This window comes from Nocardia sp. Root136, from assembly GCF_001427185.1.
GTDB lineage: Bacteria > Actinomycetota > Actinomycetes > Mycobacteriales > Mycobacteriaceae > Nocardia > Nocardia salmonicida.
Genome location: NZ_LMFE01000001.1, coordinates 2,177,052 through 2,234,722, shown reverse-complemented (window position 1 = coordinate 2,234,722; position 57,671 = coordinate 2,177,052). Strand labels below are relative to the sequence as shown.

The 57,671-nt window shown below is 68.4% G+C and carries 50 protein-coding genes (1 of these 50 only partly in view); 24 read left to right on the top strand and 26 right to left on the bottom strand.

Annotated elements, in window-relative coordinates:
- Positions 1-32 precede the first annotated feature (32 nt).
- On the top strand, positions 33-716 hold the full coding sequence (locus ASD42_RS10340) for a cutinase family protein (RefSeq protein WP_056813289.1): 684 nt from the start codon (positions 33-35) through the stop codon (positions 714-716).
- Between the two features lie 52 nt (positions 717-768).
- On the opposite strand, the gene ASD42_RS10335 is transcribed toward ASD42_RS10340, so the two are convergent.
- The 4 genes from ASD42_RS10335 to ASD42_RS10320 form a co-directional block, all read right to left on the bottom strand.
- Complete coding sequence (locus ASD42_RS10335) at positions 769-2,565, bottom strand: AMP-dependent synthetase/ligase (RefSeq protein ID WP_056813286.1); 1,797 nt, start codon at positions 2,563-2,565, stop codon at positions 769-771.
- Positions 2,566-2,657: 92 nt separating this feature from the next.
- Entirely contained in the window at positions 2,658-3,611 is a 954-nt protein-coding gene (locus ASD42_RS10330; RefSeq protein WP_056813283.1) for an alpha/beta hydrolase, read from the bottom strand.
- A 26-nt stretch (positions 3,612-3,637) separates the two neighbouring features.
- The gene (locus ASD42_RS10325) at positions 3,638-4,471 is read right to left on the bottom strand and encodes an SDR family NAD(P)-dependent oxidoreductase (RefSeq protein ID WP_056813280.1); all 834 of its coding nucleotides are present in this window, start codon (positions 4,469-4,471) and stop codon (positions 3,638-3,640) included.
- On the bottom strand, positions 4,468-6,006 hold the full coding sequence (locus ASD42_RS10320) for a flavin-containing monooxygenase (protein ID WP_056813277.1): 1,539 nt from the start codon (positions 6,004-6,006) through the stop codon (positions 4,468-4,470). Before ASD42_RS10320 ends, ASD42_RS10325 begins: the two co-directional genes overlap by 4 nt.
- A gap of 68 nt (positions 6,007-6,074) precedes the next feature.
- Between ASD42_RS10320 and ASD42_RS10315 the strand changes: the two genes are divergently transcribed.
- Positions 6,075-6,710, top strand: coding sequence for a TetR/AcrR family transcriptional regulator (locus ASD42_RS10315; RefSeq protein WP_056813274.1), 636 nt, complete (start codon positions 6,075-6,077; stop codon positions 6,708-6,710).
- A 188-nt stretch (positions 6,711-6,898) separates the two neighbouring features.
- The gene (locus tag ASD42_RS10310) at positions 6,899-7,381 is read left to right on the top strand and encodes a hypothetical protein (protein WP_056813271.1); all 483 of its coding nucleotides are present in this window, start codon (positions 6,899-6,901) and stop codon (positions 7,379-7,381) included.
- Positions 7,382-7,444: 63 nt separating this feature from the next.
- On the opposite strand, the gene ASD42_RS10305 is transcribed toward ASD42_RS10310, so the two are convergent.
- Positions 7,445-8,026, bottom strand: coding sequence for a helix-turn-helix domain-containing protein (locus ASD42_RS10305; RefSeq protein ID WP_056813267.1), 582 nt, complete (start codon positions 8,024-8,026; stop codon positions 7,445-7,447).
- Positions 8,027-8,108: 82 nt separating this feature from the next.
- Here ASD42_RS10305 and ASD42_RS10300 point away from each other — a divergent pair, with 82 nt between their 5' ends.
- The gene (locus tag ASD42_RS10300) at positions 8,109-9,110 is read left to right on the top strand and encodes an NAD(P)/FAD-dependent oxidoreductase (RefSeq protein WP_056813262.1); all 1,002 of its coding nucleotides are present in this window, start codon (positions 8,109-8,111) and stop codon (positions 9,108-9,110) included.
- Between the two features lie 63 nt (positions 9,111-9,173).
- Here ASD42_RS10300 and ASD42_RS10295 read toward each other — a convergent pair whose 3' ends face one another.
- On the bottom strand, positions 9,174-9,395 hold the full coding sequence (locus tag ASD42_RS10295; protein ID WP_056813259.1) for a hypothetical protein: 222 nt from the start codon (positions 9,393-9,395) through the stop codon (positions 9,174-9,176).
- A 99-nt stretch (positions 9,396-9,494) separates the two neighbouring features.
- Positions 9,495-10,064: a TetR/AcrR family transcriptional regulator gene (locus tag ASD42_RS10290; protein ID WP_063893583.1), complete on the bottom strand. Its 570-nt coding sequence runs from the start codon at positions 10,062-10,064 to the stop codon at positions 9,495-9,497.
- A gap of 79 nt (positions 10,065-10,143) precedes the next feature.
- Here ASD42_RS10290 and ASD42_RS10285 point away from each other — a divergent pair, with 79 nt between their 5' ends.
- A complete protein-coding gene (locus ASD42_RS10285; protein WP_056813254.1) occupies positions 10,144-10,752 on the top strand; it encodes a hypothetical protein in 609 nt (202 codons plus the stop codon).
- A gap of 169 nt (positions 10,753-10,921) precedes the next feature.
- Here the strand turns inward: ASD42_RS10285 and ASD42_RS10280 are convergent, their stop codons facing one another.
- Positions 10,922-11,761: a helix-turn-helix transcriptional regulator gene (locus ASD42_RS10280; protein ID WP_056813251.1), complete on the bottom strand. Its 840-nt coding sequence runs from the start codon at positions 11,759-11,761 to the stop codon at positions 10,922-10,924.
- Positions 11,762-11,862: 101 nt separating this feature from the next.
- Between ASD42_RS10280 and ASD42_RS10275 the strand changes: the two genes are divergently transcribed.
- Together ASD42_RS10275 and ASD42_RS10270 are read left to right on the top strand one after the other, a co-directional pair.
- Positions 11,863-12,579 (top strand): SDR family NAD(P)-dependent oxidoreductase, encoded by a 717-nt coding sequence (locus tag ASD42_RS10275; protein WP_056813248.1) that lies wholly within the window; start codon positions 11,863-11,865, stop codon positions 12,577-12,579.
- Positions 12,573-13,046, top strand: coding sequence for a hypothetical protein (locus tag ASD42_RS10270; protein WP_200950396.1), 474 nt, complete (start codon positions 12,573-12,575; stop codon positions 13,044-13,046). Before ASD42_RS10275 ends, ASD42_RS10270 begins: the two co-directional genes overlap by 7 nt.
- Positions 13,047-13,057: 11 nt before the next feature.
- Here the strand turns inward: ASD42_RS10270 and ASD42_RS10265 are convergent, their stop codons facing one another.
- The 6 genes from ASD42_RS10265 to ASD42_RS10240 form a co-directional block, all read right to left on the bottom strand.
- The gene (locus tag ASD42_RS10265) at positions 13,058-14,224 is read right to left on the bottom strand and encodes a hypothetical protein (protein ID WP_056813245.1); all 1,167 of its coding nucleotides are present in this window, start codon (positions 14,222-14,224) and stop codon (positions 13,058-13,060) included.
- A gap of 274 nt (positions 14,225-14,498) precedes the next feature.
- Complete coding sequence (locus ASD42_RS10260) at positions 14,499-18,284, bottom strand: multifunctional oxoglutarate decarboxylase/oxoglutarate dehydrogenase thiamine pyrophosphate-binding subunit/dihydrolipoyllysine-residue succinyltransferase subunit (RefSeq protein WP_174555366.1); 3,786 nt, start codon at positions 18,282-18,284, stop codon at positions 14,499-14,501.
- A 105-nt stretch (positions 18,285-18,389) separates the two neighbouring features.
- Positions 18,390-21,995, bottom strand: coding sequence for an ABC transporter ATP-binding protein (locus ASD42_RS10255; RefSeq protein ID WP_063893582.1), 3,606 nt, complete (start codon positions 21,993-21,995; stop codon positions 18,390-18,392).
- Positions 21,995-22,777 carry an ABC transporter permease gene (locus ASD42_RS10250; RefSeq protein WP_056813239.1) on the bottom strand — a complete coding sequence of 261 codons (783 nt, stop codon included), beginning with the start codon at positions 22,775-22,777 and terminating at the stop codon, positions 21,995-21,997. The genes ASD42_RS10255 and ASD42_RS10250 overlap by 1 nt, the downstream gene beginning before the upstream one ends.
- A complete protein-coding gene (locus tag ASD42_RS10245) occupies positions 22,774-23,736 on the bottom strand; it encodes an ATP-binding cassette domain-containing protein (RefSeq protein ID WP_056813236.1) in 963 nt (320 codons plus the stop codon). The genes ASD42_RS10250 and ASD42_RS10245 overlap by 4 nt, the downstream gene beginning before the upstream one ends.
- Entirely contained in the window at positions 23,733-24,452 is a 720-nt protein-coding gene (locus ASD42_RS10240) for a hypothetical protein (protein WP_063893628.1), read from the bottom strand. The genes ASD42_RS10245 and ASD42_RS10240 overlap by 4 nt, the downstream gene beginning before the upstream one ends.
- A 174-nt stretch (positions 24,453-24,626) precedes the next feature.
- On the opposite strand from ASD42_RS10240, the gene ASD42_RS10235 reads away from it, so the two are divergent.
- Positions 24,627-25,421 carry an enoyl-CoA hydratase/isomerase family protein gene (locus ASD42_RS10235; RefSeq protein WP_056815960.1) on the top strand — a complete coding sequence of 265 codons (795 nt, stop codon included), beginning with the start codon at positions 24,627-24,629 and terminating at the stop codon, positions 25,419-25,421.
- Positions 25,422-25,499: 78 nt separating this feature from the next.
- Complete coding sequence (locus ASD42_RS10230) at positions 25,500-26,750, top strand: class I adenylate-forming enzyme family protein (RefSeq protein WP_056813233.1); 1,251 nt, start codon at positions 25,500-25,502, stop codon at positions 26,748-26,750.
- 29 nt (positions 26,751-26,779) lie between these two features.
- Here ASD42_RS10230 and ASD42_RS10225 read toward each other — a convergent pair whose 3' ends face one another.
- The gene (locus ASD42_RS10225) at positions 26,780-27,523 is read right to left on the bottom strand and encodes a tyrosine-protein phosphatase (RefSeq protein WP_056813230.1); all 744 of its coding nucleotides are present in this window, start codon (positions 27,521-27,523) and stop codon (positions 26,780-26,782) included.
- Positions 27,524-27,838: 315 nt separating this feature from the next.
- Here ASD42_RS10225 and ASD42_RS10220 point away from each other — a divergent pair, with 315 nt between their 5' ends.
- Positions 27,839-28,375 (top strand): TetR family transcriptional regulator, encoded by a 537-nt coding sequence (locus ASD42_RS10220; RefSeq protein WP_235569362.1) that lies wholly within the window; start codon positions 27,839-27,841, stop codon positions 28,373-28,375.
- Between the two features lie 45 nt (positions 28,376-28,420).
- Positions 28,421-29,599: an amino acid deaminase/aldolase gene (locus ASD42_RS10215; protein WP_056813227.1), complete on the top strand. Its 1,179-nt coding sequence runs from the start codon at positions 28,421-28,423 to the stop codon at positions 29,597-29,599.
- Between the two features lie 15 nt (positions 29,600-29,614).
- Here ASD42_RS10215 and ASD42_RS10210 read toward each other — a convergent pair whose 3' ends face one another.
- Both ASD42_RS10210 and ASD42_RS10205 read right to left on the bottom strand, forming a co-directional pair.
- Entirely contained in the window at positions 29,615-30,235 is a 621-nt protein-coding gene (locus ASD42_RS10210; RefSeq protein WP_056813224.1) for a phosphoribosyltransferase, read from the bottom strand.
- Between the two features lie 11 nt (positions 30,236-30,246).
- Positions 30,247-31,104: a carbon-nitrogen hydrolase family protein gene (locus ASD42_RS10205; protein ID WP_056813221.1), complete on the bottom strand. Its 858-nt coding sequence runs from the start codon at positions 31,102-31,104 to the stop codon at positions 30,247-30,249.
- 62 nt (positions 31,105-31,166) lie between these two features.
- On the opposite strand from ASD42_RS10205, the gene ASD42_RS10200 reads away from it, so the two are divergent.
- Together ASD42_RS10200 and ASD42_RS35205 are read left to right on the top strand one after the other, a co-directional pair.
- Positions 31,167-32,969, top strand: coding sequence for a DEAD/DEAH box helicase (locus ASD42_RS10200; RefSeq protein WP_056813218.1), 1,803 nt, complete (start codon positions 31,167-31,169; stop codon positions 32,967-32,969).
- Positions 32,970-33,102: 133 nt separating this feature from the next.
- A complete protein-coding gene (locus ASD42_RS35205; RefSeq protein WP_235569473.1) occupies positions 33,103-36,831 on the top strand; it encodes a bifunctional RecB family nuclease/DEAD/DEAH box helicase in 3,729 nt (1,242 codons plus the stop codon).
- A 354-nt stretch (positions 36,832-37,185) separates the two neighbouring features.
- On the opposite strand, the gene ASD42_RS10190 is transcribed toward ASD42_RS35205, so the two are convergent.
- Genes ASD42_RS10190 through ASD42_RS10175 form a run of 4 tightly spaced genes read right to left on the bottom strand, consistent with a single transcriptional unit; the run spans position 37,186 to position 40,203 of the window.
- On the bottom strand, positions 37,186-37,890 hold the full coding sequence (locus ASD42_RS10190) for an ESX secretion-associated protein EspG (protein ID WP_056813212.1): 705 nt from the start codon (positions 37,888-37,890) through the stop codon (positions 37,186-37,188).
- Positions 37,887-39,188 carry a WXG100 family type VII secretion target gene (locus tag ASD42_RS10185; protein WP_156677415.1) on the bottom strand — a complete coding sequence of 434 codons (1,302 nt, stop codon included), beginning with the start codon at positions 39,186-39,188 and terminating at the stop codon, positions 37,887-37,889. The genes ASD42_RS10190 and ASD42_RS10185 overlap by 4 nt, the downstream gene beginning before the upstream one ends.
- The gene (locus ASD42_RS10180; RefSeq protein WP_235569361.1) at positions 39,181-39,579 is read right to left on the bottom strand and encodes a hypothetical protein; all 399 of its coding nucleotides are present in this window, start codon (positions 39,577-39,579) and stop codon (positions 39,181-39,183) included. The genes ASD42_RS10185 and ASD42_RS10180 overlap by 8 nt, the downstream gene beginning before the upstream one ends.
- Positions 39,580-39,597: 18 nt before the next feature.
- Complete coding sequence (locus ASD42_RS10175; RefSeq protein ID WP_056813206.1) at positions 39,598-40,203, bottom strand: alpha/beta hydrolase; 606 nt, start codon at positions 40,201-40,203, stop codon at positions 39,598-39,600.
- A gap of 160 nt (positions 40,204-40,363) precedes the next feature.
- Here ASD42_RS10175 and ASD42_RS10170 point away from each other — a divergent pair, with 160 nt between their 5' ends.
- Positions 40,364-41,278: an SMP-30/gluconolactonase/LRE family protein gene (locus tag ASD42_RS10170; RefSeq protein ID WP_056813204.1), complete on the top strand. Its 915-nt coding sequence runs from the start codon at positions 40,364-40,366 to the stop codon at positions 41,276-41,278.
- 15 nt (positions 41,279-41,293) lie between these two features.
- Here the strand turns inward: ASD42_RS10170 and ASD42_RS10165 are convergent, their stop codons facing one another.
- Positions 41,294-42,124, bottom strand: coding sequence for a hypothetical protein (locus ASD42_RS10165; RefSeq protein WP_056813201.1), 831 nt, complete (start codon positions 42,122-42,124; stop codon positions 41,294-41,296).
- Positions 42,125-42,322: 198 nt separating this feature from the next.
- Here ASD42_RS10165 and ASD42_RS10160 point away from each other — a divergent pair, with 198 nt between their 5' ends.
- Together ASD42_RS10160 and ASD42_RS10155 are read left to right on the top strand one after the other, a co-directional pair.
- A complete protein-coding gene (locus ASD42_RS10160; protein ID WP_056813198.1) occupies positions 42,323-43,495 on the top strand; it encodes an acyl-CoA dehydrogenase family protein in 1,173 nt (390 codons plus the stop codon).
- Between the two features lie 9 nt (positions 43,496-43,504).
- A complete protein-coding gene (locus ASD42_RS10155) occupies positions 43,505-44,632 on the top strand; it encodes an acyl-CoA dehydrogenase family protein (RefSeq protein ID WP_056813195.1) in 1,128 nt (375 codons plus the stop codon).
- 49 nt (positions 44,633-44,681) lie between these two features.
- Here the strand turns inward: ASD42_RS10155 and ASD42_RS10150 are convergent, their stop codons facing one another.
- Positions 44,682-45,308: a hypothetical protein gene (locus tag ASD42_RS10150; protein ID WP_056813189.1), complete on the bottom strand. Its 627-nt coding sequence runs from the start codon at positions 45,306-45,308 to the stop codon at positions 44,682-44,684.
- A 256-nt stretch (positions 45,309-45,564) separates the two neighbouring features.
- Between ASD42_RS10150 and ASD42_RS10145 the strand changes: the two genes are divergently transcribed.
- Together ASD42_RS10145 and ASD42_RS10140 are read left to right on the top strand one after the other, a co-directional pair.
- A complete protein-coding gene (locus ASD42_RS10145) occupies positions 45,565-45,843 on the top strand; it encodes a hypothetical protein (RefSeq protein WP_082844106.1) in 279 nt (92 codons plus the stop codon).
- Between the two features lie 53 nt (positions 45,844-45,896).
- The gene (locus ASD42_RS10140; RefSeq protein WP_056813186.1) at positions 45,897-46,724 is read left to right on the top strand and encodes a GNAT family N-acetyltransferase; all 828 of its coding nucleotides are present in this window, start codon (positions 45,897-45,899) and stop codon (positions 46,722-46,724) included.
- Here the strand turns inward: ASD42_RS10140 and ASD42_RS33440 are convergent.
- The 3 genes from ASD42_RS33440 to ASD42_RS10125 all read right to left on the bottom strand — a co-directional run bounded on the left by ASD42_RS33440 (position 46,721) and on the right by ASD42_RS10125 (position 51,770).
- Positions 46,721-48,658, bottom strand: a complete 1,938-nt coding sequence (locus ASD42_RS33440) for a protein kinase domain-containing protein (RefSeq protein ID WP_442938648.1) — start codon at positions 48,656-48,658, stop codon at positions 46,721-46,723. The two genes, ASD42_RS10140 and ASD42_RS33440, sit on opposite strands and share 4 nt — an antisense overlap.
- The gene (locus ASD42_RS10130) at positions 48,634-50,460 is read right to left on the bottom strand and encodes a serine/threonine-protein kinase (protein WP_056813183.1); all 1,827 of its coding nucleotides are present in this window, start codon (positions 50,458-50,460) and stop codon (positions 48,634-48,636) included. The genes ASD42_RS33440 and ASD42_RS10130 overlap by 25 nt, the downstream gene beginning before the upstream one ends.
- Before the next feature lie 137 nt (positions 50,461-50,597).
- Positions 50,598-51,770 carry a serine/threonine-protein kinase gene (locus tag ASD42_RS10125; protein ID WP_084787057.1) on the bottom strand — a complete coding sequence of 391 codons (1,173 nt, stop codon included), beginning with the start codon at positions 51,768-51,770 and terminating at the stop codon, positions 50,598-50,600.
- Positions 51,771-51,887: 117 nt separating this feature from the next.
- Between ASD42_RS10125 and ASD42_RS10120 the strand changes: the two genes are divergently transcribed.
- From ASD42_RS10120 to ASD42_RS10095, 6 genes are all read left to right on the top strand, one after another.
- On the top strand, positions 51,888-52,658 hold the full coding sequence (locus ASD42_RS10120; RefSeq protein WP_056813180.1) for a deoxyribonuclease IV: 771 nt from the start codon (positions 51,888-51,890) through the stop codon (positions 52,656-52,658).
- 101 nt (positions 52,659-52,759) lie between these two features.
- Positions 52,760-53,689, top strand: coding sequence for a TauD/TfdA dioxygenase family protein (locus ASD42_RS10115; RefSeq protein ID WP_056813177.1), 930 nt, complete (start codon positions 52,760-52,762; stop codon positions 53,687-53,689).
- Between the two features lie 242 nt (positions 53,690-53,931).
- A complete protein-coding gene (locus ASD42_RS10110) occupies positions 53,932-55,143 on the top strand; it encodes a CaiB/BaiF CoA transferase family protein (RefSeq protein ID WP_056813174.1) in 1,212 nt (403 codons plus the stop codon).
- A gap of 163 nt (positions 55,144-55,306) precedes the next feature.
- Positions 55,307-56,221, top strand: coding sequence for a hydroxymethylglutaryl-CoA lyase (locus ASD42_RS10105; RefSeq protein ID WP_056813171.1), 915 nt, complete (start codon positions 55,307-55,309; stop codon positions 56,219-56,221).
- Between the two features lie 74 nt (positions 56,222-56,295).
- The gene (locus ASD42_RS10100) at positions 56,296-57,072 is read left to right on the top strand and encodes an ABC transporter ATP-binding protein (RefSeq protein ID WP_056813168.1); all 777 of its coding nucleotides are present in this window, start codon (positions 56,296-56,298) and stop codon (positions 57,070-57,072) included.
- A gap of 8 nt (positions 57,073-57,080) precedes the next feature.
- Positions 57,081-57,671, top strand: the 5' portion of a protein-coding gene (locus ASD42_RS10095; protein WP_056815946.1) for an ABC transporter permease. 1,929 nt of this gene lie beyond the right edge of the window; the window shows 591 of its 2,520 coding nt (coding positions 1-591); it begins with the start codon at positions 57,081-57,083; its stop codon lies beyond the right edge, outside the window.

Here is a 57,671-nt window from a genome sequence, read left to right as displayed (position 1 = left end):
AGGGCGTCAAAGCACGTTCTCTCTTACGATTCGTGTCTGCAGTCTTGTTGGCAGCCGCGATTCCCCTGGTATCGCCCACCCATTCCGCTACCGCCGCACCCTGTTCCGATATCGAGGTGGTGTTCGCTCGCGGGACCGCCGAGCCGGGCGGCGAACTCGGTCTGACCGGTGTCTCCTTCGTCGAAGCGCTGCGCGCGAACGCGGGCGGACGCTCGGTCGGCTCGTATGGCGTCGACTACCCGGCCAGCAGCGACTTCGCCGACCGGCTGGCCTTCGCGCGCACCGTCGTGGAGGGGATCGGTGATGCCCAGCGGCGGGTCGAATACCTCGCGGCGAACTGCCCGAGCTCCCGGATCGTCCTCGGCGGATATTCCCAAGGCGCGGCGCTGGCCGGTTTCGCGACCGGTGTCGGGGTGCCGGAGGGTGTGCTGCCGGAGTACGAGATGTATCTGCCGGAGCCGATGGCGCCCGAGGTGGCCGAGCACGTCGCGGCGGTCGCGCTGTTCGGCAAACCGTCGGATCGGTTCATGGCCGACGCGGACGCACCGCCGGTCTCGGTCGGCGCGCTCTACAAGAACAAGACCATCGAGCTGTGTGTCCCCTCGGACAACATCTGCGACGGATCCCCACTCGCCCAACCCAATGCCGCGCACAGCCTCTACGGCATCAACGGAATGACCATCACCGCAGCGCAATTCGCGGCGCAACGGTTCTGAACAGCCGAAAGGCCGGTTGCGCGAACGCAACCGGCCTTTCGTACGCGTGGGATCAGGAGTAGATCTTGTCTACTTCGCCCGCGTACTGCTTCATGACGACGGCGCGCTTGAGCGACATCTTCGGGGTGAGCTCCCCACCCTCCTGGGTCCAGTCGACCGGGAGGATGCGGATCTTCTTGATCGCCTCGGCCTTGGAGACCTTCTTGTTGGTCTCGTCGATCGCGGCCTGCACCTCGGCGACCAGCGCCGGGTTCTCGATCAGGGTCTCGATCGCGGTGTCGGCGGCGACGCCGTTGCGATCCTTCCAACCCGGCAGGGCCTCCGGGTCGAGGGTGATCAGCGCGCCGATGAACGGCTGTCCGTCGCCGACGACCATGACCTGGCTGATCAGCGGGTGCGCGCGCAGGGCGTCCTCGAGGACCGCGGGGGAGACGTTCTTGCCGCCCGCGGTGACCAGGATTTCCTTCTTGCGACCGGTGATGGTGACGAAGCCGTCGGCGTCGATGGCGCCCAGATCGCCGGTCTTGAACCAGCCGTCCTCGAACGCCTCGTCGGTGGCCTCGGCATTGCCCCAGTAACCGTCGAACACGACCGAGCCCTTGAGCAGCAGCTCGCCGTCTTCGGCGATCTTGGCCGCGTGGCCCTGGATCGGACGACCGACCGAGCCGACCCGGATGAACGCGGGCGTGTTCACGGTGAACGCGGCGGTGGTCTCGGTCAGGCCGTAGCCCTCGTAGATCGTCACGCCGGCACCACGGAAGAAGTGGCCCAGGCGCGCGCCCAGCGGGCCACCACCGGAGACAGCGGCCAGGCACTGGCCACCGAGGGCCGCGCGCAGCTTGCTGTAGACCAGCTTGTCGAAGACGAAGTGCTTGAGCTTGAGCAGCAGGTCAGGGCCGCCCTTGGTCTCGAGCGCCGTGCTGTAGGCGATGGCGGTCTCCGCGGCGGCGTCGAAGATCTTGCCCTTGCCGCCGTCGTGCGCCTTCTGCTTGGCGGAGTTGAAGACCTTCTCGAACACGCGCGGCACCGAGAGGATGAAGTCGGGCTTGAAGTCGCCGAACTGCTCGACCAGGGTGGTCCAGTCCGAGCTGTGGCGGATGGTCACCTTGGAATCGAAGGCGATCAGCGCGACGGCGCGGGCGAACACGTGCGCCAGCGGCAGGAACAGCAGGGTCTTCTGACCCTCGGAGACGAACGCGCTGAGCTCGATGCCGCCCGAACGCGACTCGGCCCACAGGTTCGCGTGGGTCAGCTGGACGCCCTTGGGACGGCCGGTGGTGCCCGAGGTGTAGATCAGGGTCGCGGGGGAGGCCGCGCCGACCTGCTTGCGACGCTCGTGCACGACGGAGTCGTCCAGCTCGGCGCCGCGCTCGGTGAGCGTGTCGATGGCGCCCTTGTCGATCTGGATGGTCTCGGCCAGCGCGGGCAGCGAACCGGCTTCGATCTCGTCGATCGTGGCACGGTGCTTGTCGTTCTCGACGACCAGCAGCTTGGTCTCGGAATCCTGCAGGATCCACTTGGCCTGCTCGGCGGCCGAGCTGTCGTAGATCGCGACGGTCACGCCACCGGCGGCCCAGATCGCGAAGTCCAGCAGCGTCCACTCGTAGCGCGTGGCGGCCATGATCGCGACGCGGTCGCCCAGTTCGATGCCGGAGGCGATCAAGCCCTTGGCAACGCCGGTGACGGCCTTCGCGAACTGCGCTGCCGTGACGTCGTTCCAGCCGCCGCTGCCGTTCGGGACGTTGAACAAGACCGTATTCGGCGTCTCTTCGCCGAAGCGGAAGACGTTGTCGGAATTGTTCGCATCGTCCGGGATGGTGTAGGAAGCCGGAACTTCGAACTCTCGCATCTGTGCCCTTCCAGTGGGTTCTACTCGCCAGTAATCTACGACACGTTCGCGCGGGTCGCGATATCGCCGCCCGAATTGCCCGTCACCAGGACTTATCGTAAATCGTTGATCGATACCGGCTGAATTGCCTCTCGCAGGAATTCCGCGAGTTCGCTCAGTGCCAGCGCTGCCTCGGTGACCAGCGCGGCTTGCAGTTGTGCGACGTGCCAGAGGCCGCGGGTTTCGGTGAAGCGGACGTGCACGCCCGCTGCACGCAGGGCTGAGACGAGCTTGCGACACTGGTCGTGCAGGAGTTCGCTCACATCGACCTGCACATAGGTGGGCGGCAGACCGATCAGGTTTCCCGACAGCGGGGCGTAACCCGCTTCGGTGGCGGCGGCGTCGCCCAGGTAGTAGGCGGCGCACGCCTGCGACCACGCCCGGTTGATCACCAGGTCGCGGTCCTTGCTCGGCACCTCGGTGGGGTCCACCCACGGCGCGATGAGGCCGAGTGCGGCCGGCGTCATCTGATGCCGCTCGATCAGCCGCTGCGCCAGCGCCATCGCCAGGCCGCCGCCCGCCGAGTCGCCGGCCAGACAGATCTGATCGGGCCGGTAGCCGACGTTGCCGACCAGGTCGAGGAACGCGGCTTCGGCGTCGTCGAGACCGGCCGGGAACGGGTGCTCCGGGGCCAGCCGGTAGTCCAGCGAGTACACCGCGCACGCTGTCTCGCGCGCGAGCCCGGCCACCAGCGAACGGTGCGTGGCGATGGAACCGACCACGTAGCCGCCGCCGTGCAGGTACAAGATCGCGCCCGCGGCACGTTCGGGCGGGACCGCCCGGGTACGCGAACCCGGAATGGCAGTCTCGGCGATCACGCGTTCGGCGGGGCGCCCGCCCAGCTGCAGGTGCTGCACGACGGAACCGTCGGGCACCAACTGCAGCCGGGAGACCGCGTCGAGCAGAACGCGCTGCACCACCACCGGTAGCCGCGCGTTGAGTGTCACCCGGAACACCGGGTCGAGCACCGTGCGGGCGATCGGCAGCGGAATCTTGAACTCGCGCATGGAGTTTCCTCAGGTCTGGAGGAGCGTCAGTGTGGCATGAAGCGGCCGTTGACCACGGCCGAGATCCGGCTGTAGCCGGAGGCGAGGAAGCGCACGCTCACGTCGAGCACCTTGGCCTCCCAGCCGATCAGCACGCGGGCCTGGCCCTTGCGCACACCCTCGGTGATGGTCTGCGCGGCCATCTCCGGGGTGTGAATCGCCAGGTACTTGTCGAACAGGGTGGCGGCGTTGGCGCCGTCCATGCCCTCGGCGTAGGTGGCGTTGCGGGCGACCGCGGTCTTGATGCCACCGGGGTGTACGCAGGTGACCTTGACGGGCGCCTTGGCGACCTTCATCTCCTGGAACAGCGCCTCGGTGAAGCCGCGCACCGCGAACTTGGCCGAGTTGTAGGCCGCCTGGCCGGGCACGGCGACCAGGCCGAAGAGGCTGGACACATTGATGACGTGGCCGTCGCCGGACTCGATCAGCATCGGCAGGAACGCCTTGGTGCCGTTGACGACGCCCCAGAAGTCCACATCCATGATGCGTTCGATGTCTTTGAACTCGGTCTTGATCACGTCACCGTGGTAGGCGATACCCGCGTTGTTGTAGATCTGGTGCACGACGCCGAAGTGCGCCTTCACCTGATCGGCGTAGAGCAGGAACGACTCGCGCTCGGCCACATTGAGCCGGTCGGACTTGACCTGCGCGCCCAGCTTCTCGCAAGAGGCGACGGTCTGGGCTAGGCCCTCGGCGTCGATATCGGACAGCGCCAGCTTGGCGCCGCGCGCGGCCAGGTTCTCGGCCAGTGCGCGGCCGATACCGGAGCCCGCTCCGGTGATCACGCATACCTTGTTCGTGAAGTAAGCATCTTTGCTCACTGTGCTGCCACCACTTCCCTATCGGCGTCTGCGGTTGTCGTAGTGTAGGCGGCGGCATCGAAATGCCGTGTGAGCCTACGGAATTCGAAGGTGAAGTCCGGCCACAACGTGGTGTTGTTGCCGTGCTTGTCCAGATACCAGCTGGCGCAGCCGCCAGTGTTCCAGACGGTCTTGCCCAACTTTTCCTGCAGGTCGGCGTTGTAGGCCCGCTGCGCTTCTTCGCGCACCTCGACGGTCCGCAGACCGCGCTTGTCGATCGCCGCCAGCGCGTCGCTGACGTAGTTGATCTGCGATTCGATCATGTACACCATCGAGGTGTGGCCGAGCCCGACGTTCGGGCCGACCAGGAAGAACATGTTGGGGAAGTTCGCGATGGCCGAGCCCTTGTAGGCCTGCTGGCCGATCTCGTCGAACACCTCGGCCAGCGTGCGCCCGTCGCGCCCGACCATCGAGTTGTAGGTCGGGGAGTCGGTGACGTGGAAGCCGGTGGCCACGATCAGCGCGTCGATCTCGCGCTCGGTGCCGTCCTTGGTGACGATCGAGCCCGGCTTCACCTCGGCGATGCCGTCGGTGATCACGTCGACATTGTCGCGATCCAGCGCGGGGTAGTACTCGTTGGAGATCAGCATGCGCTTGCAGCCGATCCGGTAGTTCGGGGTGACCTTCTTGCGCAGTTCGGGATCGCGGATCTCGATCTGCAGCTTGGCGCGCGAGAGGGCCTCGAAGGCCTTCATCAGCACGGGGAAGCGGGTCAGGCCGACGACCTGGGTCTCCCGCGCGGCGTAGATGGCCGCGCGGGAGAGGCGCTGCACGGCGGGGATGTGCTTGAACGCCAGCCGCTCTGGCAGCAGATACGGGCGGTCCATGCGCGGCAGCAGCCACGGCGCGGTGCGCTGGTAGACGTCGAGGGTGGCGACCTTGCTCGCGATGGCGGGCACGATCTGGATCGAGGAGGCGCCGGTGCCGATCACCGCGACGCGCTTGCCGGTGAGGTCGGCGTCGTGGTTCCAGCGGGCGGAGTGGAAGATCTCGCCCTCGAAGTCGTTGATGCCCTTGATGTCGGGTAGCGACGGCTCGCACAGCGCGCCGACCGCGGAGACCACGGTGTCGGCGGTGAAGTTGCCCTTGGTGGAGCCGATCTCCCACTGCGCGTCCGCGTCGTTCCAGCGGATGCTCTGCACGTCGCAATCGAAGATGTGCCGGTCGAGCACGTCGTGACGCTCGGCGACGCTCTTGATGTAGGCCTGGATCTCGCCCTGCTTGGAGAACGAGCGGGTCCAGTCCGGGTTCGGGGCGAACGAGTACGAGTACAGGTGCGAAGGCACGTCGCAGGCAGCACCGGGGTAGGTGTTGTCACGCCAGGTGCCGCCGACTTCGCTGCCGCGCTCGAGCACGAGGAAGTCGTCGCGACCCTCCTGGCTCAGGCGGATGGCCAGGCCGAGCCCGGCGAACCCGCTGCCGACGATGATCGTCTTCACATGGCGGGTTTCGGCGATCAGGGGTTCGACAGCGTTGTCTGTGACCTTGCGACTCATGTAAAGCAGAATACGGTCTTATTGAGTCTGAGTCAACAGCTATTGAGCAAGATTCAGTAGTGGCTAAGATGGCCGGTGTGAGTACCAGGAGTGCGGGAGAGACGAAGCGTGTGCGGCTCAGCCCCGAGGAGCGTCGGCTACAGCTGATCACCCTCGGCGCCGAGATGCTGGCCGACCGAACGCTCGAGGAAGTCTCGGTCGACGACATCGCCAAGCAGGCGGGGATCTCGCGCGGCCTGCTGTTCCACTACTTCGCTTCCAAGCAGGAATTCCACCAGGCGATCGCCCGGCATGTGAACACCGAGATCTTCGTCGCGATCATGCCCAACCGCGAACTGTCGCTGTTCGACATGCTGCGCGACTCGATCGAACGGTTCGTCGACTACGCCACCGAGCACTCCGCGTCCTACCGTTCCGTGCTGCGCGGGCCCGCCAGCGTCACCCCCGACATGGTCGGCTATGTCAACGAAACCCGCGGCGCCATCACCGATCTCATCGTCAGCGAACTGCCGCTGCCGCCCGAGGATCCCGATCTGGCCCGGCTCACCTTGGCCATTCGCGGCTGGATCGCCTTCGTCGAGGAGACCATCCTCACCTGGCTGATCGACAAGCCGATCAGTCGTGAGTCGCTGGTCGACCTGCTGGTGGAGTCGTTGCCCGCGCTGGCCCTGAGTCCGGCGTTGATCGCCGCGCTGCGGGATTGAAATTCCTGTTAACGGATCGAGCGGCGCGTCGCGAACTTGTCATGAGATGCCCTGTTTCCGGGGCGTCCGCTGCTGCATGCGATGAGGTTGTTCATGCGCCGAATCTGTTGTGGCAGTTGATCTTCGGATGCCGAATCGTGACCGTAACGGCGGCTAACGGAAGGCCGGTTCGGGACGACGAAGTGGGTATGACTCTCACGAACAGCACGTTTCGCAAACTCTCGGCCGTAGCTATTTCCGCCGGTGCCGTCCTCGTCGGGCTCGGTGCGCCCGCCGGTGCGCTGCCGTCGGATCCGGTCACGGTGTTCACGCCGACGCTCAGTCGGACTCCCGGCGCCAACTGCGCGGCGATCATCAACGCCCAGACCGTGCCGCAACCGCAGTCGGGCACCTTCGGAGTACGGGTGGCGATCACCCAGACCGGGGACTTCTGCCAGCGCTACATGGTGGCCGTGCGCTTCCGCAATCTGGATACCGGCGTCAGCAACGGCCAGTCGCACCCCGTGGAGAACGGGCAGATTCTGCACGCGCCGGACAATGTGATCGTCGGGTTCGGCACCGCGCCCGGCAAGGGCCGGGTGGAGGCCTGGATCGTGACCACCGATGAAACCCTGCCCCAGCATCAGGAATTGGAGCAGATCTCGGGACACGCGATCTTCGCGCTCGGCTGATTTCGTAGTTTCGGCGTCGGGGCGAGTGCGCAGGTGAGCGCACTCGCCCCTGTCGTGCATGCCCTAGCCGGACTTCGGGCGGGCGCGCAGATGTGCGCGCTCGCCCTGCTTGCCGAACAGGCTGATGAATTCGACGGATTGTTCGTCGGCGGCGCCGAACCAGTGGGGGATGTGGGTGTCGAACTCGGCGGCCTCGCCGGGGTTCAGGATGAGGTCGTTGTCGCCGAGGATCAGGCGAAGGCGGCCGTTGAGCACGTACAGCCATTCGTAGCCCTCGTGGACCTGGGGAGTTTCGGGGCGATTGCGCGCGCCGGGGGCGATGATCATCTTGAAGGCTTGGATGCCGCCCGCGCGCTTGGTGAGCGGGAGCATGGTCATGCCGTGGCGGGTGACGGGGCGCAGGTGGATGCGTGGGTCGCCGGTGGGTGGGGCGTCGACGAGTTCGTCGAGGGTGACGCCATGCGCCTTGGCCAGGGGGAGCAGTAGCTCGAGGGTGGGTTTGCGGTCGCCGGATTCCAGGCGGGACAGCGTGCTGACCGAGATCCCGGTTTCCTGGGAGAGGTCGGCGAGGGTGGTCTGGCGCTGTTTGCGCAGGGTGCGCAGCCGGGGGCCGACCGAGTCGAGGGTCTGATCGAGGTCGTCCATGCTGTCCAGTTTGCCATGTCGGCAAAGAAGGTTGCCAGTATTTGTCGCTGGGATGCACTGTGGGTCCTCGAAGGAGGTCGAGATGACACAGCTGAACGATTCATACGACGTAGTGGTGCTCGGTGGTGGAGCCGCCGGGCTGAACGCGGCGCTGATGCTGGCGCGTTCGCGGCGCTCGGTGGCCGTGATCGACGCGGGGGCGCCGCGTAACGCGCCTGCTCAGGGGGTGCACGGGCTGCTGGGGCGCGAGGGGATGTCGCCGTTGGAGCTGCTCGAGCTCGGGCGCGCGGAGGTGCGTGGGTACGGCGGACATGTGGTGTCGGGGCGGGTTGTCGGGGTCGACCGTGCCGCTGATGCGCCGGGTTCGACCGACATCGCGGAATTCGTGGTGACCCTCGCCGACGGTCGCACCGTGCGAGCGCGGCGGATTCTCGTCGCCACCGGACTCGCCGACGAGCTCCCCGAGGTCACCGGCCTGCGCGAACACTGGGGTCGCGACGTGCTGCACTGCCCGTACTGCCACGGCTGGGAGGTGCGCGACCAGCGCATCGCCGTGCTGGCGAGCGGCCCGATGTCGGTGCACCAGGCGCTGCTGTTCAGTCAGCTCAGCGACGACATCGTCTTCCTGTCCCACACGGCTGCTCCGTTGAGTGACGAAGACGCGGAAAAGCTGGTGGTCCGGGGCATTCGGATCGTCGACGGCAAGGTCGTCGAGGTGCTCGGCGCCGACCGTCTGACAGGCGTCCAGCTCGCCGACGGCACCGTCGTAGAACGCGACGCCCTGGTCGTCGGTCCCCGCATGAATACTCGCGCCACCTTTCTCACCGATCTCGGCTTGGTCCCCGAACCGCACCCTTCCGGCATGGGCGACCACATTCCCGCCGATCCCGTCGGCCGCACCTCGGTGCCCGGCGTCTGGATCGCGGGCAACGCCACCGACCCGTCCGCCCAGGTCGGTGCGGCCGCGGCAGCCGGCGCCATGGCCGGTGCGCAGATCAACGCCGAATTGGTGATGGCCGAAACCGCCGCCGCGGTAGCCGAACACCGCGCCCGTGCCGGACGGATCGAATCAGCGCCTGTGTGAACCGGATCGGCTCGACATGACGATGGCCCCGACGTGCGTCACGTTGGGGCCATCGTCCAGGGCTCAGTTGTCGGCCGGGCAGACCGTGCTGCTGAACGGGCACGGCTTGAACAGTTCCTGGATGAGCAGTACCAACGTCCCACTCCCGCTGGTCGCGTCGGCACTGCCGGTGCCCGCCTCGGCGACCGCCACCGCCGGCGCGGCCGCTGCGGTAGCGGGCACTACAGCGCCGAGCGCCACCATCGTCGTCGCCACACCCGACATCACGAATTTCCCGATCGACACGCTAACTCCCAAGTTCGAAAAGTGTTGCCACAGTCGGCGACTTGGATGCTGCCCGCTGAACCGACCGACCGGTAGCCCTGAAAACCGGGGCTGCGCCCTTCAGCCGAGTGCTTCGCGCGTGCGAGAGCCCTGTGCGTCATCGATCGCCGCGGTCAGCAGGGCGCGCGCCTTGTCCGGCGCGAGTTGGCCGATGGTGACGTGCAGGGCCAAGCCGTCGAGTAACGCCAGGAGAGATTCGGCGGCGGCGGTCGGGTCGGGGTGGCGGGTGATCATGGTGGCGACGTGGTCTCGGAAGCCGAGGCCGTTCGTGGCCAGGGCTTCGGCGATGTGGGGGCGGACCGAGGCGAAGGCCAGATAACCGATCAGAATGCGGGCATCGGCGGCCGATTCGGCGTCGGTGGGCAGCAGTGCGGTGAGGATCTGGTGGAGATCGGGGTCGGGGCCCGCCGCGGTGATCCGGGCCGCGATCCGGTCGGCGATGGTGGAGGTGGCGAACTCCATCATCGCGTCCTTGCTGGGGAAATAGTGCTGCACCTGACCGGTGGAAACCCCGGCCTCGGCGGCGACATGGCGCAGGCTGATCGACTCGAGGCCGTCGCGGGCGAGCAGGCGCATCACCGCATCGCTGATCGTCGCGCGTCGAGAATGGTGATCCACGAGCTTCGGCATCGGACCATCTTTTCACAATGCACTTGTATTGCCGTGCCCAATTTCTTTACAATGCGAGTGTATTGAAAAGGAGGGTGACATGCGCCCGATCACCCGGCTCACACGGTCGTTCGTTCGTCTCGAAGTCGATAACTGGGTGAGCCTCGCGCGGGCCGTCAGCCGCAGGCCGGATACCGAGGGTGGCACGCCGATTCGGTACGCGGGCGCGGTGTCGGCGGTCATCTGGGCGTTCATCGTGGTCAGTGCCGTGGAGATCCCGGCGGTTCACCTGATCATTCCGTGGCCTGCGGCGCGGATCGTCGCACTGGGGCTCGGAGTCTGGGGACTGGTGTGGATGGCTGGGATGTTGGCCGCGCATCACGTGTATCCACATGTGCTCACCGGTGAGCTGCTGCGCGTGCGCTATCTGCGACGCGTCGGCCTCGACATCGCGCTGGCCGACATCGGGACGATCCGGCACGATCTGCGGGCCTACGACGGGGCGAAATCGCTGCAGCTCACCGGAACAGGTGACGAGACGCTCGCCGTGATCGTCGGTAGTTCGACGAACGTCCGCGTCGTCCTGACCGAACCCGAGACCTTTCGCACTCCGCATGGCGACTTCACGGTGAGCGCCGTCGCGTTCTGGGCCGACGACCCGCGAGCAGCGATCGCGCAGATCCGTGCGGCGATGGTGGACCGAGTCTGAACGTTCACCCCTGATCAGGCAGGGACAGGCGCGGTGGCCAGGTGCGCCAACCGGATTCAGCTATCAGGGCCAGCTCTTCGGGGACCGGTCGGGCGCCACGGTGTCGTGGTGTGCATGCGGGCACCGCAGTCGGGCCGGATAACCGGTGGCCAGCGGGTTTCGGCTCGGTTCAGCGGAAGGATTCGAGGCCGGTTACCCGGAGTAGGTCGAGGGCTGTGGCGGAGGGGGTGTGGGGAGGTGCGGAGTAGATGATGACGGTGTGGTCGGTGTCGGGGACGTGCATGGCGTCGCAGTCGAGGGTGAGGGCGCCGAGTTCGGGATGGGCGATGGTTTTGGTGAGGCTGTGCATGGCGCTGGAGCGGCCTTCCTGCCAGAGCGCCTCGAATTCGGTGCTGCCGGTGCGTAGTTCGGTGAGCAGTCGGGACAGATCCGGGTCGTCGGGGTAGGCCGCTTTGACCGCGCGCAGGCAGCCGACACAGGCGGCGGCATTACTCTCGGCCTCTTCTGGCGTCATGACGAGGCGACCGACGCCGGAGCCGAGAAAGCGTTGCCACATGATGTTGCGCTCGGCCACGGGGATCGCGGAGAAATCACCGAACAGGGCCGCCGATAGGGGATTCCAGGCGAGGACATCGGATTTGGCCGAGAGCACGAGGACGGGCAGATCGGCCAGGCGATCCAGCAGGCGCAGCACGCTGGGGCGGATCACCATCGGAATCCGGCCTGCCTGCGGTGGTTCGGACCCGGCGAGCCGATAGACGAGATCGCGGTCGACGTCGGTGAGGCGCAGTGCCCTGGTCAGTGCGCCGAGCACCTGCTCGGACGGTTTGGGTCCGCGACCCTGTTCCAGGCGCACGATGTAGTCGACGCTGACGCCGGCCAGGTTGGCCACCTCTTCGCGCCGCAGTCCGGGCACCTGTCTGCGTGATCCGTTCGGCAGTCCCGCGTCGGCGGGGGTCAGCCGAGAACGCGCGGTGCGCAGTACCGTCGCCAATTCCGCTCTGTCCACCTCTCCCATGGTGCCGCAGGACGAGAGTGCGGGGGTGGTACCGCGAGTCCTATGCCGAGACAGCACTGGAGACCGGGCCGCACCGGCGGGAATCTGGACCCATGACGACAACGATTGCCTTGGTGACCGGGGCCAACAAGGGGCTGGGACGGGAAACGGTGCGCAGGCTGGCGAGCCAGGGGTGGCAGGTGTTTCTCGGAGCACGCGACATCGCGCGCGGCGAGCGAGCGGCGGCGGAGTTCACCGCGGCTGGGTTCGATGTTCGATTCGTCCCGCTCGATGTGACCTCCGACGACTCCGTCGCCGCGGCCGCGGCGACCGTGCGGGCCACAGCGGGCCGCCTCGACGTGCTCATCAACAACGCCGCCATCGGTGGTCCGCGCACCGCACCCTCCGAGACCGGGCCCGATGACCTGCGAGAGGTGTTCGAGGCCAACGTCTTCGGCCCGATCCGGGTCACCAACGCGTTCGTGCCGCTGCTGCAGCTTTCGGCGCATCCCCGCATCGTGATGGTCTCCAGCAGCGTCGGCACGATCGCCATGATCACCGATCCGAAATGGGCCGGTCTGCTGCCACCGGCTCTCGGTTACCCGAGCACCAAGGCCGCGCTGAACATGATCACCGTCATGTACGCGAGCGAACTCGCCGAGATGAAGGTCAACGCGATCGATCCCGGCTACACCGCCACCGACCTCAACGGGCACAGTGGTTTCCAGACCGTCACCGAGGGCACCGATGCTGTCGTCGCCGTGGCGACGGCCGACCGGGACGGTCCGACCGGCGGATTCTTCGACCGAACGGGCGCCGCGTCGTGGTGAGAGCGGGCGCCCTGCTCATGGCGGCGCTCGCCGCCGTCGGTATCACCGCCTACCTGATGAGAACGGAGAACCCTGTGGCACAACAGAAGACGAACACGGTGCTGTCGCTCGGCCTGCACCCCAGCGCCGTCGACTACTCCCACTACCCGCAGCTCGACGAAGCCACCCTGACCGCCCGCATCGCCGCGGGTGAAACCGCCTTGCGCGAAGCCGGTTTCGACATCGTCACCTGCCAGGTCCCGGCCGATCCCGACGCGGCCGAAGCGGTACTACGCGAGTGCGCGGCGGGCGGGGAATTCCGGGTCGCGATGATCGGCGCGGGCGTGCGGATGGCACCCGAACACACCCTGCTGTTCGAGCGGCTGATCAATGTCGCCGCCGATCTCGCGCCCGGAATCCGCTTCTGTTTCAACACGTCTCCGGAGACCACGATCGACGCCCTGCGGCGCTGGGTCCAGCCCGGCTGATCGTCGAGAACCTACTTGTGGCCGCCGCCGTGGTCGTGGCTGCAAGTGTCGGTGCGGCGGCCGTCGGCGCTGGCTTGGCCTGCGCCGTGGCCTTCGAGCGCCGCGAACGGGCCGCACTGATGCGGGGCGATCCAGACGTGGACCATCGGATTACCCGAGCCGGGATTGATGGAGTTGGGCGGGCAATTGCCCTGGGCATCGAGGACACCGGCCACCACGGGGCCGTTGTCGCCCGCCTTCCAGCACAGATTGTCGTGGACGTGCCACTGCATCAGGGAACCGCCGAAGTCCACCAGGCTCGGGTCCTCGATCTTCTTGCCGTTGGCGATGTACATCGCCGACACCAGGGTGCGGTTGGCACCGTCGACCCGGTAGACCAGTGACTCCGGGTGGGTGGAGTCGAGGAAGTTGTTGTCGCGGATGTAGCTCATGTTGATGTAGTGCTCGTACCCGGTGGCCGAGTCGCCGATCGAGCGGAATCCCAGGGCGCCGACGGTATTCACGTCCGCGAAGGCGGGCAGGCCGTCGAGAGTGCTGCGCACCAGGTTGGTCGCGCGCGACTGCTGGTCCGACGTCACGCCGGAGACGCCCGACAGGTCGATCGGCTTCGTCGGATCCCACGGGCGAGGCCAGTTCGCCTCGGTGCCGTGGTCGTCGCCCGCGCCGTGTGCGTGGTCGCCGCCCGCGGCGTGCGCGTGATCGCCCGCGTCGCCGTGACTGTGGACGTGCCCGACGCCGTTGAGCATCGCCGCCAGCGCGAGGACACCCACCGCCGCCGCGGCGATCCCCGACCGCATGGGCGGTAGGGTCGCGGTGGGCCGGACCAGACCGATGCCCGCGGCGAGGGCGGCCAGCGCGCCCAGCGCCGCGCACACGGTGTCGGCCAGCTGCGGTGACTCCGCGGTCAACCCGGCGATCCACCCCACATCGGCGAACCGGGTGAACGCCCACACCGCGGCCGCGAACGCGTTCACCGCGAGCATCGAACTCACGACGAGCTTGCGCTCGCTCAGCAACACCGCCAGCCCGGTCGCGCACTGGACCGCGGCGAGCACCACCATCAGCCGGGCCAGCGTGGCGTGCTCGGTGTGCATTCCCGCCGCCATGAAGTGCACGGCGCCCGCCCCCACCGACGCGATCCCGCCCGCTAACAGGTATCCGTTACGTCCGTTCGCCATCCCAAGCTCCTGCTGTGTTTTCGGAGCGCTGGCGCGCTCGAGCGGGGCCCTTCGGGCCCCTGACCTTCCCTCCCTCCGGGCACTCCTTCGTCGCACCCTCCACTCAGTCCAGATCAGGGCGGGCCCCTCGGGGGATTTCGTCGGACACTACCGGGGTTCACTGAGGCGCAGGTGCCGGCCGGATAAGAGAACTCTGTGACCCACATCTCGCCCGGAAACGGCGAACGCCGGGTGGATCGCGATGATCCACCCGGCGTCGGTCGTTGTGCGAGAACTACGTGGTCGGCTCGAAAGCCTCGCCGATGATCTCGGCCTGTTCCACGGCGTGCACCTTCGACGAACCCGAGGACGGGGCCGACATGGCGCGACGCGAGATGCGACGCAGGCGGCCAAGACGCTCGGGCAGCACCTCGGGGAGGTTGAGGCCGAAGAAGGGCCAGGCGCCCTGGTTGGCCGGCTCTTCCTGGACCCAGGCGATGTCGGTCGCGTTCGGGTACTTGGCCAGCGCTTCGTTGAGGCGGTAAGTCGGGATCGGGTAGAGCTGTTCGATCCGGACGATGGCCACGTCTTCGCGCTTGTGCTTGGCCTTCTCCGCGGCGAGCTCGTAGTAGAGCTTGCCCGAGGTCAGCAGGATGCGCTTGACCTTGGCGGTGTCGCCGATGCCCTGTTCGTAGGTGGGCTCGTCGAACACCGAACGGAACTTCGATTCGGTGAAGTCCTTGACGTCGGACACCACGGCCTTGTTGCGCAGCATCGACTTCGGGGTGAAGACGATCAGCGGACGACGGATCCCGTCGAGCGCGTGGCGACGCAGCAGGTGGAAGTAGTTCGCCGGCGTGGACGGCACCGCCACGGTCATCGAGCCCTCAGCGCACAGCTGCAGGAAACGCTCGATGCGACCGGAGGTGTGGTCGGGACCCTGACCCTCGTGGCCGTGCGGCAACAGCAGCACCACGTCGGAGAGCTGGCCCCACTTGGCCTCACCGGAGGAGATGAACTCGTCGATGATCGACTGCGCGCCGTTGACGAAGTCACCGAACTGCGCCTCCCACAACACCAGTGCGTTGGGGTTGCCCAGGGAGTAGCCGTACTCGAAGCCGACCGCGGCGTACTCGCTCAGCGCCGAGTCGTGCACCGCGAACCAGCCCGGGTTCTCCGAGCCGATGTTGTGCAGCGGGGTGTACTCGACCGCGTTGACCCGGTCGATGATGACCGAGTGACGCTGGGTGAAGGTGCCGCGACGCGAATCCTGACCGGTCAGGCGCACATCGTGGCCCTGGTCGATCAGCGAACCGAAGGCGAGCAGCTCGGCGAAGGCCCAGTCGACCTTGCCCTCGTAGGCCATCTCGCGACGCTTCTCCAGCACCGGCTTCACGCGCGGGTGCACGTTGAAACCGTCGGGAGTGTTCAGGAACGCGTCACCGATGCGTTGCAGCACCGACTTGTCCACCGCTGTGATGACGGTGGCGGGCACCTTCTGGTCGTCCTCGACCGACTCCGACGGCTCGGGAATGTACTTCTCCAGCTCGCGGACCTCGTTGAACACGCGCTCCAGCTGACCCTGGTAGTCGCGCAGCGCGTCCTCGGCCTCCTTCATGGAGATGTCGCCACGGCCGATCAGCGATTCGGTGTAGGCCTTACGGACCGAACGCTTGGTGTCGATGACGTCGTACATCTCCGGCTGGGTCATCGAGGGGTCGTCGCCCTCGTTGTGCCCGCGGCGGCGGTAGCAGACGAGGTCGATGACGACGTCCTTGCGGAACTTCTGACGGAAGTCGACCGCGAGACGCGCGACCCAGTCGCAAGCCTCCGGGTCGTCACCGTTGACGTGGAAGATCGGCGCGCCGATGAACTTCGCGATGTCGGTGGAGTACTCGGTGGAGCGGCTGTTCTCCGGCGCCGTGGTGAAGCCGATCTGGTTGTTCACCACGATGTGGATGGTGCCGCCGACGCGGTAGCCACGCAGACCCGACAGGTTCAGCGTCTCGGCGACCACGCCCTGACCGGCGAACGCGGCGTCACCGTGCAGCATCAGCGGCATCACCGAGAAGCCGTCGGGGCCGTCGCCCTTGTCGAGCAGGTCCTGCTTGGCGCGGACCAGACCCTCGAGCACGGGGTCGACCGCCTCGAGGTGCGAGGGGTTGGCGGTGAGTGAGACCTCGATCTCGTTGTCGCCGAACATCTGCAGGTACTGGCCGTGCGCACCGAGGTGGTACTTCACGTCGCCGGAGCCGTGGGTGGCCGCCGGGTTCATGTTGCCCTCGAACTCGGTGAAGATCTTCGAGTACGGCTTGCCGACGATGTTGGCGAGCACATTGAGGCGACCGCGGTGCGGCATGCCGATGATGACCTCGTCCATCGCGTACTCGGCGCACTGGTCGATGGTGGCGTCCATCATCGGGATGACGGCTTCGGCGCCCTCGAGCGAGAAGCGCTTCTGGCCGACGTACTTGGTCTGCAGGAAGGTCTCGAACGCCTCGGCCGCGTTGAGCCGGTTCAGGATGTACTTCTGCTGCGCGACAGTCGGTTTGACGTGCTTCTGCTCGACCCGCTCCTGCATCCACTTGAGCTGATCGGTCTCGAGGATGTGGGTGTACTCCACACCGACGTGGCGGCAGTACGCGTCACGCAGGATCGAGAGCACATCGCGAAGCTTCATCCGGTCCTGGCCGTGGAAACCGCCCACGTCGAAGGTGCGGTCCAGGTCCCACAGGGTGAGGCCGTGCTGGGTGACGTCGAGGTCGGGGTGGCTGCGGAACTTGTCCTTGACCAGGCGCAGCGGATCGGTGTCGGCCATCAGGTGACCACGGTTGCGGTAGGCCGCGATCATCTCGAGCACGCGCGCGCTCTTGTCGACACCGCGCGCGCTGATGTCCTTGCGCCAGCGGATCGGCTCGTACGGCACGCCGAGGCCGTGGAAGATCTCGTCGTAGAACTCGTCGGAGATCAGCAGGTTGTGGATCGTGCGCAGGAAATCGCCCGACTCGGCACCCTGGATGATGCGGTGGTCGTAGGTCGAGGTCAGCGTCATCAGCTTGCCGACGCCGATATCGGCGATCCGCTCGTCGCTCATGCCCTGGAACTCGGCGGGGTACTCCATCGCACCGGCGCCGATGATCGCGCCCTGGCCCGGCATGAGGCGCGGCACCGAGTGGACGGTGCCGATGGTGCCGGGGTTGGTCAGCGAGATGGTGACGCCGGAGAAGTCGTCGTTACCGAGCTTGCCCTCGCGTGCCCGGCGCACGACGTCCTCGTAGGCCGCGTGGAACTGACCGAAGCTCATGTCTTCGGTTTCCTTGATGGCGGCCACAGCCAGCGATCGGTTGCCGTCCTTGCCCTGCAGATCGATCGCCAGGCCCAGGTTGGTGTGGGCCGGGGTGACCGAGTTCGGCTTGCCGTCGATCTCTGCGAAGTGGCGGTTCAGGTTCGGGAACGACTTGATCGCCTGCACGATCGCGTAACCCAGCAGGTGGGTGAACGAGATCTTGCCGCCGCGGGTGCGCGCGAGGTGGTTGTTGATCACCAGGCGGTTGTCGATCATCAGCTTGGCCGGGATCGCGCGCACCGACGTAGCGGTGGGGATCGTCAGCGAGGCGGACATATTCTTGGCGATGGCGGCGGCGGGGCCGCGCAGCACCTTGTTCTCCGGGCCGGTGGCAGCGGCCTTCGGCGCGGAGGTGGTGGCCGGTGCGTTGGACACCGGTGCAGGTGTGGTCTGCGGTGCGCGCACTGTCTTGGCGGCCGGAGCCGGAGCCGGAGCCGGAGCTGGGGCCGGAGCCGCGGCGGGCTTCGGCGGTGCCGTCGCTACCACGGCCTTGGGAGCCGGGGCCTTAGCGGTTGCCGCCTTGGGTGCTGCGGCTGTCGCGGGAGCGGCGGAGGCGACCGGTGCCTCGCTGTTACCGGATTCGGTGGCTTCCGGCGTGTAATCCGCGAGGAACTCGTGCCAACTCGCGTCGACCGAGGACGGGTCCTGTTTGAACTTCTGATACATCTCGTCGACTAGCCACTGGTTCTGTCCGAACTGGGAAGTTGAGCTGCTCACAGCTGGTGTTCGCCTCATTTCGTTCTTCGCGCTGCGACGTTTGTGACGTGCCCGGCAGGGGTATCAGCGGATGGCTGCCGATGCGCCCGCACCGAGCATATGCCCAGCGGTTGACAGGCGTCGCTACCGGTCTTGGGTCGACACTATGCCCTCTGCCTCAGTGCCCGCCGCCCAGAGTCGGGAGTAATGACCGCTACTGGTGAGTAGGTCAGACGGCGCGCCGAATTCCACGATACGGCCCTGCTCGACCACCGCAACCAGGTCGGCGCGCGCCGCGGTCGCGAGCCGATGCGCGACCACGACGGTGGTCCGGCCCCGCGCCAGCGATCGGCTCGCTACCAGCACCGATGCCTCGGTTTCCGGGTCAAGGGTGGAGGTGGCCTCGTCGAGCACGAGCAGGTCAGGATCGACCAGTTCGGCCCTGGCCAGCGCGATCAACTGGCGTTGGCCCGCGGAGAGTCCGCGTCCGCGTTCACCGACCGGATGGTGCATTTTCCTGGGTAAACCGTCGATCATCTCCGCCGCACCGACAGTGTCGGCGGCAATCGCGATGTCCACTGATGTGGCAAAAATTTGCCCGAATGCAATGTTGCTCGCCACGTCGCCGGTGAACAAGTGAACTTCTTGCGGCACAATTCCCAGCCGCTTGCGGTAGTCGGTGAGCACATATTTACGAAGATCGACGCCGTCGACCCGGATCGTGCCCGCCGCCGAACCGGGCGGAAGGTCGTAGAGGCGGGCCAGCAGCTTCACGATCGTCGATTTGCCCGCGCCGGTCGGGCCGACGAGCGCCAGGGTCGCGCCGGGCGGGACGGCGAAGCTCACGCCGTCGAGGGCGGGCGCGCTCGCGCCCGGGTAGTGGAAGCGCACGTCGTCGAAGACGATCTCGCCGTGCAGCCGGTCGATGGGAATCGCGTCGGGCGGGTCGGCGGCGATCGACGACGTGGTGCGCAGCAGCTCGCCGATGCGCCGCAGCCCGACTCTGGCCTGCTGATAACCGTCGAAGACCTGGGACAGATCCTGGATGGGGCTGAACAGCAGGCCGAGGTAGAGCACGAAGGCCACGAGCGTTCCGGTGGTCGTGCGCCCGTCGGCGACGGCGTTGGCGCCCAGGTAGACCACGACGGCCAAGGCCAGGTCGGCCCAGGCGAGGCCGAAGGAGAAGTAGGCCGCGATCGCGCGCTGGGCACGGATCCTGGCATCGCGATAGCGGTGGGAGTATTCGGCGAAGCGTCGCGCGGCGGTCGGCTCGTTGCGAGCGGCCTGCACGGCGCGCAGGCCCGCGATGTTCTCCTGGAACCCGGCGTTGACCACCGAGACCCGCTCGCGCGAGACGGTGTAGGCCACCGAGGACACCCGCCGGAAGGCCAGGGTGGCCAGCACCATCGGCGCCACGGCTACCAGGACGACCGCGGCCAGACCGGCATCGATGAAGAACAGCCCGATGGCGACGCCGATCAGGGTGATCAGCGCGACCAGCCCGGTGGCGACGCCGGTCTGCAGGAACGTCGAGAGCGCGTCGACGTCGGTGGTCATCCTGGTCATGATGCGGCCGGACAGTTCACGTTCGTAGAAGTCCAGTCCGAGCCGCTGCAACTGGGCGTAGCTGCGCACCCGTAGCCCGAACAGCACGCGCTCGCCCGTGCGCGCGGTGAGCACGGTGACCGCGGCGCCGACCACCAGGCCGGCCAGCACGAGACCGATCCCGACCACCGCCGAGACGACGAGCGCGGTGTCGTCGCCCGCGGTGACGCCGGTGTCGATGGCATAGCGGACCAGCGGCGGGAAGGCGATGGCGAGCAGGGCGTCGACGGCGAGCAGTCCCACGACCACACACACCAGACCGCGGACCGGGCGCAGCAGCGCGCGGAGCCCGAAATCGGGTTGGGGCGCGCGCAGGTCGCCGGGCAGCGCGGGGTCTTCGGTGGCCGGTGGCAGGGCGTCGACCGCGGCGCGCAGTTCCGGCGTCTCGCTGAGGTCGTTCGACGCCGACGACATCGACCGTGGTCGGCCCGCGTCGCCGAGGGATTTCGTCATCGTGGCATCGGTCGGCACCACCGATCCGGTGGGCGCGGGCAGCCGGATGACGCGGTCGGCCCGGGCCAGGGTCGATTCGCGGTGCGCCAGGATCAGCGTGGTCCGGCCGCCCCGGTCGGGCAGTCGGCGGAAGATCTCGGCCTCGGTGACGGCGTCGACCGCGGAGGTGGCGTCGTCGAGCACCAGCACGCGGGGCCGGGTGAGCAGCACTCTGGCCAGGGCGATGCGCTGACGTTGTCCACCCGACAGCGTCAGCCCGCGTTCGCCGATCACGGTGTCGTAGCCCTCGGGCAGCGCGGCGATGAACTCGTCCGCGGCGGCGGCCGTCGCGGCGGCGGTGATCTCGGCATCGGTGGCGTCGGGCCTGCCGAGCGCGATGTTGGCGGCGATGGTGTCGGAGAACAGGAACGGATCGTCGAAGACGACACCGACCGCGCCGCGCAGCTCGTCGGCGCGTAGATCGGCCAGGTCGACCCGGGCGCCGTCGGTGCCGACGAGGTTGATCCGGCCCGCGTCGGGTGCGTAGAAGCGGGGCAGCAGCAGCGAGAGCGTCGACTTGCCCGAGCCCGCCCGACCGATCACCGCGACCGTCTCGCCGGGGCGCACGGTGAGATCGAGTTCCTGCAGGACCGGCTGTTCGGCCTCGAAACCGAAACTGACAGCGTCGAATTCGATCCCGAGCGGTCCCGGCGGCAGTTCGGCGGGGTCGTCGGGATCGACGAGTACCGGCGCCGCGTCGATCACCCCGAAGACTCGGTCGACGGCGGCTCTGGTGAGTTGAGCCATGATCACCACCGAGGTGATCGTGCGCGCCGAGGACGTCATCGTGGCGAGATAGGCGGTGAACGCGAGGAAGGTGCCGATGCCGACCGCGCCGTGCGAGGCCAGCACCCCGCCGACGATGATCACCGCGACCAGCCCGGCCTGCGGCAGCGCCGACACCACCGGTGCGAATCTGGCATTGATCCGCGCGGCGCGCATCCGCTCGGCGAACAGCAGACGACCGTGGTCTTCGAGGATGTCGACCATCCGGGATTCCTGCCCGAACCCCTTCACCACCCTGACGCCGGTCACCGTCTGCTCGACGTGTTCGGCCAGGTCGGCCGCGCGCTGCTGCGCCGACCAGGTCGCCGCGTAGAGCCGGGGCCGCATCCGCAAGACGATCAGCGCCATCGCGGGCGCGACCAGCAGGGCGGCCAGCGCCAACGGCGGACTCAACCACACCATCACCACCGCCGACAGCACGAACTGCAATACCGCCAGCCCCGACCACGGCACCATCGCCAGCAGCCCCTGTACGAGCTGTAGGTCGGTGATCGACCGCGACACCACCTGCCCGGTGCGGATCGCGTCCTGCCCGGCGCCGTCGAGCCGCTGGAGGGCGGCGAGCAGCGAAATCCTAAGGCTGTGTTGCACTTCCAGCGACAGCTTGCCCGCCCAGAGCCTGCGCGCGAAGGTGACGAGGAACCTGGTCACCGCCAGCCCGGCGAGCAGGGCCGCGGCGCCGCCGATCACCGAGGTGTCGCCCACCTGGGCGGCGTCGACCGCGCGTTTGGTGGCCAGCGGCGCGGCGATCGAGACGGCGGCGCCGCCGAGCACCGACACCGCGATGCCCGCCAGCAGCCGAGGGTGTTCCAGGCACAGGCGCCACAGCCTGCGGATCCACCCGTCGGAACCCGTGGTCGCGGGCACTACAGGTCTCGGTTGCGCAGGTCCCACCACCCGAGGGCCCCGACTGCCGCTGCCCACAGCACCAGCACCACCAGTGCCGCCGGTGTCGGCGCGAAGACCTCGGCCTCGGCGAACGAGCCCGCGCTCACCCCCGCCACGGTGGCCGAGACGGGCAGCATCGCGGCGAGTCCGCCCGCGCCGAAACCCTTGGCCACCAACCAGATCAGCGGTTCGAGCGCGAAGGCCCAGCCGAGCACCAGCCACACGGCGCCGCTGAACGTTCGCAGCAGCAGCCCGACTCCGGCGCCGAGCACCGCCCAGCACATGGCAACGAGCAGCCCGGCGGCGAGCACCTCGAACAGCCGCACGCCGAGTTCGAATTTCCCGCGCGCCGCGACCAGCAGCACCAGCAAGCTCACCAGCTCGGCGGCCAGCGCGAGCGCGAAGGCGAACGCGGCGGTGGCGACATACTTCGCGGTGACCAGCCGGTCGCGATCGGGCGCGAACAGCACGGTCAGCGCCAGAGTCTTGTGCCGGTATTCACCGCCGGTCGAGGCGATGCCGATCAACGCGGCGACCACGAAGACCGCGATCATCCCGAGGTAGAGGCCGATCGTGGCGGCGCCGGTCGCGGGCTGACCCTTCGGATCGGCGGGTCCGGACATGATCGCGGTGATCAGCGTGCCGACCAGCGCCAGCGCCACCGGCGCCGCCAGCAGCAGCCGGGTCTGGCGCAGCGCGACGACCTTGCGCGCCTCGGTGTCGATACCGGGAACGAGATCGGCGGGGATCACGGAGGTCATCGGGGCATCCCATACGAGGTCGGCGCCGGGGCGTACGCGGCGGGATTCGGCGTGGGCACGGTGTGGCGGTGGCGGCGCGGTTTGGTCAGCGAGGCGAGTACCCGATCGGGGTGGATAGGGTCGGCGACGATGCTGCCGAGCCGGACCTGCGCGAGCTCGGCGATCGAGCGGATGGTCGCCTCGCTCGCCTCGGCGACGGCCAGGCGTCCGTCGGGTCGCATGACCGCGTCGGTGAACCCGTGACCCGCCAGCGCGGTCGCCAGCGCGATCGACGGGGACGCGGCGACAACGAGCCGGTCGGGATGGCCGCGGCGCAGCTTGGCCGGTGTGCCCTGCCAGACGACGGTGCCCTCACTGAGCACCACGAGTTGGTCGGCGCTCGACACCACATCGCCCAGCGCGTCGGAACTCGCCAGTACGGCGCCGCCGCGGTTCGCGTGGCGGCGCAGCAGATCGTGCAGCCAGCCGCGTTCGATGCCGTTCGCACCCGCGAACAGATCGTCGAGCACCAGCAGCGGGGGATCGGCCAACAACGCCATCGCCAGCGCCAGGCGCGTCTGCTGGCCTGGATGAAGCTGGGCCACAACGGTTTCGGTGACGGCGGTGAGGCCCGTCTCGTCGAGCACCGCGGCCACCCGACGCCGCGACGCTCCCGCGACCGGCGCGTAGCTCCACAGCTGATCGCGCACCGTCCGCGCGGGGTGCAGTCCGCGCGGACTCAGCACCGCGCCGACCGCGGCGGGACCACGGCCGGGGCCCTCGATACTGCCCGTGGTCGGCTGCCCGAGCCCCAGCACCATCCGCAGCACCGTCGACTTGCCCGCGCCCGTCGGCCCGACGAGCGCGGTGACCGAACCCGCCGGCACGGCGAAGTCGATCTCGTGGACCGCGCTCACCGGACCGAACTGCTTGCCGACGCCACGCACCAGCACGGCATCACCGCCGCGGGGATTGCTCACTTCTTGTTCACCTTGCCGGTGCCGATCGCGGGCAGCGGATCGGCGTCGATCACGTTGTGCAGCGGGGTGGGCCACATCGCGGGCGCGGGCCCGAAAGCCTTGTGCGCGTTCTCGATCGTGACCTTGCCCAGCGCCCGGTTGCCCGCGCCACCGATGGCGGCGCCGATTCCGGCGGGCAGTATTTTGCCTGCCATCAGCGCGGCCCGCTTGGTGATGAACCGTTTCATGAACTGTTGCAGCAGTTTGCTGTTGATGCCGCCGAGGCCGGGGACGCTGCCCGCCAGCTTGCCTGCCCAATTCTTCGACTGGGTGCTGAGCCCCTTCTGCACGATCGCCATTCCGGCGTCACCGAGCACGACCGCGAGCACCAGCGCGCGCCGGGCTTCCTTGTCCGCGGGCTCGATGCCGTGCACCGCGGCCTGGGCCAGGGTGAACAGGGCCGAGGCCTCCATGAAGAACACGGTCTCCGCGCTGACGGCCCCGAGCGCGGCGATCGTGCCGATCCCGGGCACGGCCGCGGTGGCGCCGACCGCCGCGCCGCTGCCGGTGACGGCGAGCAGGTACTGCTTCTCCAACCGTGCCACGATCTGAGCCGGATTCTCCCCGGGATGACGCTCACGCAGGAACTCGACATAGCGGCGCACAGCAGGCGCCTGCAGCTTGGACCCGGTGTCGAGCACATCGACCACGGCTTTTTCGATCGCGTTCTTGAACACGGCGTCGTCCTCCTCTTCGCCCCAACGAGTCGAACTGTAGGGCACTTCCGTACCCCAGAGCTCATCATGTCAACGAGCACCGACAGCCCGCGGTTCCGTGACGTGCGCGACCGGTTCCCACCGGCCGGTCCGACTAGCGGCGTCGATGTGGCGGCCGGGTTCTACGCTGACCTGATGAGTGCAACCCAGCCAACCCGACTGTCACGCGAGTTCACCGAAGCCGGCGCCGAGTTCGCGACGATCACCATCGACCACCCGCCGCTGAACCTGTTCGATCGCGGACTCATGGCCGCGCTGACCGCCGATATCGCCGCGGTGAGCGCACTACCGCCGCGCGCGCTGCTGATCAGGGCCGAGGGCAAGGTCGTCTCGGGTGGTGTCGACGTGAACATCTTCGACGGCCGCACCGTGGAGGAGGGCGCGCAGCTGTGGCGTGAGCTGTTCGCGCAGATCATCCACCCGCTCGAGGCGCTGCCGTGCCCGGTGGTGTTCGCCGCGCACGGGCTCACCCTCACCGCCGCCTTCGAGATGTCGCTCGCGTGCGACATCATCCTGGCCGCACCGAAGGCGAAGTTCGGGCTGGTGGAGACCGTGGTCGGACTCACGCCGTCGATGGGCGGGCCGCAGCGGCTGGCCGAACGCGCAGGCTCGGGCCGTGCCCGCGAGTTCGTGATGACCGGCGACCTCTACAGCGCGGCGACAATGGCCGAGTGGGGCGTGGTCAACGCGATCCACGACGACCTGGATACCGCGGCCGCGGCGCTGGTCGCCCGTCTGGCCGAGGGCCCGACCCGCGCGCACGCCGCCACCAAGCAGATCATCGAGGCCTGGCGTTCCGGCGGTGTGGCACACGCTGATTCGGTGACTCCTGAGGTGTCGGGCGCGCTGTTCGACACCGCGGACCTGCGTGGCGCGGTCCGCAGCTTCCTCGAGGTCGGACCGGGTAAGGCGACCTATCGCGGCGAATGAGCTCGCCGAGTGCCTGACAGCGTTGTGATCCACGTCATATAGTCACAGGTGCGGCTGTATCGACGTACGGAGGTCCGGATGGGTCATGGCGAGCACGAACCGGGCGCGGCCGTCTTCGAGTTCCCCGCCACCAGTGCGGCAACGCAGCTGCGGCGGGGCTCCGACGGCGTGCTGCGCTACGGCGACCTCAGCCCGGCCCTCACCGAACTGCTCGATCTGCGGGTGCACTCGTTCACGAATCGGGAGGCGGTCGTCGAGGTCGGCGGCCCGCGCCTGACCTACCGCGAACTCTGGCACAGCGCCTCGCGGATCGCGGGCGGCTTGCAGGACCACGGCATCGGCTACGGCGACCGGGTGGCGGTGCACATGCCCACCGGCGCGCGCTGGGTGCAGGCGTTTCTCGGCGCGCTGCTCTCGGGCGCGGTGCCGGTGCTGGTGCCCGACGCCTTGCCCGCCGCGATCGCCGACCGGGTGATCGCCGACAGCAGAGCCGATTTCGTGCTCGGCCCCGACGGACCGCTGCCCGACAGCACCGCCTACATCGATGACGGTGCGGCACTGGCTGATCCGGCCCTGCTCTGCTACACCGGCACCGCCGCGCGCCGGTCCATGCCCGCGGGCGTCGAGCTGACCAACGAGAATCTGCTCTCGGCGGTGTCGTCGGTGGTCGGGGCGCTCGGGCTGCCCGCCGACGGGTTGCGCAATCTGGTGTTGTTGCCGCTGGCCCACGCCAGCGGTTGCGTCGACCAGCTGCTGCCCACCTTCGCCGTCGGCGGCACGGTGGTCCTCGCGCCGGGAGCCCGCCGACTCGCCGACGTGCTGGTGAGCGAGCGGATCGACACCGTCTCGGCCACGCCGCGGATCTTCGCCGGGCTGGTCCCCGAACTCGTCGCCCGCCGCACCGGTGAGGGTGTGCGCAGGATCAGTAAGGCCTGTCACCGTTCCGAACGTGCCGCCGCCGCGGCCCCCGCCACGCTCGCTACCGCGCTGCGGGGACTGTTCCCTTCGGCCAAGCAGTGGTCAGTGTGGGGCGCCACCGAGACCAGCGGAATCGGGCTGGTGGTCGACGACACCGAGCTCGCCGACTCCGATGCGACCCTCGGGTTCGCCTTCGGTGGAACGGAATTGGCGCTCGCCGGGCCACGGGCCAGTTCAGGTCACGGTGAATTGCTGTGTCGCGGGCCCAATGTCAGCCACCGCTACTGGAACGACCCCGATGCCTCGGCTGCCCGCTTCAGCGGAAGCTGGTTCCATACAGGCGATTTCGTCAGCATCGACGCCGACGGACTGGTCCGGCTCGACACAGCCCGCCGAGTCAGCGGGCTGTGATCGAGGCCGCGTCGCCGCAGCGGCTCCGGTTACGCCAGGCGTGCCCGCAGGGCCGCACGCAGGTCGCCGGTGAGGCCGACCGTCGTGAGGTAGTTCTCGAGGTGGCCGTGGTTGTCGCGCACGCTGGCGTCGGCGGTGCGCAGGTATTCCTCGCGCACGCCGAGTAGGTCCGCCGACAGCGCGTCGCCGTTTCCGATCTTCGGTTCCAGCAGCCTGCGCAGCGGCTCGACGGCGGCGTTGCTGGCGAGGAAGTCGGCGTACACGTCCTCTTCGGTGACGCCGACCGCGCGCAGCACGGTGGCCACGGCCCAGCCGGTGCGGTCCTTGCCCGCCGCGCAGTGCACCAGCACCGCGCCGTCGCCGCGCACGATCGAGCCGGCCAGTTCGGCGATCGCGGTGTGGGCCTCTGGCAGTGTCGGGAAGGCTCGGTAGACCTCGATCATGTGCGAGAACGCCGAGGTGGTCTTGGCCTCGTGCGGCGGCGCCTCCTCCATCCGCGAATCGAAGGGCGTCACGTGCAGGCGCACGTCATCGGGCAGGGTGTCGTGGCCGATGTGGTCGATCTCGACGATGCCGCGCAGATCGTGCACATCGGTGACGGACAATTCACGCAGGGTGTCGTGGCCCCTGTCGTCCAGACCGCTCAGCTGGGCGGATCGCAGCAGTACGCCGGGGCGGACCGTGGTGCCGTCGGCGGTGCGAAGGCCGCCCACATCGCGGAAATTGAAGGTGCCGCTGAGAGCGAACTGGTCGGCGGGAGGCGAGAGAGTCACCCGACCAGGTTATCGGCGACTCCGGTGCCGCCGCGCCCGAGTTCGCGGATCGGTCATCTGCTGTGTTGTGTCTGTTACGACGGGTGCCACTGTGCCGTCGCCCACACCTCCGTGGCTGACCAGGGCCTACTTTGTACAATCGACCAGATGCGCGGATTCCGGTGCGGGGGTGTCGGATAACCAGGAATGCGACAAATTAAGGCCGTATGGTCGGTTTTACATAAGGTCGCATTCGGATAACAAAACAATCTTTCAGTCTGAAAAGGATGGCTGAACCAGTTCATGAATCCTGAAAATCTTCTAAGATCGAGCTCGGTGACCACCAAGCTCGCATCGCCGCGGGCAGCGATATTTGTTGCCGAGGAGTCGTCGTTGAGCGCCAGTCGTGAACTAACTGAAATTTCGCTTCGGCCAGCCGTATGCGATGCCGTCGAACAAGCCGCCGCCAGTTCGGATGCCACCGGTGTTCGGGCGCTGCGGGTGTTCCTACATGCCGGGCTCAGTACCTATTGGCCGCTGGTGAAGGCCGCGCCGGCCCGGCGAATAGCCGCCTACGAAGCCGCGCTGCAAACTCTGCGCTTGCGGTGGGCGCCCACGGGCGACACCATCGGCGATCCGACCGCCGTCGCGATGTTCCGTGAGATGGACGACGAGGCCGCCGACTTCCTCGGGTTGTGTGCGCGCCTGTCCGGCACGCAGTGGCTCGAGCCGGTCGATTCGGTCGCGGGCTATCTCGTCTCGGTGTTCCATGGCGCGGTCCTGCGCTGGCTCGCCGACGGCAACGACGAGACCATCCTCGTGGTGATCGACGACCTCGTCGGCTGCCTGACCCTGAAGGCCGTCGAAAGCTGAGCGGCAATGCTGGACGACTGACCAAATAGGTGGTTCAGTAGTCGAGTGACCCAGACGACATCGCTGCACCATCTGCACGCGGCGACCGCGGAGCTCGACCCGCCGCTGGCCGCCCTCGACCTGACCGCGCTCGAACGCAATGCCGCCGACCTGGTCCGGCGGGCCAACGGCACCGCGATCCGGGTGGCCAGTAAGTCGGTCCGCTGCCGCGCCGTGCTCGAGCGCGTGCTCGGCGACGAACTCACCGCCCGCGGCGGGTTCGCCGGGATCATGGCGTACTCGCTGCGCGAGGCCATCTGGCTGGCCCGGCTCGGCGCCCGCGACGTCCTGCTCGGCTACCCGGTTCTCGACCGTGCCGGCCTGGCCGAACTCGCCGCCGCCCCGAATCTGCTCGCGGCGATCACGCTGATGATCGACGATGTCGCCCAACTCGAACTCACCCGCGCCGCGCTGGGCACCGACCTGGTCCACCCCCGCGTCTGTCTCGATGTCGACGCCGCCCTGCGTATCGGCCCGCTGCACTTGGGCGCCCGGCGCTCACCGGTGCGCAGTCCCGAGCAGGCAGGCGAGTTGGCCGCCGAAGCGCTGCGACGCGGGTTCGATGTGGTCGGCGTGATGACCTACGAGTCACAGATCGCCGGTCTGCCCGACAGCAATCCGGCGGTGCGCGTGGTGAAACGCTTGTCCGCCATCGAAATCGGGCGAAGGCGCACCCGAGTGCTCGACGCGGTCCGCGCGGTGACCGGCCCGCTGGAGATCGTCAACAGCGGCGGCACCGGTTCGATCGAAGTCTCGATCACCGATCCCGATGTCACCGAGGTGACCGCCGGTTCCGGTCTCTATGTGCCGACCCTGTTCGATCACTACCGCTCGTTCACCCCGCGCCCCGCGCTGTTCTTCGCCACCCCGGTCCTGCGCAAACCCACCCCGAGCATCGCCACCGTCTTCGCGGGCGGCTACATCGCGTCCGGCCCCGCGGGTCCCAGCCGGGCGCCCGCTCCGGTCTGGCCCGCAGGGCTGAAACTGCTCGGCTCCGAAGGCGCGGGCGAGGTCCAGACACCCCTGGCCGGCGGTGCCGAACTCGAGATCGGTGACCGGGTCTGGTTCCGCCACGCCAAGGCGGGCGAGCTGTGTGAACGCTTCACCGAGATTCACATGGTCGACGAATCCGGCGCACGCACAACAGTTCCCACCTACCGCGGCGAAGGGCAGTGCTTCGGCTGAGACCGACGTTTCCGCTCAGCGCAGCAGGGCGGTGACCTCGTCGTCCTCGAGCTGATGGAAGTCGTCGTAGGCCAGGCCGACGCCGCCCAGGTCGATCGGCATCCACAGGCAGACGAGTTCGTCGCACTCGCGCTCGACCCGTCGCGCCGCCTCGGGTGAGGACACCGGCATGGCCACCACCAGTCGATCGGGCCGCTGGGCGCGCGCCACCCGGCACGCGGCCACCACCGTCGCCCCGGTCGCCATCCCGTCGTCGACGATCACCACCGTGCGCCGTGTCAAGGGAACACGGGGGCCGACGCGCAGGATCGCCTTCCGACGGCGGAGTTCGGCCCGTTCGGCCTGCTCCACCTCGTCGAACGCCTCGGCGCTCACCCCACTGCGATCGACCACGTCACGATTGAGGACCAGGAGCCCGCTCTCCCCGAGCGCCCCCATCGCCAGCTCCGGCTGCCACGGCAGGCCCAGCTTGCGCACCAGCAGCACGTCGAGTTCCCCGCCGATCGCCGTGCTCACCGCCGCCGCCACCGGCACGCCCCCGCGTGGCAGCCCGAGCACCAGCGGGCGGCTGGCCCGCAGGTGTTCGAGAGCCGTGCCGAGGGCGCGGCCCGCCGCCGTGCGATCCGGGTAGACCATCGCTTCGAACGCTACTCCGGTGGCGAACCCTCGGAAATGGTGAAACGACGCAGCGACAGGCTGGGATTGGCGGCGCGCACCCTGGCCAGATGCGCAGGCTCCACCGTCGCGGTGAGGACGCCGGGCTCGTCGCCGAGTTCGGCGAGCACCGTCCCCGCCGGATCCACGATCATCGACGCGCCCGCGCCGCGTGGCGCGCACTGATCGGCCGCCGCCACGTACACCGTGTTCTCGATGGCGCGCGCCCGCAGCAGCGTCGTCCACTGGTCGACCTTGGCGGGTCCAGGTATCCACTGCGCGGGTAGCAGCAGCACGTGTGCGCCCGCCGCCGCGACACGCCGACATCCCTCCGGAAATCGCAGATCGAAACAGGTCTGCATGCCGAATATCACACCGTCGACGGCGAATGTGGCAGGTGCGACGAGCGGTCCGGCGGCCACCACGTCCGATTCCAGATGCCCGAACGCGTCGTACAAATGCACCTTTCGATACACCGCCACCCGCGCGCCGTCCGGACCGTGCGCGACGAGCGTATTGCTGATGCGGGTGGCTCCCGGCGCGGGCAACTCCACCACACCGGCCACCAGGAACACTCCGAATTCGGCTGCGAGCGCAGCGAGTCCGGTGGTGAAAGGACCGTCGAGCGGCTGCGCGATCGCGACGACACGCTCGTCCAGGCGAGTCACGGCAAACATCGAGTATTCGGGCGCCACCACCACATGAGCGCCCGCGTCGGCCGCCGTCCGCACGTGTTCGCGCAGGGTCGTCAAATTGGTGTCGGGGTCGGTTTCGGGCGCGAATTGGACCACGGCAATCGGCACCGTCACCGGCTCGGGTTCCTGATGTGTTGACCGGTTCTGCAGTTGCATAGGTCTCACCGTATTCACCTGGTGGTTGGGGCAGCTACCTCCAGGCAGTAAACTCGTGGTCAATGAACACAAATGAGGTCGACAGCGTTCCTGCCGACAACGACAGGCACGACACCGGCCCGACCTTCGCCGATCTCGGCATCGATGACCGCGTACTCGCGGCCATCGCCGATGTGGGCTACGAGTCGCCGTCCCCGATTCAGGCGGCGACGATTCCCCCGCTCCTCTCCGGCGCGGATGTCGTCGGCCTCGCCCAGACGGGCACCGGCAAAACCGCGGCATTCGCGATCCCGATCCTGATGAATCTGGACACCGCGCAGAAGAAGCCGAGCGCCCTGGTGCTCGCGCCGACTCGTGAGCTCGCGATCCAGGTCGCCGAGGCCTTCGGTAAGTACTCCTCGCACATTCCGGGTCTGCACGTGCTGCCGATCTACGGCGGGCAGAGCTACGGCGTACAGCTGTCGGGTCTGCGGCGCGGCGCGCACGTCGTCGTCGGTACGCCCGGCCGTGTGATCGATCACCTGGAGAAGGGCACGCTCGACCTGTCGCAGCTGCGCTACCTGGTGCTCGACGAGGCCGACGAGATGCTCAAGATGGGCTTCCAGGAAGACGTCGAGCGCATCCTGCGTGACACCCCCAAGGACAAGCAGGTCGCGCTGTTCTCGGCCACCATGCCGGGCGTGATCCGCAAGATCTCCAAGCAGTACCTCAACGATCCGGTCGAGATCACGGTCAAGTCCACGACGCAGACCAGCTCCAACATCACCCAGCGCTATGTGCAGGTGTCGCATCAGCGCAAGCTCGATGCCCTGACTCGCGTGCTCGAGGTCGAGACCTTCGAGGCGATGATCATCTTCGTGCGCACCAAGCAGGCCACCGAAGAGCTGGCCGAGAAGCTGCGCTCGCGTGGTTTCTCCGCCGCCGCGATCAACGGCGACATCGCGCAGAACCAGCGTGAACGCACCATCGGGCAGCTGAAGTCGGGCGGGATCGACATCCTGGTCGCCACCGATGTCGCCGCGCGTGGTCTGGACGTCGACCGCATCTCCCACGTCGTCAACTACGACATCCCGCACGACACCGAGTCCTACGTGCACCGCATCGGTCGCACCGGCCGCGCAGGCCGTTCGGGCGAGGCGCTGCTGTTCGTGGCCCCGCGTGAGCGTCATCTGCTCAAGTCGATCGAGCGGGCCACCAGGAGCGCGCTCACCGAGATGCAGTTGCCGAGCGTCGACGACGTGAACGCGACGCGCGCCTCCAAGTTCGGTGACTCGATCACCGAGAACCTGGCTTCGGACAACATCGCGCTGTTCCGCAAGCTGATCGAGGACTACGAGGCCGAGCACAACACCCCGCTCGCCGATATCGCCGCGGCACTGGCCGTGGGCGGCTACGACGGCGACAACTTCTTCATGTCGCCCGAGCCGGAGCCCGCACCGCGTCGCGAGCGTGATTTCGATCGCGACCGTGAGCGTGCGCCGCGCCGCTACGACGACGAGGACCGCGCCCCGCGTCCGCCGTCGTTCAACCGGGAGAACGGCGAAGAACTCGCCACCTACCGGATCAGCGTCGGCAAGCGCCATCGCGTGGTGCCCGGCGCGATCGTCGGCGCCATCGCCAACGAGGGTGGCCTGCGTCGCAGCGACTTCGGTCACATCAGCATCCGGCCCGATTACAGCCTCGTCGAGCTGCCTGCCAATCTGCCCAACGAAACGCTGGAAGCCTTGCGGCGCACCAGGATCAGCGGCGTGCTGATCCAGCTGACGCCCGACCAGGGTGCACCGGCGCAACGGCTCAATGCTCGTGGCCCGCGCCGCGACCGCGAGGCGCGCCCGCGGACCGAACGGCGCAAGCCGCGCACCTGAGTCCCGCTCGCGTGCACCAGGGCCGAGGTCAGGCGCATTCGCCCTGCCCACGGGTCGTACCCTGGTCTCTCGCAACGCTGGTTAAGGTGTTGGGCGTCGGGTGTTCGTGAACACAGGAGGGCCGCGCTTGTTCGTGTCCGGTGATCGGGTGGTCGGTGCCGTCGGCGATCTCGCACGCGCGGCGAACTGTGAGTTCGCGGTGTTGCGCGGAATCGACGCCGCTCTCGGCAATCTGCCCGGGGTTCCCGACACGACCGCCCCGCTGGTGCGCACGGTCGAACCGTCCGTCGAACTGCTCGCGCACTTCGGTGACAGGCTCGTCCGGATCCCCTCGCCCGAGGTGGTCGGCGGGGACGCGGCTGCCCGGATCGCGGCGCTGACAGCCGCGGCGGAGCGCACCGCGCGAGCGCTGAGTTCCGGCGCCGAGGCGATCTACGGCGCGGTGTTCTTCGACGGTCGATTCGCCTGCGGCGCGGACCTTCTGGTCCGTGACTCCGCTGACGCGAGGTACACCGTGCACAGTGCTCTCGGCCAGGATTCGGTCGGCGTGCCGGGGGTGCTGCGCCGTAGTGAGACCGGAACGCCACCGGTGACCGGGTTGCCCGAGGATTCCGCGGACGAGGAATTCAGCAGTTTCGTCGGGTCAGCGGCTGTGCCCGCTGACAGTCGGGCGCTGCGCCGCGAATTGGCCGCGGGTCGGACACCTTTCGAGCGGATCGCGGCATCGGTGCAGGCGGTCAAGGTCGATCCGGCTCGCGAATTGCTGGGTGCTCGCCTCGAAGCAGCGGCCTGTGCGCAGGCGCTCGCCGACGTCGGGGTGGGTGTCGATCCGGCGGCTTATCTCTGGACGGCCGATGGTGTGCGGCGCGAGGTGATCGATCAACTGGCGCCGGTGTATTCGGCGCGCCGGGCTCGGGTGGAGCAGATCATCGAGGACAAGCTGGCGGAATTGCTGCCGGTCCAGTGGGGCGACCCGCGTTATCTGGCGTGCGGGCAGTGTCCCAGTTGCCGCGCCGCCGCGGCGAACGCGCGAGACCTGTTGCTGGTCGCGGGAATCCGACCCACCCAGCGGGCGAGGCTGCGCGAGGCGGGGGTGCTCACGATCGACCGCCTCGCCACCACCAACACCCCCGTCCCCGGCCTCGCCCCCCGCACGCTGGCGGCCCTGCGCAAACAAGCCGACATCCAACTCGTCCGCGAACGCACCGGCCACCCCGCCTTCACCCTGCGCGACGCCACCGCGCTCGGCGCCCTCCCGGCCCCACGTCCCGGCGATCTCGCCCTTGTCATCGACCTGGACCGGCACGGCACGATCACCGGCCTCGAACTCGCCGATGCCGCCACCATCGTCTTCCGGCCGGTCGTCGCCGGTGTGGAACAGCCGAACAGCGTCAGCTACCGCCCCGGCCCGCCTGTCGGTCCGACAGACACGAACGCGGTGGTCTTCGGCCCGGCCGGGGTCGAACCCGCGAACGCGGCAGGCTATCCCAGCGCCGATCCGTCGGAGGCGGACACCGTCTCGTTCGGGCGCATAGTCCTCGGCGACGACCGGGTAGACGCGCCTGTCGCCGATCCACGTCCGACCGGCGTCGATACGCCACCGCGCAGCCCCCTCGGTCTCGGCCATGCGAACGGCCCGTCGACGCAGGACGGGGGTGTGCTGGAGGAGTTGCTGGAGATCATCGCGGAGCATCGGGCGGCGGATCCGGATGTGCGTGTGTACCACTACGGTTCGGATATCCGGACGGCACTGCTCGATTGGGCGGGTCAGCTCGGAACCGGCGCCGATCTCCTGGACGAGCTGTTGGCCGATCGAGCGCTGGTCGACCTGGCGCCGATCGTGCGCACCGCGCTGTTGATCGGTGAACAGTCCTACGACGCAGCGGGACTGGCGGCATTGCTGCCGAATACGCCCGGTCGCGCGGCGACGGTGCTCGGTATCCGCGACTGGCTGCTCGATCGCGCGGTCGAAGCGGGAATCGCGGTGCCCGGCACTCGATTCGCCGTCACGGAATCCGATGTGCCGCCCTCGCTGCACCCGAGCTCGCTGGAGGCCGCGCTCAGTGAGTTCGCCGCTGACGCGCAAGGAGATTCGGCGCGCGCCGCCTCGTTGACGGCGGCGGTACTCGGCTATCACCGGCGGGAACGGCAGCCGCGCTGGTGGGCCCACATCGATCGGCTCGGCCATCCGGTCGGCGATTGGGCCGACGCGCCGGGCGTGCTCGTCGTCGAATGGGGCACCGTCGACACCAAATGGCATCGCACGCCACAGCTTCCGACGATGCGCCGCTACCTCACGCTCACCGGCAGGCTCGGCACGGGCGCCACCCTCACCCCTGGCACGCAGATGGTCACCATCTACGACGGCGCCGCCGCGGCGGGCATGACCCAAACGCTCGGCCGCCGCGCCACCGCCACCGCCACCGTGCTCGGGTGTGCCGTCGACCCGAATTTCGACGACACCGTCCGGCTGGAAGAACTGCTCCCGGCAGGCTGCCCGCCCTACGACGACCTCCCCGCCGCCATCGCCCCCGGCCCGCCCGACGGGGAGGCCGAGATCGAGGCCGCGCTGGAGTCCACCGCACAGAACCTGCTGATGAGCCTGCCGTGTGTACCGGAGAACGCGGTCTACGATCTGCTGCTGCGCCGCGCGCCCCGGCTGCGCGACGGGATGGCGTTACCGCAGCCTCACGACGACCTCGGCGCCGTCCTGGCCCACGCGGTCGGTGCGCTGGACGCCTCGTACCTGGCCGTGCACGGCCCGCCCGGCACCGGCAAGACCGGGATCACCGGGCGGGCGCTCGAGCGGCTCGTCACCCGCCACAAGTGGCGGATCGGGGTGGTGGCGCAGTCGCACGCGGTGATCGAGCGGATCTTCGACGCGGTCGTCGAGGCGGGTCTGTTGCCCGAGCTCGTGGCGAAGAAGGACGTCGCCTCGGTCGGCCTGGAATGGTCGGCGATCGATGCCACGCGGTATCCGCGGTTCCTCGACAATGCCGTCAACGGCTGCGTGATCGGCGGTACCACGGCGGATTTCGTCGACGACCGGCTGATCGCGCCCGGCGCGCTCGACCTGCTGGTGATCGCCGACGCCGGGGAATGCTCGCTGGCCGACACGGTCGCGGTGGCGGTGAGCGCGCGCAATCTGCTGTTGATCGGCGATCCGGTTCCGGCCAGGTCGCAGGCGAAGCATCCGGAACCCGTGCAGGTCTCGGCCTTGGAGTGGCTGTGTGAAGGCGCGGCGACGTTGCCTGTCGAGCGTGGCTACTTTCTCGATCGCACCTGGCGGATGCATCCGGCGGTCTGCGAGCCCGTGTCGGCGAGTTGCTACGACGGGCGACTGCGCGCGGACGAGGCCGTCACGATGACGAGGGATCTGGTGGGGATCGCGCCCGGCGTGAGCACGGTGCTCGTCGAGCATCGTGGCAGCGCTACCGAATCCGATGCCGAGGCGCGTGAAGTGGTGCGGCGGGTTCGGATTCTGCTCGGTGAGACGTGGACCTCCGACGGGGGGACTCGCAAGCTCCACCCGCACGACATCTTCGTGGTGGCGCCCTATGCGGCGCAGGTTGCGCGGATTCGTACTCTGTTGGCTCGTGCCAAGATCGAAGATGTGCTCGTGGGAACGCCGGATCGGTTCCGGGGGCGGGAAGCTGCTGTGGTTCTGCTGTCGATGACCACGTCGACTCCTGCCGACGCGCCCTTCGGGATGCGGCCGTTGCTGTCGCGCACTGTTATTCATGCGACGTTGTGTCGGGCTATGTGGATGGCTGTTGTCATTCGGTCGCCGCTGCTTACCGAGTACTTGCCGGATACTGCTGAAGAACTCGCGGATCTGGCGGGGTTTCTTCGGCTCGGGTAGCGGGCGGGTATTCGGTGTTTACTGAATGCGGGTGCGGGGTGCCCGGTGTTCACCGGGCCCGGGTGGTTTGACGGGCTGTGTTTTTGGAGCGCTGGCGCGCTCGAGCGGGGCCCCTGAGGCCCCGATCTTCCCTCCCTACGGGTACTCCTTCGTCGCACCCTTCGGTCAGTCCAGATCGGGGCGGGCCCCTTTGGGTAGAGACACATCGGGGTTCACCGGGCCAGGTGGGTGGGGCAGGCGCATCGGGTTTACCGGGTGAGGTGGGTGGGGCAGGCGCATCGGGTTTACCGGGTGAGGTGGGTGGGGGCCGACGCATCGGGGTTTACCAAGCCGAGCGGGTGGGGCGGAAGGGGTTCAGACGCTTCGGAGTAGGCGGCGTAGCCATTCGACGGCGGTATCGGGTGTGGCGGGGGTGATGTCGATGTGGCGGCTGGCGTGGACCAGGTAGCGGCCGTCGTCGGTGAGGTCGATCCAGGACAGCACGCCTGTGGGCTTGGGGTCGCTGCCTGCCGCGACGAGGATCTGGCCGATGCCGCTGCGGGGGCGCTGGAGGAGTCGGCGGATGCGGGCGGCGTCGGATGGGCCTGCCACGGGCGCGGTTACCAGGTCGCGGCTGTCTTCTTCGACGCGAGTCGCCGGGGCTGTGATGCGGGGGATGAGGCCGGGGGGCTGGGCCGGGAGGCGGGAGAATACCTGGGCGGCAAGACGTTTCGTGCTGCCTACCTGGACGTGCACCGAGCCGCCGCGGTCGGGCGCGGTGCCGGGGTCCTGCACCGCCAGCACCGCGACATCCGCGGTGACCGCGCCGAGCATCCGCACCGGCGCGGGGGCGTGGCCGCAGACCTCGACGCGGATCTCCGGTTTCGCCAGCACGCGCAGGGCGGCCGCGAGGTCGGCGTCGAGGGTGCGGGCGCACCAGGCCTCTAGCGCGGGTTGCTGGGCGGCGCGCTCGACGGTGTCGCGCGCCGACGCACGCACGGCCAGCGGATAGGGAATCCGGTCGCCGTCCGTGCGTGCCCAGGTCAGCGCGAACTGGTCCGGGGTGAAGTGCCAGTTCACTCCCGCTCGGTCCACTCGCCGAGCACGGCGGGACTGGTCGGGTCCAGCTTCCCGATCAGGGCGTTCACCTCGTCGGCGGGCTCGAGATAGGTCGGCTCCTCCTCGAGGAACCGCAGGAACTCGTCGTCCTCGTCCTCCGGCTCCTCCACCGGCTGGGCAGGCCGGGGCCCACCGGACGGCCGCGCCTGATCCGCGGCGGCGATGGCCCCACCCATCATGCCGCCGACGGCGCCCGCGCCCATGCCTGCCGCGGCCTCACTACCGGTCACCGTGGGTTCCTGGCGCCCATCGTTCCCGGCCGAGGCCTCGGCCACCTGACCGGTGGCCGAGGCGGTAGCGGTGTCCGCCGCGGGGCGGGGTCGGCTGCCTGCTGACACTTTGCCCGGGAAAGCCGACGACGTTGCCGGGGTGATCGATGCCGGGGCAGTGCTCGCTTTCTCAGCGGAATCGGTCACCGGCCGACCCGGACCGGCGACAGCGGCCGGTGTCGTGGCGGCGGTGGTCGCCGGTGTCGTCGCGGGCGTCGACCCTGCCGGTGCTGTGGCATTGCCGTTGGTTGACAGAACGCCGTTGCTCGTCGATGTCGTGCCCGCGCTGCTGACAACCGGCGCGGATCCGGCGGGCACCGTGGCGGCGATGGTTGCCGGGGCGGTCGACGACGCGACGACACCGGGCGTGGCGGCCTGCGGAATTCCGGCCGACGGCACGGCACCCGAGGGTGCGACACCGGAAGCGGTAGTTCCTGTGTCCGTGGTGATTCCGGTGAACGCGGGCACACCCGACCCGGTCGGCAGGAACGCTCCGGCGTAGATCGTCTCCATCGCCTGCACCGCGTCGAGCCGGGCGTTCTCGGCCTCGCGGGTGAGCGTGGCGTTGGTGGCGGCCTGTTCGGAGTCGAGGAGTGCGGCAGCCGGATCGGGCTGCGCCCCGGCGGGTTCCGCGATGGCGGTGCGAATCGACTCGGCCGCGTCACCGGCCTGGCTGAGCCGGACACCGACCGCCGTCAGCACATCGGCGATGCGCCGACCCGCCTGCTCGAAGTCGCGCACCGCGTCCGAGGCTTGCTGGGCCGCGGCGCCGCGCCAGCCGTCGGCGATGGCGGCCCGGATCTCACCGTGCGCGATCTCCACGCCGTCACCGAGGCCGGTGGCGGCGGTGAGGAAGGTCTCGGCGGCGCCCGCCAGCGCTGCCGGGTCGAGTTGTCTTACCGCACTGTGGATTTCGCCATGCGAGAGGTTATCGAAGACTTCGACGACCGACACGTAGTCCACGTCGGTGCGGCCCGAGATGCTACGCATCGCCACCACCGGGAACCTCGATCGCGGTCACCGCGCCCGCCAGCGCCTGATCGGCCTCGTGGAAGCTCGCCCCGGCGGCGCGGAACACGCCGGCCAGCTCGCGTGCGGCGCTCGCGTAGGCGCGCAGTTCGTCGAGCGCCTCGGTCGTCTTGGTCTCGAAGCCCGTGCGCAAGGCGCCACCCGAGGCGAGTCCGCCGAAACCCGGAATGACCGCGACCCGGCTGAGAATTAGCACCTGGGCTTCGACTTCCTCGGCCAGTCGTTCATAGCGCAGAGCGCACCGTTCGGGCGCGCCGTCGGCGACGAGCACCCCGTCGATCCACAGCCCACCCTCGTCGACGGCTTGGCCGAGAGCCGCCGTATTCGGCAGCCCCGTTCGGTTCGGTTGCACCGGTTCCCCCTTCGTCGTTCATCGCACCGCGGTGAGTACCCACTCCGCGATATCGGCCGCCACGCGGTGCTGCACCGGTTCGTGCAACAGGTCATGTCCGGCGTCGGCGTACTCGCGCAAATCTACCGATCGGTGCCGTGCTGTCCATAGCCGGATTACATCGATGGGCGCGCGCCGATCGTCCACCCCGTGTACCGCCAGAATCGCGAGGCCCGGATCCGGGGCGAGGTCGGCCACCCGGCGCGGAGTGCCGCACAGGACGAGTCCGGCCAGCTCAGAGGGTATTTCGCGCGCGAGGTTAAGCGCGGTCATCGCGCCGAGGGAGTGGCCCATCAACACCGGTGCATCCCGATGATCGGCGCGAACGAGTGCGAGAAACTCCCGCGCGTCGGCGGTCAGCTCGTCGATGGTGCCCGGCGCGTCGGGATCGCCTTCACTCAGTCCCTGCCCCGAGGTGTCCAGTGTCCACAGCTCGATCCCGGCGGGACGCAAGGCCGCGGCGAAGCGGTGGTAGTGCCCGCTGTGCTGACCGGTGCCCGGCAACAGCGCCAGCCTCGCCGCGGGGTGGTCGATGGACCAGCACCGGCAGTGAAGCCGTCCACGCTCGCTGTCGAAATAGGGCACCCGTCGATTATCGCCGCTGCGCCCACTCAATTGTTCTGGGGGACAGGACCAGAGGCGATACTCGGTGATCGGAACGGCCTGTGACGGGGGCTGCCCAAGGTGGGCCCGCAGCCGTTAGACTTCGCGCGTCGAACTGGGTCAACAGAGTCGAGGGTTGCAGATGTTGTCGTTCCGCCGTTGCGTCGTCCGTGTGGTGGTCGGCGCGGCTGTCGTGACCAGCGCCTCGCTCGGTACCGGCGCCGTCGCGGGCGCCGCGCCGCAGTCGTCGTGCGGACAGGCTCGCCAGGACGTCGCGATCAGGTCCAGTGTGCCGCTGCTCGACTGGTCGGAGAACTTCGGCATCGACGCCCAGGGTGACCTGTGGGTTTCGCGGGTCATGCGCGGCGAGGTGCAGCGCTACGACCGCGACGGGCGACTGACCGCCACCGTCGCCGTGCCGTCGCCCGGCGCGGTCCGGCTCGGTCCCGACGGACTGCTGTACGTGGTCACCGGCAATTCGCCGCTGGCCGGTTCGGGCGGCATCGTCCGCTTCGACCCGGCGGCCGCGCGTCCGAACCCCGTCGCGTTCGCGATCGGGTTCCCCCAGCCGAACGGCGCCGCGTTCGACGCCGACGGCAACCTCTACGTGACAACCGGCAACGGCCTGCACCGCTTGCGCCCTGACGGCAGCGAGGACATGGACTGGTGGTCGGCTGTCAGCATCGATGGTCCCAATGGTGTTGCGGTGTCGGGTGACTCGGTCTATATCACCGCGAACTTCGTCGGTAGTGCGGGCCCGGTCGGTCGGGTACTGCGACTCTCACGGAGCAACCCGGGCGAGCCGAGCACCGTCGCCGATCTGACCTCGTTCGGCACGTTGCCCGATTTCGTCGACGACCTGGTCGTGCGCGACGGTGTCCTGTATGTCACGACGCTGGCCGGTCATCTCGTCCGGGTGAACCCGAGCACCGGCACCGCGTGCACTGTTGTCTCCACCCAACCGCTCACCGCGGTCGTCGCCGACCCCGCTGACCCGTCCGCGCTGCTCGCCGGTTCCGAAGAAGGCACCGTCCTGCGGATCCGTCCGATCGGCTGATTCGACCCGGTCGAGTCAGCCGCCGACGTTGGTCGCCGCGGGCGGGGCCGGGGGAGCGGGCGCCGGGGCAGGCTGGGGCGTTTCGGCCGGAGCAGGGGCCGGAGCCGGAGCGGGTGTCTGGGCGGCAGGGGCCTTCGATGTCGGGGTGCCCGAGGAGGATTCGCCCGAGCCAGGGCTGACGGCCTGGGGTTCGGGAGCGGGAGCCGCCGCGGGGGCCTCGGGGACCACTACCGGCAGATCGGGCACGACGAAGGTGCCGACGGTCGGGGTCATCACGCAGCGAGCGCCCGCGTAGTCGATGGTTCCCCACATGGAGGCCACCACCGTGCCCGCGCCGCTGTGCACCGTCTTCGACAGCGACGGCAGCTTGAACTCGGTCTGGTCGTCGAGGCCGACGATGCCGCTCTGACCGGTGTTGACATTGACCCAGGCGACGCTCAGGCCCGATGCCAGCGGAACACCGGTGTGGCGCGGGCTCGCGCTGAAGCGGATATCGCCCGGTGCCAGGCTCGTCTCGGTGCGTGGACCGGGTCCTTCGAACGACGCCGCGGCGATGATCGTGGTGATCGGACCGTTGCTGCCGCAGCCGAAGGTGGGGGCCGCGTAGGTGAAGGGGGTGAACTGTGTCGAGATCTCTCGCAGGGCGTCCTCGCCGACGATGCCGGTGAAGCTGGCGATGGCGCCGACACCGGCCTTCGTCGTGGCGTCCTCGCCCGCGAGGTGAGTGAGGTGGCTGATCGCGTCCTCGGTGGGCGTCGCGGCCGCGCTCGGGGCCAGCAGTGCCAGTGCGCCGATGCTCGCCGCGGTGACCGCCGCTGCTCTCCCTGCGATGGATCTGCCGTTCACCCGTGACTCCTCGGTGGATGCTCGTCGCCGGATAGTCCGGTTCGTCTGGCAACGTACCAGGTCGTCACTGGGGTCGCCGAGCCGCCGAGGAGTCCGGTGAGCGCCGCTGGGACCGTCATCGCGTGTGATGTAGTCGACACCGAGGATTACCGAAGGGTAGGTTTCTCTTCGACGGCTACGAGTGACTGGGAGACCCGTATGAAGTTAGCCCTGTCCCCTGAAGAGGTCGCCTTCCGCGACGAGCTCCGGCGTTTCTACACGACCGAGATCCCGGTCGACATCCGTGACCGGGTGAAACACGGCGAGGATCTGTCCCGCGAAGACATCGTCACCGCGAACAAGATCCTCAACGACAACGGTTTGTGCGTGCCGAACTGGCCGGTGGCCTGGGGCGGCAAGGACTGGACGCCGATGCAGCGCCACATCTGGCTCGACGAGATGCAGCTGGCCTCGGTGCCGGAACCGCTCACGTTCAACGCCTCGATGGTCGGCCCGGTGATCGCGCAGTTCGGCTCCGAGGAACTCAAGCAGCGCTTCCTGCCGCCCACCGCCGCGCTCGACATCTGGTGGTGCCAGGGCTTTTCCGAGCCCGACGCGGGCTCGGACCTCGCCTCGCTGCGCACCACCGCGGTGCGCGACGGCGACACCTACATCGTGAACGGCCAGAAGATCTGGACCACGCTCGGCCAGTTCGCCGACTGGATCTTCTGCCTCGTGCGCACCGACCCGAACGCGCCGAAGAAGCAGGCGGGTATCTCCTTCCTGCTCTTCGATGTGAAGTCGCCCGGTGTCACCATGCGCCCGATCAAGCTGATCGACGGCAGCTACGAGGTCAACGAGGTGTTCTTCGAGAACGTCCGGGTGCCCGCCGATCAGCTCGTCGGCGAGGAGAACCAGGGCTGGACCTACGCCAAGTACCTGCTCGGCAACGAACGCACCTCCATCACCGGCGTCGGCAAGACCAAGGTCAAGCTCGGCCTCGCGAAGGACTATGCCCGTGCGACCAGGACCGGGCGCGGCACGCTGCTCGACGACCCGGTGTTCGCGGCGCGCGTGGCCGAGTTGGAGAACGAACTGCTCGCCCTGGAACTGACCCAGCTGCGGGTGGTCTCCAACTCGGTGGAGGGCAAGCCGAATCCGGCGTCCTCGGTGCTGAAGCTCAAGGGCACGGAGTTGCAGCAGGCCGCCACCGAACTGCTCCTCGACATCGCAGGCGCCGACGCGCTGGCGGTCGATGCCGACAACATCGCCTCGCCCGCGTGGGCCCAGCACACCGGCCCCGGCTACCTGAACTACCGCAAGGTGACCATCTACGGAGGCTCGAGCGAGGTCCAGCGCTCGATCATTTCCTCCACGATCCTCGGATTGTGAGGCACTGACATGGAACTCGCACTGACCGACGAACAGACGATGCTGCGCGACACCGTGCGCGAGCTGCTGCACCGGTTCTACGACGGCGAGGCGCTGGCCAAGGCCGGCGACACCGACCCCGGCTGGAACCGCACGGTCTGGAAGCAGCTCGCCGACCTCGGCGTGCTCGGACTGACCATTCCCGAGGAAGACGGCGGCGTCGGCGCCGGCCCGGTCGAGGCGATGCTGGTGCAGGAGGAACTCGGTCGCGCGCTGGCTCCGGAGCCGGTGCTCGACGCGGTGGTGATCCCGGCCGAACTGCTGCGGCTGGCGGGCAGCGCCGAGCAGCGTCAACGGCTGTTGCCCGCGCTGGCCGAGGGAACCACCCTGCTCGCCTTCGCCCACACCGAGCCCGGCATCCGGTGGCCGTCGGCCGAACTCACCACCGCCGCGGTATCCGTGGGCGAGGGGTACGCGCTGACCGGTGTGAAGAACCCGGTGCTGCGCGGTGATGTCGCCGACGAGTTGATCGTCAGCGCGGTCCTGCCGGACGGCGGGACCGGACTGTTCCTGGTCGACCCGAACCAGGACGGCGTGCAGCGACGCTCGTACCGCACCTTCGACGGCCGCCGCGCCGCGCAGTTCGACCTCGCCGACGCGAAGGGCGAGCTGCTCGGCGGCAACGTCGACGCGGCCGAACAGATCGCGCTGACCCAGGGTTACGCGCAGGCGGCGCTGTGCGCGGAGTCGGTCGGGGCGATGGAGGTCGCGCTCACGCTGACCACCGAATACCTCAAGACCCGCAAGCAGTTCGGGGTCACGCTGTCGAAGTTCCAGGTGCTCACCCAGCGGGCGGCGGACTGCTACGTCTCGCTGGAACTGGCTCGCAGCATGAGCCTGTACGCCACGGCCGCGCTGGCCGACGGCGGCAACGATCCGGCGGTCGCGTCACGGGCGCGGTTGCAGGTGGGCAAGTCGGCCGAGCACATCGGCCAGGAGGCGATCCAGATGCACGGCGGCATCGGCGTCACCGCCGAGTATCCGGTGAGCCACTACGTCGCCCGGTTGACCGCGATCGGTCAGACGCTCGGTGGGGCACTGGAACATCGGCGGGAGCTGGCCGATCGGATCGGCGACTACGACCTGGTCGAGCTGTAGGTCTTTCGACGATGGTGCGTGCCCGAATCGGGTGCGCACCATCGTCATGTCAGCTCTCGGCGGTGGTGGGGGCCGGGGTCTCGGTGGTCGTCGACGCCTCGGTGGTGGTTGCCGGGGTCGGCGTGGCGCCGGTGTCGGCCGGGACGACCGGGGTCGGAGTCGCGTGGTCGAAGGCGTGGGTCGGCGGATAGTCCTCGGCCGCTTCGTCATCGCCGACGCGGGGCGGGGTGACGGTGCGGGTCGGGTTCGGCCGGGTGGGGATCTGCGGCCGCGTCGTCGTCGGCTCGTCCTCGGTGGTCTCCGGCGGGCGGGTCGAGGCCTCGGCCGGTCGGGATTCGGTAGTCGCCTCGCCCGGGCGGGGCTCGGGAGCGGGTCCGCCCTCGGTCGGAGTCTCCGACGGTGAGGTCTCGGTGGAGCTGAGGCTGAACGGTTTACGCGGCGACATGTACGGCGCGATCCGCCAGCTGGGTGACGGTGGGATCGAGATGTGCACCGTCGTCGAGGTCGGCTCGTCGGCCACCCGTGCGGGAGCGGCGGCCAGATCCGCGCTCAACGGCGGCGCGGGCACGTAGACATCCTGTTGTCCGACACCGCACGCACCGATGATGATCAGTCCGAGCGACACCGCGCCAACAGCGACTGCCGGACCTACCAACTTGGCCCTGCTGTTATCCATCGCCTGTTACTCCTCGTCGGCTTCGAGATCGCCTCACAGTAGTGCAGGTCGGGCCGAAGAGCGCATTTTAAACGCTAGTGGTCCAGATATCGGATTGATGAATTCGGCGTGTCGCGGGGACGTGTCGCGCACATTCGACGTCGCCGGGTCGTAGCGTGTGTGAGCAAAGTTACGCATGAGACGCCCGGACCGAAACCCCTGACGCGCGAAGTTTGCGCGACGCAAGTATCTGATCGGCGTCATCGAGGAGAATCTCATGGGAGCACTCTCGACACCCCGGCTGGAAACCGCGGCGGCGAACACTGATTCGGCCACCGTCGGACCTCTGTCGGCGACACCGCCCGGCAACCGCACCTTGGCGGTTGGCGCGCGGATCATGGGCTGGTTGTTCTTCGTCGGCGGTCTCGTCGGTGCCGGCCTCGGTATCGCGGGCCTGCAGGTGGAGATCACCGTCGCCGGGCTGATCCTGGCCTGCACGGCTGGACTCATCCTATTGAAGCTGCGCACCGATCGGGACGCGCGCGAAACAACCTGAGACACCTCATAATTCGAATGCGTTCTCGTGTGTGACGCCTTACCGTCGGTAGGGTGCGCATCGACATCACCGCTGACGCTGCCCGGTTCATGGCCGAGGTGGAGCCGTTCCTGCGGTGTGACCCGCTGCGGCACACGGTGATCGCGAGCACCCTCGCCAACCTGATCTCGGGCAGATCAGGTTCGATGGTGACTCAATTTCTGAGTGTCCGCGACCACGCGGGTGCGGTCGTCGGTCTCGCGCAGAGCACGAACGGCGCCGTCTACCTCGGCGAGGTGCCGCCGCACTGCATTTCGGCCGTCGTCGATACGTTCGCGGGGCGCGACATCGCGGTGCGCAGCGTCGAGGGCGAGCGGGTCGGCGCCGCTGCCTTCGCGGAGCACTGGTCGACGACCACCAGCGGTACCTACCGCGAGACGTACACGACCCGCCTGTTCCGCCTGGGTTCCCCGTACGTGCCAGAGGCTCCCGGCGCACCTCGCCTGGCCACCGTCGACGATCTGGCCGTGTGCCTCGCGCTGATCGAGGGTTTCCGGGTGGAAGCCGATGCGCCACAACGACTCGACGAGACGGCGGTGCGCAGGCGCATCGAGGCCGGAACAACGTGGTTGTGGGCGCACAACGGCACACCGGTCACGCTGGTCGCCCGGCAGGCGGCGGTCCTCGGCTGGGCCAGGATCGGCCCGGTCTACACGCCACCTCGATACCGGGGCAACGGGTTCGCGAGTGCGCTGACCGCCACCGTCGCGAGCCGGATTCGCGCGGAGGGCGCCGACGCCTGCCTGTTCACCGATCTGGCCAACCCCACCTCGAACAAGATCTACCAGCGCATCGGCTTCGAGCCGGTGCGCGACTTCGCGCACTACGCGTTGGCCGACTAGACGAGCGGGGCGGAGTGCCACCACTGGAGCACCTGCGCCTCGTCGGCGATGAAGCCGCGGCTGTACATGAGCATGTTGTCGCGGCCGGAGTCGCCGTCGAAGCGGGTGACCATGCGCGGTGATTTCGGCTGGCTGTCGTCCAGCACGAAGTTCGTGTAGGTGTGGCCGGTGTGCGTCGTGGGGCGCGCGTCGTTGGCGGGCAGGCCCGCGATCGCTTGCGCGGCCTCGCTCGCGGAGGGGTAGAGGAAGAATTCGTAGCTGGCCTTGTTGCCGCCGCCGAAGCAATGCCACATGACCGACCAGTCGCCCATATCCGCGTCGTCGGCATCGCGGCTGGCGGTCGCGCGGTCGTAGGCGAAGCAGCCCGCGTTGCCCAGACCCGAACCGGCATGGACGAGGTTGCTCGCCGAGGTGGAGGGCAGCATGCGGGGGAACTCGTCGCTGAGCTTCGCCGCGTTGGCGCCGATGACCCGGCGGTCGCTGGTCGGCGGTGGAGTCGACGTCAGGCGCTGGGGTGCGGACGTGGTCGCGTCCGCGGAAGACGGTGCGACCGCGGAGGTTTCGAGACCGGGTGGGCCTGACGCGGCGGCGTCGCCGTCATCGCCCAATGCCTTCATGAGGATCCAGCCGAGGAAGACGATGCCGGCGATGATCGCCAGCCAGCCGATCGGCGAGCCCTCCCAGCGTGACTTCCGTTTCTTGCCGAGGTAGTCCTCGGCGACAGATGAGCGACCGCCCGTCTGCCTGGAACTCCCGGCGTCGCGGGGACGCTGAGCGAGGGCATTCGGCGCGCCCGCAGGATACGGAGACGACCCGCCGGGCCACGAGGGGGGCTGTGCGGGCCACGGCTGACCGGTGCTCGGGGCGGAGTTCGCTCCCCACTGTGGGTAACCCGCGGGACGGCCACTTGTGGCCCACGGCTGATCGGGGCCGGTTGTACTCGGCCACGACGCCTGTCCACCAGGCGAATTCGGGTCGCTGTGCCCGGCGATCGGGTAACCGGCGCCCGGGGTGAAGGGCGAATTCGGCGGATAGGTCCTCGTCGCGGATGAGCCGTGAACCTGCTGCGGGGCAGCGTGACCGGCCAGGGCCCGCTGTGCGGCAGCGGCGAATTCGGCGCAGGTGGCGAAGCGTTCCTCGGGGCGCTTGGCCATGCCTCGGGCGATCACCGCGTCGAGCGCGGGGGTGATGCCCGACCGGAGGGCGCTCGCGCGGGGCGGGGGTTGCTGGAGATGGCCCTGGATCACCGCGACGGGATTGGTGGCATCGAAGGGTGTGGTTCCGGTGAGGAGCCGGAAGAGCGTGCAGGCCAGGGAGTACTGGTCGGCGCGGCCGTCGAGGGTGATGCCGGAGAGTTGTTCGGGGGAGGCGAAAGCCAGTGTGGCCGTGAAGGTGCCGGTTTGGGTGAGCTTGGCGGCGCTGTCGTCGTGCAGGCGGGCGATGCCGAAATCGGTGAGGTAGACGCGTTCGGTGCTGTCGACCGGTTCGATCAGGATGTTGGCGGGCTTCACATCGCGGTGCAGCACACCTCGGCTGTGCGCGAAGTCCAGTGCCGCCGCGGTTTCGGCGACGATGCGGACCGCGCGGGCCGGGTCGACGGGCGAGGGCAGCGACGACGCGTCGGAACCGTCGATGTAGCGCATGGAGATCCACAGCTGATCGTTCTCGACGCCACGGTCGTACACGGTGACGATATTCGGGTGCTCGAGCTGCGCCACGAGATCGGCCTCGCGTTCGAACCTGGCCCTGATCTCGTTGTCGAAGAACAGCTCCCGGTTGAGCAGCTTCATCGCGGTGCGTCGTGGCAGCCGCGGGTGGCGCGCCAGATACACCGAGCCCATCCCGCCGCGGCCCAGCAGTCGTTCGATCGTATAACCGGCGAAAACGCCGCCCTCGTCGTGCGTCGACATCAGTTCAGCGGGGCCGAACGCCACCAACGCAGCACCTCGTCGGCCGTGCCGTAGCCGTCGGTGTACATCAGGAACTGGGCGCGGTCGGGCTCGCCGGTGAACTGCGTGATGATCTTGTTCCCGTTGTCGGTGTACTTGTAGTTGGCGTACTGCTTGCCGCCGTTGCTGTCGGTGGACTTGGTGTTGGCCGGCAGACCGTCGAGCACCGACTTGACGTCGGCGGCCGAGTCGAACGCGTAGATCCGGTAGAACGGGTCGTCGCTGTCGCCGCCGCCGAAGCAACTCCACAGATGGACCCAGGCGCCGAAATCGGGTTCGCCTTCCGCGGGTGAGGGCGGATTGCTGTTGTCGGTCTCCCAGCAGGTGGCGCCGTTGTAGCCGGTGGAATCGTCGACCGTGGCGGGTACGATCCGGCCGAATTCGGCGCTGATGGCCTCGGCGCTCGGGGTGATGTGGTTGGCCGCCGATGTCGTCGTCGTGCGGTCGCTGCCCGCGTCGTCGCCGCTGGCCGCGATGCCGATGCCGATCAGCAGCACGATCACCAGGATCACCGCGACGATGATGCCGATGATCAGCCCGGTGTTCGACTTCTGCGGCGGTCGCGAGCCCTGCGGATACTGGGTGAAATTACTGGCCTGCGGCCGCGGCGCGGACTGGTACTGCGGGCGCGATTGCTGGCTGTAGGGATTCTGCGGAGCACCGGTCGGCGACTGGTTCATCGGCCGCTGGGTGCCCATCGGAGCGCCGGTCATCGGGCCTTGTGCGGTGCCCATCTGTCCGCCGGTCATCGGGCCTTGGGCCGTGCCCATCTGCCCGCCGGTCATGGGGCCTTGTGCGGTGCCCATTTGCCCGCCGGTCATCGGACCCTGCGTGGCAACGGGATACGGCAGACCGGTCTGCGGAATCGCGCCGCCCGTCGTGGGTCGCCCGGCGATCGGGTGTGCCCCACCGGTACCCGGACGTCCACCGACGATCGGAATCGCGGGCGCGCTCGGACTGTTCAGCGCCTCGATCGCGGCCTCGGCGAAGTCCGAACAGGAGTCGAAACGGTCGTCGGGCCGCTTGGCCATCGCCTTGGCGAGCACGCCGTCGAGCGCATAGGAGAGCCCGGGCCGCACATTGCTCAACGTCGGCGGCGGTTGCTGGAGGTGACCCTGGATCACCGCGGCCGGGTTGGTCGCCGCGAACGGCCCCGAGCCGGTGAACAGCCAGAACAGCGCGCAGGCAAGGGAATACTGGTCGGAACGGTGATCGAGCGCGGCGCCGGTGAGCTGCTCGGGCGAGGCGTAGGCGAGCGTCGCGGTGAAGGTGCCTGTCTGGGTGAGATTGCCGGTATCGTCGCGCAATCGGGCGATGCCGAAGTCGGTGAGGTAGACCCGTTCGCCACGGCCCGCGCCCGAGCGGGCGAGCAGGATGTTGGCCGGTTTCACGTCGCGGTGCAGCACGCCCATGCCGTGCGCGTAGTCCAGCGCGTCGGCGGTTTCCTTCACGATCTGTAGCGCGCGGGCGGGCGGCAGCGTCTGCGGATCCACCGAGGCCGCGTCGACACCGTCGATGAACTGCATGGAGATCCACAGCTGTTCGTCGTCGTGCCCGCGGTCGTAGACGGTGACGATGTTCGGATGATCGAGGCGCGACACGAGATCGGCTTCCCGCTCGAATCGCGCCCGCACCTCGGCGTCGAAGAACATCTCGCGGTTGAGCAGCTTCAGCGCCGTCATCCGTGGCAGGCGAGGGTGCTTGGCTAGGTAGACCGAACCCATGCCACCGCGACCGAGCTGCCGTTCGATGACGTAGCCGGCGAAAACATCTCCGTTGGCCAGCATGTCTGCTCCACTTCCCGCCGCGCGCCGGGACCCACCAGCGCACGCGCGTACAGCATAAAAGCCGCGGCCGGGGTTGCCCGCCACGGGAAAATCAACGAAACCTTATCAGTCGGCGAGGGCGCCGAAGGCCGCCACGATCACGGCGGACGCCGCTGCTGAGGTGGCACGATATAGCCGGGATGGTTACGGCCACCAGGGAAGTCGATGGTGCCGGGGCGCGCGGTTCCGCGTCGCGGTGGCATCGCCGAGCCGCCCGTGGACGGCCGCGGCGCATGCGGATGCGGCTGCGCGGGCGTGGTCGGCGGGGTGTGCGCGTGCGGGTACGGCTGCGCGGGGGTGGTCGGCGGCGGCGCGTTGCGGTAGGGCTGCGCCGGAGTGCGGGGCCGGGGATATCCCGGTGCCTGCGGGTACGGGTCACGGGCGCGCAGCACCACGCCCGCCGCGGTGTACTGCTGCTGGTGATGCCACGGCCCCGGCACCGCGAACAGCGCGGCCTTGGCCGCCTGGGCGAATTCGGCGCAGCTGGCGAAACGGGATTCGACCCGCTTGGCGGTGGCCCTGGCCAGCACCGCGTCCAGCGTCGCGGGCAGGTCGGGGCGCAGACTGCGCAGCGGCGGAAGGGGTTTGCTCAGGTGCGCCTGGATCACCGCGCCCGGACTCGGTCCGGGGAACGGCACCGAGCCGGTCAGCATCCAGAACAGCGTGCAGGCCAGCGAATACTGATCGGCGCGATGATCCAGCGGCGCCCCGGACAGGTGCTCGGGTGCGGCATAGGCCAGGGTGGCGGTGATCGTGCCCGCCGAGGCAAGGGTGGTCTCGCTGTCGCGCACCGCCGCGATGCCGAAGTCGGTGAGCACCACGCGCTCCGGGCGTCCGATCGGTGGCTTGGCGAGCAGGATGTTGGCCGGTTTGACGTCGCGGTGCAGCACGCCGCTCGCGTGCGCGAAGTCCAGTGCGGTGGCGGTCTCGGCGACGATCTGGACCGCTCGGCCCGGCGTCAGCACGTTCACGTCGGCGGTCGCCACATCGGTGCCCGCCACGAACTGCATCGAGATCCAGAGCTGATCGTCATCGGTGCCGCGGTCGTAGACATTGACGATATTGGGGTGCTCGAGCTGGGCGACCAGATCGGCTTCGCGTTCGAAGCGGTGGCGGATCTCCTCGTCGGCGGACAGCTCGGTGCTGAGCAGTTTCAGCGCGGTCAGCCGAGGCAGCCGCGGGTGCCGGGCCAGGTAGACCACGCCCATGCCGCCCTGGCCGAGCACGCGCCGGATCGTGTACCCGGCGAATACGTCGCCTTTGCGCAACACGCGAAGTCACCCCCTCCAGGGCAGAGCACCCGCCCGAATTCTACCGATGTATCTCCGGAAGCCATCGAGGTGCAACATCGGCCGAAGTTGTCGGTGCCTGATATTAGGGTGGGATCTATGCGCATTGGAGCACACGTTCGCGACGAGAGCGATCCGATCGGCTTCGGGGAGAAGCTCGGCGCCGAGGTCGTCCAGCTGTTCGTGGTCGATCCGCAGAGCTGGGACAAGCCGCAGCCGCACCCGAAGGCCGCCGAGATCCTGGCCAGTCCGATCGATGTCGTGGTGCACTCGTCCTATCAGATCAATGTGGCGAGCCTGAACAACCGGCTGCGGATGCCCTCGCGCAACGCGGTGGCCCAGCAGGCGAAGGCCGCGGCCGAGCTCGGTGCGTTCGGGCTGGTCGTGCACGGCGGACATGTGCGCTCCGATGCCGAGCTCGACACCGGAATCGACAACTGGCGCAAGCTGTTCGAACGTCAGCAGGACAAGGGCGGGTTCGCCGTGCCGATCCTGATCGAGAACACCGCCGGTGGCAATCACGCGATGGCACGGCATTTCGATTCGATCGCGCGATTGTGGGACGCGGTGGGCGACTACGGCGCGGGCTTCTGTCTCGACACCTGTCACGCTTGGGCCGGTGGTGAGGAATTGGTCGGCGTCGTCGAACGGATCAAGGCCATCACCGGACGGATCGACCTGGTGCATCTGAACTCCTCGCGCGACGAGTTCGATTCCGGCGCCGACCGGCACGCCAATTTCGCCGACGGCACCATCGACCCGCAACTGCTGGCCGAGGTCTGCCGCACGGCCGGTGCGCCGGTCATCTTGGAAACCCCGGCCGACGGGGTCGCCGAGGACCTGGCCTATCTGCGCGAGAACCTGGGCTGAGCCGTTCCGATCACTCCGAGATAAAACCTGTCTGCGGCGGCGTTTTCGCGGTGTGCTGAGAACACAGCAAACCGATCGAGAACGAATTGAAGGTGACCCCCATGACGGTCGACACTGCCACCGAAACCACCCTGACGGTGACCAAGCTCGGCGCCCACATCGGCGCGCAGATCGACGGTGTCCGTCTCGGCGGTGACCTGGACGCGGCGACCGTAGCGACGATCCGTCGTGCGCTCAACGAGCACAAGGTGATCTTCTTCCGCGGTCAGCAGCATCTCACCGAGGACGGCCAGTACGAATTCGCTGAGCTGCTCGGCAGCCCGACCACCCCGCACCCGACGGTGAAGTCCGCCGGTGTGAAGAGCCTGGCCATCGACTCCGAGCGGAGCCGCGCCAACTCCTGGCACACCGACGTGACGTTCGTCGACCGGGTGCCGAAGGCGTCGATCCTGCGCGCCGAGTACCTGCCCACCTACGGCGGCTCGACCACCTGGGCGTCCACGGTCGCGGCCTACAACTCGCTGCCCGCACCGCTGAAGGTGCTGGCCGAGAACCTGCGCGCGGTGCACACCAACCTCTACGACTACGCCGGGGCGGTCGACAAGGTACGGCCTTCGCAGGTCAAGTATTCGGCAGAGTTCCAGTCCGATGTGTACGAGACCGAACACCCCGTGGTGCGGGTGCACCCCGAAACCGGCGAGCGTTCGCTGCTGCTCGGCCACTTCGTGAAGCAGTTCGTCGGGATTCCGGCCCGGGAGTCGGACCAGCTGTTCCGGTTGCTCCAGGATCGGGTCATCCGCTTGGAGAACACCACCCGCTGGAACTGGTCCGAGGGCGACGTCGCGATCTGGGACAACCGCGCCACCCAGCACTACGCCATCGACGACTACGACGACCAGCCGCGTCGGCTCACCCGCATCACCCTTGCCGGTGATATCCCGGTCGGTGTCGACGGGCAGACCAGCACGGTGTTGAAGGGCAATTCCGAGGATTACTCCATCATCGAGGAAGTGGAACTCCTCGCCAGCTGAAATATGGTGCTGACCTGGGGTCCGGTAGTCCCAGATAGTTGACGCTGTGTTTTTGGCGCGCTGGCGCGCGCGTGTCCGCGGCCCTGAGGGGTCGCGGGTGGGGGTCGGGAGTGCGGTCATGGCGGTTTTGGGGTGGACGGTGTTGTTGGGTGGGGTGCGGGCGTGGCGGGTTTGGGGTTATCCGTGTGGCGGGTTGCGAGGGGGTCGCGTGTCGTGCGGGGTTGGGCGGCCATACTGGGCGCATGAGTATTCGGCCGTTGGACGGTGTTCGCGTCCTGGAACTCGGTAACTATGTTGCCGCTCCTACTGCCGGACGTATTCTGGGCGATTTCGGCGCCGAGGTGATCAAGGTGGAGCGCCCCGGTACGGGCGACGAATTGCGCAACTGGCGGTTGTACGGTGGCGATACCTCGATGTTGTATCGCACCGTCAATCGCAACAAGAAGTCGATCGTGCTCGATCTGCGCACCGAGGCGGGGCGCGCGATCGTGCTCGACCTGGTGAAACAGAGCGATGTGCTGCTGGAGAACTTCCGGCCGGGAATGCTCGAGAAGTGGGGGCTCGGGCCCGACGTGCTCGAGGAAGCGAATCCGAAGCTGGTGATCACGCGGATCTCGGCGTACGGCCAGACCGGTCCGATGGCCGCGCGGCCGGGATTCGCCGCGGTCGCGGAGGCGGTCGGTGGCCTGCGTGAGCTGGTCGGTGACCCCGATCGGCCGCCGGTGCGTACCGGGGTGTCGATCGGTGATTCGATCGCGGGCATCTATGCCGCGTTCGGGACGGTGATGGCGCTGTTCCAGCGCGAGCGGGTCGCCGGTCCGGTGCCGCAGGTGGAGCGGATCATCGACGTCGCGCTCAACGAGTCGATCCTGTCGGTGATGGAATCGTTGATCCCCGACCACCTCGCCTACGGCATCAATCGTGAGCGCGTCGGCGGCCGGATGGAGGGCATCGCACCCTCGAACGCCTACCCGACCAGCGACGGTTACTCCATCATCATCGGTGGCAACGGCGATGCCATCTTCCAGCGGTACATGCAGGTCATCGGCCGCCCCGACCTGGCCGTCGACCCGGAACTGGCCGACAACAACGGCCGCTGGCGGCACCGCGAACGCCTCGACGCCTCGATCGCGGAATGGTCGATCCGGCACACCCGCGCCGAAGCGCTGAAAATGCTCGACGAGGCCGCCATCCCGTGCGGTCCGATCTACACCGCCGCCGACATCGTGGCCGACGAGCAGTACCGCGCACGCAATATGATCCAGATGTTCCCCGTCGACGTGGGCGAGGCCGAACCCAAGCAGGTGGGTTTCGGCGGCATCGTCCCGGTGATCGGGGGCGCATCGCTGCCGATCCGCAATGTCGGCCCCGACCTCGGCGAGCACACCAGAGAAGTGCTCGGCGGGCTGCTCGGGATGAGTGAAGATCAGATCGACGCGCTGGAGGCACTGTGACGAGGCGAGTACACGGCAGGCGTCGCCCGCCGGTGCGCAACAAGTGGGAGCCGCGCGGTCCGGGTCATGTGCGTCCGACGGTGCACCCCACCCCGGCCAGCGTGGGCGACAAACCGTGCGGTGGCGTGATGTGTGTGCCGGCGCAGGAACCCGAGCAGCGACGATGACAGCACCGCTGTTGCGGGACGTGACGCTGCGCGACGGCTTGCAGCTCACCGGCAAGGTGCTGCCCGTCGACCAGAAGGTCGACGTGGTGCGCAGGCTGCTCGCCGCCGGTGTGCCCGCACTCGAGATCGGTTCGATGGCGCGGCCCGATCTCGTCGCGCCGATGGCCAACTCGCTCGAGTTGATCGCGGCGCTGACCCCCGATGAGCTGGCGAAATGCTGGGTGTGGGTGGCCACGCCGCGCCACGTGGAGAAGGCGGCCGCGGCCGGTGCGCGCAATTTCCAGTACTGCTTCTCGGTGTCCGACGCGCACAACAGGGCCAATATCGGCCGCGATACCGAGACCTCGGTGGCCGCGATGCCCGACGCGATCCGCCTCGCCCACGAGGCGGGCGGCGAGATCCAGCTGTGCCTGGCCACCAGTTTCACCTGCCCGTTCGACGGACCCGTCGACCCGGCACGCGTCCTCGCCATCGCGAACGACCCGCGCACCGACGGCGCCGCCGACATCGTCCTCGCCGACACCCTCGGCCAAGCCCACCCCGGCGAGGTGAGCGCATTGGTCACCGCCGTCCGCGACACCACCCCGCCACGCCGCATCGTCTTCCACGGTCACGACACCTGGGGCATGGGCGTGGCTAATACCCTCGCCGCCGTCGCCGCGGGCGCCACCATGGTCGACGGCGCGTTGGGCGGCCTCGGCGGCTGCCCCTTCGCCCCTGGCGCCAGCGGCAACACCGCGACCGAAGACATCCTCTTCGCCACCCGCCCGGACTGGTTCACCCCCGCCTCGCTGGCGAGCCTGGTCGGGCTCACCGAGGAACTACTGGCAAATCTCGGCGAACCCAACCGCTCTCGGACCCTGGAAGGCGCGCGTTCCAGGGCTGAGGCGTTCGAGTGGGTCGTTCACTGAGAGGTCGGTAAGACCTGCGGTATCGGGGGGATCCCGGATGGCGCGGTTCACAGTCGACGGCCAGACTGGACAGCATGACTTCGCACGCCATGGGCACCGAGGCCGTCGATGCGGCGGCCCCCACCGATATCGCGGCCGCCGCGCTCGATCTGGTCAAGCTGTACGGATCGGGAGATACACAGGTCAAGGCCCTGGACGGGGTGTCGGCTGACTTCGCGAAGGGCGAATTCACCGCGATCATGGGTCCATCGGGCTCGGGCAAGTCCACGCTGATGCACTGCCTGGCCGGACTCGACAGCGCCAGCACGGGCGAGGTACGCATCGGAGACACCGCGCTCACCGGCCTGTCCGACAAGCAGATGACTGCCCTGCGGCGCGACCGGATCGGGTTCGTCTTCCAGGCGTTCAACCTGGTTCCGACGCTCACCGCGCTGGAGAACATCACCCTGCCGCTCGATATCGCGGGTCGCAAGCCCGACCAGGAGTGGCTCGACACCGTGGTCAAGCGCCTAGGCCTCGGCGACCGCCTCGAACATCGGCCGTCCGAGCTGTCCGGTGGCCAGCAGCAGCGCGTGGCGTGTGCGCGGGCGCTGGTGGGCAAGCCGGAGATCATCTTCGGCGACGAGCCGACCGGCAACCTGGACTCGCACTCCTCGGGCGAGGTGCTCTCGATCCTGCGGGCCTCGGTCGACGAGTTCGGCCAGACCGTCGTGATCGTCACCCACGACCCCCGTGCGGCCGCCTACTCCGACCGCGTCGTGTTCCTCGCCGACGGTCGCATCGTCGACGAACTGCGCGACCCGACCCAGGATTCGATCCTCGACCGGATGAAGGCGCTGGAAACCCGATGAGCTCACCGATGCGCAAGGTCGCCTTGCGTAACCTCGCCGCGCACAAGGTGCGGTTGGCGTTGACCCTGTTGTCGGTGGTGCTCGGCACCGCCTTCATCTCCGGATCGTTCGTTTTCACCGACACGTTGCAGCGCACCTTCGACGGCATCTTCGAGGGCCAGGCCCAGGGTGTGGACGTGCGCGTCGGCCCCGCCGACCGCCAATCACTGGGTCTGCCGACGAATATCGTCGACGCGCTGGCCAAGACCGAGGGCGTCGCCCGGGTCGCTCCCGCCGTGAACGGCCCGGTCGTGCTGCTAGAGCCCGACGGTAAGAAGGCCGTGCAGACCGGCGGCGCACCGAGTTTCGGTCTGTCCTACCTGCCGCCGGACAAGGCGGTCGAGGAGCCCGACAAGTTCGTGGCGGGCGCCCCGCCCACCCAGACGAACGAGATCGCGCTCAATGCCGGTGGCGCCGAGAAGGCCGGGCTGAAGGTCGGCGACAAAGCCAAGGTGCTGATTCCGTCCAGGGGCGACCCCTTCGAGGTGACCCTGACCGGCATCTACGAGATGCCCGGTGCCGAGGGCGGCGGTGTGGTCGCGGTGATGTTCACCGAACCG

Coding starts and splice junctions, on each gene's coding strand:
- ASD42_RS10335 (WP_056813286.1), bottom strand. CDS start 2,565: ATGCGAGAGTTCGAAGTTCCGGCTTCCTACACCATCCCGGACGATGCG.
- ASD42_RS10330 (WP_056813283.1), bottom strand. CDS start 3,611: ATGCGCGAGTTCAAGATTCCGCTGCCGATCGCCCGCACGGTGCTCGAC.
- ASD42_RS10320 (WP_056813277.1), bottom strand. CDS start 6,006: ATGAGTCGCAAGGTCACAGACAACGCTGTCGAACCCCTGATCGCCGAA.
- ASD42_RS10315 (WP_056813274.1), top strand. CDS start 6,075: ATGGCCGGTGTGAGTACCAGGAGTGCGGGAGAGACGAAGCGTGTGCGG.
- ASD42_RS10310 (WP_056813271.1), top strand. CDS start 6,899: ATGACTCTCACGAACAGCACGTTTCGCAAACTCTCGGCCGTAGCTATT.
- ASD42_RS10305 (WP_056813267.1), bottom strand. CDS start 8,026: ATGGACGACCTCGATCAGACCCTCGACTCGGTCGGCCCCCGGCTGCGC.
- ASD42_RS10300 (WP_056813262.1), top strand. CDS start 8,109: ATGACACAGCTGAACGATTCATACGACGTAGTGGTGCTCGGTGGTGGA.
- ASD42_RS10290 (WP_063893583.1), bottom strand. CDS start 10,064: ATGCCGAAGCTCGTGGATCACCATTCTCGACGCGCGACGATCAGCGAT.
- ASD42_RS10285 (WP_056813254.1), top strand. CDS start 10,144: ATGCGCCCGATCACCCGGCTCACACGGTCGTTCGTTCGTCTCGAAGTC.
- ASD42_RS10275 (WP_056813248.1), top strand. CDS start 11,863: ATGACGACAACGATTGCCTTGGTGACCGGGGCCAACAAGGGGCTGGGA.
- ASD42_RS10265 (WP_056813245.1), bottom strand. CDS start 14,224: ATGGCGAACGGACGTAACGGATACCTGTTAGCGGGCGGGATCGCGTCG.
- ASD42_RS10260 (WP_174555366.1), bottom strand. CDS start 18,284: ATGAGGCGAACACCAGCTGTGAGCAGCTCAACTTCCCAGTTCGGACAG.
- ASD42_RS10250 (WP_056813239.1), bottom strand. CDS start 22,777: ATGACCTCCGTGATCCCCGCCGATCTCGTTCCCGGTATCGACACCGAG.
- ASD42_RS10235 (WP_056815960.1), top strand. CDS start 24,627: ATGAGTGCAACCCAGCCAACCCGACTGTCACGCGAGTTCACCGAAGCC.
- ASD42_RS10230 (WP_056813233.1), top strand. CDS start 25,500: ATGGGTCATGGCGAGCACGAACCGGGCGCGGCCGTCTTCGAGTTCCCC.
- ASD42_RS10210 (WP_056813224.1), bottom strand. CDS start 30,235: ATGGTCTACCCGGATCGCACGGCGGCGGGCCGCGCCCTCGGCACGGCT.
- ASD42_RS10205 (WP_056813221.1), bottom strand. CDS start 31,104: ATGCAACTGCAGAACCGGTCAACACATCAGGAACCCGAGCCGGTGACG.
- ASD42_RS10200 (WP_056813218.1), top strand. CDS start 31,167: ATGAACACAAATGAGGTCGACAGCGTTCCTGCCGACAACGACAGGCAC.
- ASD42_RS10185 (WP_156677415.1), bottom strand. CDS start 39,188: ATGCGTAGCATCTCGGGCCGCACCGACGTGGACTACGTGTCGGTCGTC.
- ASD42_RS10170 (WP_056813204.1), top strand. CDS start 40,364: ATGTTGTCGTTCCGCCGTTGCGTCGTCCGTGTGGTGGTCGGCGCGGCT.
- ASD42_RS10160 (WP_056813198.1), top strand. CDS start 42,323: ATGAAGTTAGCCCTGTCCCCTGAAGAGGTCGCCTTCCGCGACGAGCTC.
- ASD42_RS10155 (WP_056813195.1), top strand. CDS start 43,505: ATGGAACTCGCACTGACCGACGAACAGACGATGCTGCGCGACACCGTG.
- ASD42_RS10150 (WP_056813189.1), bottom strand. CDS start 45,308: ATGGATAACAGCAGGGCCAAGTTGGTAGGTCCGGCAGTCGCTGTTGGC.
- ASD42_RS10145 (WP_082844106.1), top strand. CDS start 45,565: ATGGGAGCACTCTCGACACCCCGGCTGGAAACCGCGGCGGCGAACACT.
- ASD42_RS10130 (WP_056813183.1), bottom strand. CDS start 50,460: ATGCTGGCCAACGGAGATGTTTTCGCCGGCTACGTCATCGAACGGCAG.
- ASD42_RS10120 (WP_056813180.1), top strand. CDS start 51,888: ATGCGCATTGGAGCACACGTTCGCGACGAGAGCGATCCGATCGGCTTC.
- ASD42_RS10115 (WP_056813177.1), top strand. CDS start 52,760: ATGACGGTCGACACTGCCACCGAAACCACCCTGACGGTGACCAAGCTC.
- ASD42_RS10110 (WP_056813174.1), top strand. CDS start 53,932: ATGAGTATTCGGCCGTTGGACGGTGTTCGCGTCCTGGAACTCGGTAAC.
- ASD42_RS10105 (WP_056813171.1), top strand. CDS start 55,307: ATGACAGCACCGCTGTTGCGGGACGTGACGCTGCGCGACGGCTTGCAG.
- ASD42_RS10100 (WP_056813168.1), top strand. CDS start 56,296: ATGACTTCGCACGCCATGGGCACCGAGGCCGTCGATGCGGCGGCCCCC.